Genomic DNA, 57,671 nt, shown 5'->3' with positions numbered 1-57,671 from the left:
TATCTTCGTCTTTCGGATGGGTGAACGGGTGGTGCATAGCCATCAGGCGGCCTTCTTCATCGCTCCACTCAAACATCGGGAAGTCAACCACCCAAAGGCAGACGAACTTGTTCTTGTCGCGCAATCCCAGTTGGTTACCCATTTCAAGGCGCAACTCGTTCAGTTGCTTGCGGGTCTTCATGGCGTCGTCACCGCTCAGAATCAGAATCAGGTCACCCGGCTTGGCGTTGAAAGCAGCCTTCATTTCCTGCAATACTTCCTGCGCATAGAACTTGTCGACACTTGATTTTACGTTGCCGTCTGCCTCTACGCGCGCGTATACCATACCTTTGGCACCGATTTGCGGTCTTTTCACGAATTCGGTCAGTGCATCCAGCTGTTTGCGTGTATAGTGTGCGGCGCCTTCTGCGCAGATACCGCCGATGTAGGCGGCATTGTCGAATACCGGGAATCCGTGTCCCTTCATGATGTCCATCAGTTCCACGAACTTCATGCCGAAACGGAGGTCGGGCTTGTCGCTGCCGTAATATTTCATGGCGTCTGCCCATGGCATGCGCATGAACGGCTCGTTCATCTCTACGCCACGGATTTCCTTGAACAGATATTTGGCCATGCCTTCGAAGAGGTTGATGACGTCATCCTGCTCCACAAAAGACATTTCGCAGTCAATCTGTGTGAATTCCGGCTGGCGGTCAGCACGCAGGTCTTCGTCACGGAAGCATTTGGCTATCTGGAAGTAACGGTCGAAACCGGAAACCATCAACAACTGTTTCAGAGTCTGCGGGCTTTGAGGCAAGGCATAGAATTGTCCCGGGTTCATGCGTGAAGGAACGACGAAATCGCGTGCACCTTCGGGTGTGGAGCCTACCAGAATCGGAGTTTCCACTTCGATGAATCCCTGGCTGTCCAGGTATTTGCGTACTTCAATTGTCATTTTATGGCGAAGCTCCAGATTGCTGCGTACATTGGCACGGCGCAGGTCTAGATAACGGTACTTCATGCGGATATCGTCGCCACCGTCCGTATTTTCCTCGATGGTGAAGGGAGGGGTCAGCGATGAGTTCAGAACATCCAGTTCCGATACGATGATTTCAATGTCTCCCGTCGGGATATGCTGGTTTTTGCTGAAACGTTCGTTGACGGTACCCTTAACCTGGATTACGAATTCACGGCCCAAGCGGTTGGCACGCTCGCAAAGTTCGGCATTCACCTCTTCGTTGAACACTAATTGGGTAATTCCGTAACGGTCGCGGAGGTCAATGAAAGTCATGCCTCCCATCTTACGGCTGCGCTGTACCCAACCTGCCAGCGTCACTTGCTTGTTAACATCGGAGATACGGAGTTCTCCGCAGGTGTGTGATCTATACATCTTTTTATTTACTGTTTGACGATTTACTTATTTACTATTTTGAACATGCAAAAATACATAAAACATATTATATGGCGCATCAAAAGGGGAAAGTTATTTTCAGAAACTCCTTTAGTACCTTTTTTACAACATTACATTTTTGTCAGTTTCTTGAATTGCCTTTTGCCTTTATCCAGTATCATCTTGTTTTTATGGGCGATGTCCTCCACAAAAGCATCATTAATTTGTTTCAGTCCGTTGATATAGTCTTGTGCCCGCTGCAAGACATTCGAAGTGTCTTTTTCCGCATCCCGGGGGACAATGACCTGCAGTCCTTTCTTCATAATCTTTACATCTACATTCTCTCCCATCATCATCGGGTCGCCGTCAAAGTGGACTACCCCCGGTTTAGAACGGTGAATACGGAGTGTCTGGCAACGGAACGTCTTAATCCGGCTGTTCTGGTCAATGGTCTTGTTGAAGAGCTGGAAAGAGAGCGACGGTACATCGAGCACAGTGAACGGCTCGAGTATGGTGACGTCCAGCAGTCCGTCGTTCAAGGTGGCTTGTGGGGCAATATACGCATTGTTTCCATATTGCGATGCGTTTCCGCAGGCTATCAGGAACGCCTTGTATCGCAGGGTGCTGCCGTCCATTTCCAGTTCATAGGTTTCCGGACGGTACTTCAGGCTTTCGAGCAGAGTCTTTTCCAGATAAGTGAGTGGTCCTCTCCTTCCCGCCTTGGAGAATTGCAGGCTTACAAATGCGTCGAATCCCACGCCGCAGGTGCAGAAGAAAGGCACATCGTTGATTTTTCCGTAGTCAATGATGTCTATCAGTCCGTCATTGATGATGTCGATGGCCTTTTTCGGCTCCATCGGAATCTGCAGATGGCGGGCAAGTCCGTTGCCGGAACCGCAGGGAATGATGCCCAAAGCGGTTTTTGTATGTACCAGTGAGCGGGCTATCTCATTGATGGTGCCGTCTCCTCCTATGGCGATGACGGCATGTGCATCTTCTTGTGCCTTCTGTGCCGCTATCTCTACGGCATGGCCTGCCCGTTCGGTATAAATCACTTCTTGTGCATACCTTTCCTTATCCAGTTTTTCATCGAGCCACTTCAGTATCTGCTCCTTACTCTGAGTGCCGGATATGGGGTTTATGATGAATGCTATTTTCTTCTTGTTTTCGTTCATGCAAGGGTTGTTGCTATGCAGGTTTTCCAACTGGCAAAAGTAATATAAATATCTGAAAAATTAACCACATAATTCTTTTTAAAATAAGTATAAGTAGTTTTTTTAATGTAAATAGAACATATACCGACATATTTTGCTATCTTTGCCCCCTGTTTTTTAAGACTTGTATTTAATAGAATTAAATATTCATTATATAAAAGATATTTCATGGGTTTACTACAAGACAAATTTGCGAAATACGACCTGCCGCAGCAGTTTATGGCGAAAGGCGTATATCCTTATTTCCGCACAATTAACAGCCATCAGGATACAGAGGTAATGATGGATGGTAAAAAGGTTCTGATGTTCGGCTCTAATGCATATATGGGACTGACATATGACAAGCGTATCATTGATGCCTCGATAGCTGCCACAGAAAAATATGGCACCGGTTGTGCAGGTTCCCGCTTTCTGAACGGAACACTCGATATACATGTTGAACTGGAGAAGGAATTGGCTGAATTCGTAGGAAAAGATGAAGCACTCTGTTTTTCTACCGGATTTACTGTAAACGAAGGTATTATTCCTGCCGTTGTAGGCCGTGGGGATTATATTATTTGTGATGACCGTGACCACGCTTCCATTGTAGATGGCCGCCGTCTTGCATTTGCCACTCAGTTGAAGTACAAGCATAACGATATGGAGGCTTTGGAAAAAGAACTCCAGAAATGCGAACCGGATGCTGTAAAGCTGATTGTTGTGGATGGAGTATTTTCCATGGAAGGTGACTTGGCCAATCTGCCCGAAATTGTCCGCCTGAAGAAGAAATACAATGCCAGCATTTACGTGGACGAAGCTCACGGCTTGGGTGTATTCGGAAAACAAGGCCGTGGTGTGTGCGACCATTTCGGTGTTACCGAAGATGTAGACCTGATTATGGGTACATTCAGCAAGTCATTGGCTTCCATCGGTGGTTTTGTTGCTGGAGACAAGGCGGTAATCAATTGGCTGCGCCACAATGCCCGTTCCTATATATTCCAGGCAAGTAGCACACCTGCTGCTACGGCTGCAGCCCGCGAGGCGCTTCACATCATCAAGTCCGAACCTGAACGCATCCAACGTCTGTGGGACATCACTAACTATGCCTTGAAGAAGTTCCGCGATGCAGGCTTCGAAATCGGTGAGACAGAATCTCCTATCATTCCTCTCTATGTGCGTGATACAGAGAAGACATTTATAGTAACGAAGCTGGCTTTTGACGAAGGTATCTTCATCAACCCCGTTATTCCACCTGCATGTGCTCCACAAGATACACTGGTGCGTGTAGCGTTGATGGCTACCCATACGGTCGAACAAGTGGATTATGCTGTAGAAAAATTGACTAAATGTTTCAAGGAATTGGGTATCATCAAGTAAACTTGATTTAAACAGATATTCGGAAAACCGTTTAATAATGATTAGGCGGTTTTTTTTATAGACAAAGCGAAGTAGGATTAAAATTAAATCGTAAAGTACATGAAAAAGAACTTCTTCATCATTACTGCTGTAGTATGTGGAATGAGTTGTACCACCACTGCCTATGCGCAGTTCAAAATCGGTGGAAAGAAAATCAATGTGAACAAAGTTGTCCAAGCCGGTACAGATGCCGTCAAGGCCATTTCATTGTCCGATGCTGACATTGCAGCGATGAGCAAGGAATATATGGAATGGATGGATACGCACAATCCGCTGACAAAGCCCGATACGGATTACGGCAAGCGTCTGGAGAAGCTGACCGGAAATATCAAGGAAGTGGACGGCTTGAAGGTGAACTTCGGTGTTTATGAAGTAATAGATGTGAATGCCTTTGCGTGCGGTGATGGTAGTGTACGCATCTGTGCCGGACTGATGGACATCATGACGGATGATGAAGTGATGGCAGTTGTCGGCCACGAGATAGGTCACGTCATCCATACGGATTCCAAAGATGCGATGAAGAATGCTTACCTTCGTTCGGCTGTGAAGAATGCTGCCGGTGCGGCAAGTTCTACGGTATCCAAATTGAGTGATTCTGAACTGGGTGCCATGGCCGAGGCATTGGCAGGTGCTCAATACTCCCAGAAGCAGGAGACGGAAGCGGATGATTACGGCTTTGAATTCTGCATCAAGAATAATCTCGATCCGTATGCCATGTACAATGCTTTGAACAAATTGCTTGAACTTTCAGCGGAAGCACCGAAGGAATCCAAGTTCCAGAAGATGTTCTCTTCTCATCCGGATACAGCCAAGCGCGTAGCACGTGCCAAGGAGAAAGCGGATGAATATATGAAGGATAAGAAATAACTATCCGTTGCTTACTATGATGAAGTGGGATTAGAGGTTTCTCTGAATCCCACTTTTTTTGTGCCGAGACTATGATATGGGCTTCTGAGGGAGCTAATGGGATAGTTCGTTAGTTCACAGTGCTGAACACTTTGTTTTAGCTATAGAAAACAAAGTGTTTTTCTATTTGAAACAAACTGTTCTTTTAAGGGAAACGAAGTGTTCTCTTTAATGAAACACACTGTTCGGTTAAGGGAAACACTTTGTTCTGTTTGGTAAAACTTCTTTTATTTACTTATTTGCTTTTAAATTAGAATAATTTTAGTATGTTTGCCACATTATTTATGAAAAACATGACTTTTGTATGAAAAAACAAGACTTCCTCTTTATTTTTGTTCTGGTGATAATATTCCTGCCATTCTTTGTGAGTGAATCCATCTACGATTGGTATAAGTCTTTCAACGCTACACATGGAATGGTAATGAGTTTCATTAAATTTGGAATTCTTGCTACACTGGGTGAGATGCTGGGACTTCGTATCAGTGCCGGAGTCTATAATCGAAAAGGATTTGGCGTACTGCCGCGTGCCGTAGTGTGGGGACTGCTGGGAATGGGTATCAATGCGGCCATGATAATCTTCTCGAAGGGTGTACCGCAATTCATGGAATATATGGGAATGGCAAATGCCGCCGCCATTATAAACGGAGAATTCTGCCTGGACAAATTATGGATAGCCCTCGCCATTTCAGTTGCTATGAATACCATTTTCGCTCCGGTATTCATGACATTCCATAAGATTACGGATACGCATATCCTGGATTGTGGCGGTTTGCCTCGCAGCCTCCTCACTCCTATCCCGATGACCCGCATCATTACGCATCTGAATTGGGATGCACAATGGAATTTTGTCTTCAAGAAAACAATTCCTTTCTTCTGGTATCCGGCACACACCATCACATTCCTCCTGCCGGGAGAAATGCGGGTGCTGTTTGCAGCGATATTGGGTGTGGTGCTCGGGGTATTGCTGGCTATTGCGGCTCGGATGAAATAATCCGGCCTATATATTCTCGAATGATTTCAAGCAAGTCTTGCGGATAAGGTATAAAGAACTTCTCTATCATTTTCGGATACTGAGGTACAAAGGGTTTGGGTATCATTGTGACAAGGGTATCCAATTCTGCCTTCCGTTGCTCTTCAGTCTCTGAGACGGCGTAGCGGATAGTCCACCAGAACAAGAAAGTCTGGTTAAGATACCCTTTGGGGGTGATGACTTGCAGTTGCTTGTAGCGCTCGGACTGTAACATGATTTTAATTCTTTTCTCCTGTTCTTTCTCACTGATGGAACATAGAATGTCATACCATTCATCAAACTCCTGACGCAAGCAGGCGACAAATGCCCATTCGGCAATTCTATATTTGGCAAATTCTGGAATCTTCTTTAGAAGTACGAAGATATGTCCTATATTCAATTCGCCTTTATATAAACCTTTGACTTTTGTATAGTCTTCAATGGAAGTGATTGTGTGTAAAAGGGAGTAATATATTTCCGGACTCATCGGCACATGGTGTTCATCGATGAATTTCAGAGTATTCTGAAGCACCAGTTTTTTGTTTGTTCTGTTGTTGGCCATGCGGCTGATGACATTGTTCCAGTAGATTTGTGTGCGTGCAATGGAAATATGTAAATCATCTTCCATCTCTTTTATACGGCTTTCGGCTTCTTCGAAGGTCATGCCGCGTTCCCGCATTTGATAGCATATGTCCTTCATAATTGGATAATGTTCGACAAATAGGTAGGGGTTGGGAATGACGGCTCCTACCTTTTTCAACATACAATATGAATCGTAATTGATAAAAACCTTTTTACTGATTGCTTGCTCTTGCAGCCGTTGGGCGTTTTCCTTATCATTCTGACGGAGCAATGCCTTCATGCAACAGAAGATAATTCCTCCATCATATACGCCCACGTCCAGCAGACAATACACATATTCCAGAATAGTGCTTTCTTTAATTTTCCACCCTTCCGATGTATAAATGGGAAAAGGCTGCGGAACGTTGTCTTGTGCTCTTCCGGCATAGTATCGCTGGATAAGCATTTGCTTCAATATATCCTTTGGCGCATCCAGGCTTTTCATTATTTCCTCATTTATAATCAGTTGTATTTCTTCCGGAGGAAGTGAACCTTGGGTGTGGTTGGTCAGGTGATAGAGTAAATGTTTATGTGTATAACTGTTCTGTTGTACGGTGTATTTTTCGGACATCCGCTTTATCATGTCCACTTTTTGTTCATAATAGGGATATATGAACCGGTTATTGATAATGATATTCAAGATATTGGCATCAGGATGATTGAGCAGTGACTTGTCCAGCCGGTTCTCGAAGAAATCCCTTGCGACTCCTCCTTCTTCCGGAGTCTTTACCTTATTGAACATTTCGGAGACAACGTAGGGCGAATGATTCAAAATCTGTTGTTCTTCCGGAGTAATACAATCGGGAGTTTCTCCGAACAGTGCCTGATACGCCTCTTCATAATTTGATATTTTCAGAATGAATTGTACGATTGTTCTTATATTTCGAGATTCATCGCCGTTTTGGGGACGATGTCTCTTCATATGTGCCTTGATTTCCTTTAGGGTCATGCGTTGGTATAGGATACCTTGTGTGTGCTGGCTCGGGTAATCCAGTAAAGACTGGTCTGCTTCCAGTAAATGGTATTTATGGAACAGTTCCTCGCATTCCTTAATCCCGCTATAAGTGGAGGTCGTATCCAATAAGTCGTTCAGGTAGATTTCACCCACTTTCAGTTTGGTCTTGTTTTCTTCTTCTTGCTGCTCCAACCTTTCCATAAAAGTGTTGAAGATTCCTTTGGCTTGCTCAAAATTTTTAGCCTTTTGGAGCATAAAGTTCAATGAGTAGCCATCACAGTTATTCCCCATACGGTTCCATAAATCATAGGCATAAGAGGACGGTATGTTTTCGAGTGCTCCATTCAACACTTCGGTCTTGTTCAGGAACATACTGGTATCCTCTTTTTTGTCGACAGACAGTTCTGTCAGTTCGTTGAAGAATGCAACCAGCTTTTCCGGCTGGCTGAATCTTTTGAAAACTTCCAGCCAGGTGTAGGGAGCAATAAAGTTGAAGAAAAAGACTGCATCGTCGTGGGGAACTACCCCTTTATCATTCTTCTGCAAGAAGTTCTTGATGTCGTGTATGTCAGCCAGAGTCTGTGCTTTATGCATAAGCTGCCTGGCGAAATTACGTATTCTTTTCTCTTTCAGTTCTGTCAGATAAGTCTCATTGTTGCTTTCCTGCCCATGGGCGCTCTCTGCAGAATCGGAGAAGAAATCATCTATGTCGCCATCATCGGCACTTGGGGAAGCTTCGTATATAAAGGAAGCGTTGAGGTATATTTCTTTGGCTTCGTCCATGTCGAGGAACCGTACCAATTCTGTCTGAAATTCAATATACGAGTTTTCTATATACTTGTCTTGCATTTGCCCTTGTTCATTGAGCAAATCCTTGTGTACAATGTCCTTATCTTGTTGTGTCTGCAGTCTGGGCAAAAGCCACCGCAGCACATTCAGCTCTCTCCTATTATATTTTTTTGTTAATTTCCAAATATGGATGGCCTCTGCATTGGTAGGAGCAAAATTGGCTATATTGCCAATATAGGCGTCCACCCAATCAATGGAAACGCCTTCCGGGTTTGTTCCCAGTTCCTTACTTGTATATAGCGTTTGTTCGTTTTTATAAATGCGGCTTACAACATCATTGATGATATACTGTTGGAGTTCGGGGGCATTTACCGAACAGTTTTTCACCCGATGCAGGATCTTGGTTGTATTTTTGAAAAAGTTCGGTCTGTCTTTGTAGTAGATATAGCGGAATATGCCCTTTATGGCTTTCTTTTCAGTTGCCAGTAGGTCATCGGACGGTTCACTGCTATAGTACTGGAAAACCTGGGTTACTATGATGTCTTCAACTTCAAATGTGTCCTTTTCAATGTCCTGATAATAAATCAAATCATCTACTTTGCCTGCCAATTCACAGATGGTGCTTCTGTCGGCCTTTTCGTAACTGTTCTCATAGGTGAATTTGAGGAAATCGAGCAATAGGTCTATTTTATTGCGGCTTCTCTTTTTCCACATCCACAAACATTTTATGGCGTGGCAGAGTTGTCGAAGCATGGATTTCTGCAGGTTGCTTAAATTGCTGTTCTGGAACTGGTTGTTATATCTGGTCTTGATTCTGTCTATGTCGAAAAACAAGGAACCGATAGTCATGCCGGCTTCGGGTCGGAGTTTAAGATAGCCGTATGTCCTGAGCTCGCGGGCATATTCATTTATTTTTTTGAAGGATAAAGGTTTGATGCCCACTTCGACTATGGCCGGAGGAACCATTTCATTGAAAGTAAGCATGGATTTCACTTCCTTGAAGCTATAGCTTGTAGTGGCAATAACCTTGAAGTCCGGATTGCCGATGTGAAGGATTTCCGATAACTTGCGAAGTAATTCTCTGTCAATGGGTATCGGCTTTTCATTCTCTTCTTTCCAAAACAACAGCTGCAAATCGTCCAGTAGAAGAATCTTTTTGCCATGCTGGAATTGGGATACAGAAAGCCGTTCTAACTGTTCTTTGGTCGTATCGGCATTCAAAATGACCACATAATATTCCTGAGGGAGCTTTTTCAGCATTCGGCAAACGGCAATAGTCTTTCCCGAAGTGGATTGACCGGTGACGATGATTGTCTTGTTTGTGCTGTCAAACTCCTCTTTAAGTTTGTTGTCTACTTCCGGACGGATAAAATAGTAGTCCAGGTTGCCTCTGCGACGGTTGGCTTGGCTGTTGGGAATAATTTTATCATACTCCATCTTATGGCAAGAGATTGCGCAAAAGGGATTATTGAGAAAACTTTCACGATCCTTGACCAACGCGTCCCTTAGCTGCTCCAGCGTATTGCACTGCTTCTCATACCGCTCGATAACGGTATCGTCGTCCAGGTGCTTTTGCATGTATTCCGCATAGAAGTCTTTCCATAAAGTAGTGTTTGTCCAGTCTTCCTGGGTGTATTCCAATGTCGGATTCTGATAGAAATAGATATGTTTGTTGGATGCATTTTCGATGGCAACATTAAACTCTCCGATGGTCTTGGAGCGTATCCAGTTTCCGGCGAAGAAGATGATGACGTCACATTGCCTTATCTCTGAATTTATGATTTCCTGCGTATCGCCTTTAGCTAAATCGTTGTCTCCATTTTTTTCGTGCCGGTGCACTACAATATTGAGTTCGCTGTTGTTTCTTTCCGTCAGGACTTTTTCCATTAAATCCCTTTCTTTCTGAAAACTCAGCGAAGAGGCTATAAATACATGGTATGTTTTCATAATATAGTGTTGGTTACTTTCTATGTGTTGTTGTTTACGACTAGCGGAATGCCGGCTGTGATACATCTGTCATACGCTTTTGAGCTTTCCTTCAATTCATCATACGGACGTATATCGGGATGCACAAAGCGTTTCTTTTTGAAGATGTCTCCCATTTCCTTGCTGCCATAGATTAACTCTTCTTCTTCGGCGGTGGGTTTACGGAAGCCAAGCAGCAGCTTCTCCATGTTCCAACGGTTATGTTCGACTTCGGCAAGCAATGTTATCTGGTCGTTGTCCAGTTTCACGTAACCATCCGTAATGCCTATGGAGCGTAGCTTGGGACCAATGGAATATGCACTGTACAAGTTGGACCACTGAAGGGATACGGACAGTTTGTTCCATGAGTCTTTCAGCTCATTGTCAGGTGGGCATGATTGAGGCACATTTCCATATTTATTCTTGAAATCGTATATATAATTGATGATTTGTCCCTCCCTCCGGCTTTTTTTGTCCAGGTCGTAACAGTTGTCCAGCATTCCAAAAGGAAAAACATGGGAATATTTATGAATCGCTTCATCTTTCTTTCTACTGTTAAGCATATTGAGCAGTGCACTGGAGGTTTCCTGACGGACAAAAACTGGGATATTTTCATCATATACATCGTCCGGCAGATATAATCCCATTGCCATGCTTTGAGGAGGATAATTGAGGCAGACGGCAATCGTCAATACCTGGCCTGAGTCATGTACCCATTCTTTAATCAGATTCTGGATGGCAGGAGTTTCCGCACGGCCTTTGATAAATTCGAATTCCACATCCAGAAAGTCTGCATCTTTTCCTTTAAAACGGGTGGGAAGGACAAATCTCTCGTGCCTTTCGTCCTTGCTCATGTCGTAATAATGGGTAGACGATATCTCGAAATAATGGCGGTATCGTCCACAAAAGAAATTCATTTCCCGGTCGGCATTTTCATCAATGAAGGTAATGACACTTTTTATGTTCTTGTCCCGGCAGAAGTTTGGAAAATGCAACAGATGGGCAGCTTCCACTCCTATTGCCACTCCCATACGGCTCATACCGATGATAACAAGATGAACATGTTTTTCGCTTTCGTAGGTTATTGCCTCACGGTCGAGAGGAGGATATTCAATACAGTTCTCCCCTTTTCCATATCGCCGGCTTACCAATATCTTTTGGGCCCAGCCCTCGTAGAAGTTAAAGGGATGGAATTCTATATATTTTCTCCATTCGGCAGACAAATCGGTCAGTTGGAAAGCGGCAAAAGTAGTCTGATATTCGAAAAGGACGGTGAATGGTATGAGGGAACATTTATTGCATCGTTTATGAATGTCAACTATCTTTTTCAGGCAGTCTATGTTCAGTGAGTCATGGTCATGTTCGTCTCTCTCTCCGATAAGGAATACTTCGCGCGCTTTGGTAGTATAGAGTTTTTCCAACTCCTCGATAGAGTCGCGCCGGGCACGCAGCACCACAATTCTTTTTTCGTTTTTGGCATCCAGTTCCGTATGGATTTTGCTACGGATTTCTTGTGCCGGTTGGGTACTCTGAATCAGAATATGGCAATTCCCATAATGTGTGTCATCGCAAATTTGCTGGATAAGAGTGGGGACCATGTTGTCAAAACCGATAATGACGATGTGGTTTTGCAAAGGGTAAACGATATCGCCTTCACGATATCGCTCAACTCTGCGTTCCAGCATATTGGAGATTACGGATATCAATAATCCGCAGAACAAAATTAATCCCAGCACTACGACCAATAGAGAGAACCAACGCAGATAAGGTGGTACTTCCACAATATTCCCCGGATCGATGAACAGACAAATCAACTGAAGCAAACGCCCCATAGGTACGTCTTTATCAATACCGGTCCATTCTTCAAGAGACGGCTCAGGAAAGATAAATGCAAAACTTACCAGATATATCAATAAGAAAACAGTTACTATGACTCCGAAAAGCCAAGCAAGCTGCCTCCATCCTTTTCCGGAAAAAGAGCGGTCAAAATGAAGGGCAAAAAGTCTTGTTAGCAGATTCATATTTGTTTTGTCATTAGGCAGTTTCCTTTTTTTCAGTTTCTTGTTTCAATTCTTTTCTGATATTCTCTTTCAGTTTATTGATTTCTTTCTCATCGTTATTGATAATCTCCCGTTTTTCTTTTTCCTGATACAAGGATGCAAGAATGTTTCTTTCTTGTTCCAGATTCAATGAGAATACATCTATTAATCTCTTGATACATAGAAAAAAACAGATGCATACGCTAAGGGAAATGATGGCATGGAGTGTCATCAGGTAGGTCATTCCACGCGATGGAAAGAATTGAATAAGGTTTTGGAATGTAGTGCATGTCACAATCAATGCTGCAACCAGAAAGAGAATGATAAAGGCAGGAATCACGAATTTCCACCAGTGCCGGATAGGATAATACTTGTTCTCACTCGTCCTCATAGTACTATAATAGATATTGGATTATTATTTCTTCTGTATGTCGAATCCCAGTTTCATAATCAGTTTCAGTGTCTGTATGGCTGTTTGCCGGTCGTATTCTCGTTCTGAGTCCGGTAACTCTTCGTATGGTACAAGTCCGGGATGTGTCTTTAATTCATCATTGCGTGTCTCTCCGTATTTCCATCCTTCTTTCACTCTTCCCAAAGCCCATACTTCATGCACATTGCGTGCCATGGCTTCTGTGAGTTCCGTCAAATTATCCGGTAAAGTGATATTTTCTGCGTTCAAAGGGGACGGTGTGTATGTTTTCATTTTCTGTTATTTAAAATGTGGAAGTAAAAAGTTTATTGGTAGCAATATTAGGCATTTCGGACGACAGAAACAAAAAAAAGGAAAGCTATTTCCAAAAAAACATGCAGATTACAATGGAAAAAACATTGCAACCTGCATATAAATCGGGAGAAGCGTGAATTATAAGTTAGCTTCCGTCACTACCTGCCCGTCAAACAGATTGATGATACGTCCGGCAAATCCGGCATCATGTTGTGAGTGTGTCACCATGACAATCGTAGTGCCTTCCTTATTCAGTTCATTCAGTAGTTCCATTACCTCTTTTCCGTTCTTTGAATCGAGGTTACCGGTAGGCTCATCGGCAAGTATCAGTTTAGGGTTTGATACGACTGCACGGGCGATTGCCACGCGTTGCTGTTGTCCGCCGGACAATTGTTGCGGGAAGTGCTTGCTGCGGTGCATGATTGCCATACGCTCCATAGCGGTTTCCACCCGGCGCTTGCGTTCGGTGGCAGGAATGCCCATGTAGAGTAGCGGCAGTTCGATGTTCTCGTATACATTCAGCTCATCAATCAGGTTGAAACTTTGGAATACAAAGCCGATGACTCCTTTACGCAAGTTGGTACGTTGGGCTTCTGTATATTTGGATACTTCCGTCCCATTCAAGTAATATTCTCCGGATGTAGGATTGTCCAACAGACCGAGGATATTCAGTAAAGTGGATTTTCCGCAGCCTGAAGGTCCCATGATAGCAACAAACTCCCCTTCTTTCACTTCAATGTTTACGTCGTTCAAAGCCAGAGTCTGTACTTCCTCGGTCTTGAAAATCTTCTGTAAGTTTACTGTCTTAATCATAATGCTTTGTTTTTATGGGTTATAAATATATCATTTCTTACTCGGATTTGATGCAGTTAATCGGATTTGTTTTGTTCAGCAAATAACTTTGCAGACACACTGTGACGGCAGATATTATCCAGACAATACATAGTGGCAATAGAAAGTCCATAACGGTGAAGGGGGCTTTATAGGCAAACTGTTCATGCCAATGGTGCATGAGCCAATAGACAATGGGGACAGCTAGAATATATGCAAGCAGAATTTGCAGGCAGAATGGTTTATTCAGCAACAGCACGATTTGTCGGGATGTTGCTCCATGAATCTTGCGAATGCTGATTTCGCGGATACGCTGGCGAGTGGCATACCATGAAATGCCGAATAAGCCGAAGCAGGTCAATATCAAGCCAATCAGAGAATAGGCGATAAGGAGTTTGGAGAGAGACAAGACTTTACCATTGCGTTTCATAAAGTCTTGGTGCATGTCTGTGTATTGAAATATCTCCCCTTCATTCATCTTTTCCCATATTTGGGCTATTTGATGTAGTGTTTCTTGTTTATTGCTTTCAATCAGCTTAATCTGCAGATAGTTGGCACCCGACATTCTCTCTGTAGGTGGAAGGTAAAGTATGACCGGGGTAATTTCATTTTCCAATGAACTGAACGGGAAGTCCTCTAATACACCGCCGATGATGTATAAAGAATCGGCAGACTGGTCAAATTCTTTCAAAGGTTTTCCAATGGCATTTATTCCTGCTGGAATCAGCATTCTGACATAGCTTTCGTTGACCAGTGCAGGATAGGCATATTGTTTTTGCAGTTGTTCGGGAGCGTTGCCGGACAAGAGCTTGAACCCCATCGTTTTTACCAGATTGGCATCACTATACAGCATTAATAGGTAGGAACTTTTTTCCGTACCGTCGGCTTGTTTGATGGATAGCTCACGTATCCATGAATTCAATATGGAGCCTTGTGACAGGGCGATGGACTCTATTCCTTGTACATGTTTCTCCAGCTCTTCTTTAAGTATTGTAGCCGGTGCGGCATTGAAATCTCCTATTTCAATCCGATTTTCGTAACAGTAGGCCCGTTCCTTGATGAGATTGATTTGTTCATTGGCAACGAGAGTAGCGAATATCAGCCCTATAGAAATGGAAAACTGAAAAATGACCAGCAAAGCTATGAAACGTTGTTTCTTTTTACCTCCGTAAAGTGTCTTGTATTCGCTGAATGAGAGTTGTGAAAGTCTATGGCTGATATACCAGGCAGGGACAATGGACATAACTAGTACAAAGAGCACTAACAAGGGTAGCATCTGTAGGCTGAAAAAGAAATGTACGTTTAAATGGGATGCAAATAATCCATTGAAAAAAGACAGACAGTCGTTGATGATGAGTAAAGATAATCCGAATGCCAGCAGCACAGTGAGGAATGCATCACCAAACAGTTGGATGCGGATATCCTTCAAGCTGCTTCCCATCAGTTTCTCCACATGTATCATTTTGAGCTGTTGCAATACACGGCTCAGGCTCATGTTGGTATAGTTGCAGCAGGCTATGATAAGTACCAACAAGGCGGCAGCAAGGCTGATATACAATAATTGCACATTACTTTGATTGATATACGGCAGAGGTTGTTGTGTATCGTAGTCCGGTGTAGTAAAGTAGATGTCGGACAGAGGGTCGACGTAATATTGTGTCTTTTCCGGAATCAAAGTGGGAATTTTGTCGTGGTTGATTTTTTCGGTAAACTGTTGGGCATCGGTATTTGGAATTAGTTTCAGAAACGTCATTCCACCCCAAAAGTCTTTGTTATTCCCGGTAATCATGTCGAATTGGAGCAATGATTGTGACCGTGACTTTAATATGGCTGCCACTTCATAACTTTGGGTATCAGTCATGGTTTTTATTTCCAGCAATTCTCCTAATGGATTTTTATCTCCAAACAGTTTATGTGCAAAAGCTTCACTGAGTGCTACTTTGCCCGGTTGTTCCAATACTTGCTTTAAACTACCGGCAATGGGATGATAGTGGAAGAAATGTTGCAAAGTAGTATCGGCAGATATAAAGGTTATATCGTGGTAAATCTCCCCTCCATATTTACAATATTGTGGAACCAGAGAATTGATACGCAGGTAGTCTTCCACTTCTGCATATTTTTCTTTCAGCATAGGGGGAATATTGGCATCAGCATAGGCCACCTTGCTTCCGTCCTGCATCGGATTATCCTGACGCAGACAGAAAATACGGTTCTTGTCCCGATTGCCACTCTCTATATTGTAATCATGTACATAATAGGTGAACAGCAAGTTTGTACATGCTAGCCCTATAGCCAGACTGACTATAGAAATGAAGAAGAAAACTTTGTTTCTCCACCAACTGCGGGTAATTATTTTTAGGATTGTAAGTATGGTCATAATCTTTAGGTAAATATATTTTCTTATTCGTTTTTAATGACTTCTGCCGGATTTGTCCTTGCTATTTTCAGAATACGGAAAATAATAGTCAGAGTAGTAATGACAGCTACGATTATGAAGATTGAAATCCAAAATAGCGGGCCGTCATTAAAGAATACGATATACATGTTTTTCCATAACTGCAGTATGGCATAACATAAAGGAAATGCCATTGTTGCCGAGAGTACAAGCTGATAAATATACGTACGGGCAAACAATATGATAATCTGTTTCAATCCTGCACCATTTACTTTACGGATTGCCACTTCCTTTTGTCTGCGTTCCGTATCCAGTGTGATTGCCGAATAGACGCCTAATAAAGTGATTATAAGGCTGACAAATGAGAAGAATAAGATTATCCCTTTCATGTTGTTCTCGATGGCTTGCGCTTGGTGAATGTCTTCCTGCAAGGTCGAAATGTGTAATTGTATACTCGGTGGAAGATTCTCTTCCAGCATTTTCTTAACGAAAGCCTCTACTTCTTCTGCTTTTCCGGGTACACACTTCAAATAGCAATGACCTACATAATATTTGAAATCACAAGGCAGAAAGACGAAGCCCTGGCTCTGATTGTAAGTGTCGGCTACAAAATCGGAACAAATGCCGCATACCGTGTAGCTATCTTGATAATTGTACAAGGTGGTTCCCAGTAAATCCTTCTTTATACGTTCTACCAATTTACGGTCTGCTACCATGTCACTATTTGTCTTCAGGACATGCCCGGAGAGAATGGGGATATTCATAAACTCGAAAAAGTTATTAGGAACATTCATTATATTGACTTCAAGGCTACTTTCCCGGTTATCTTTTTCTGTCTGCATGCTTGTTCCCGAAATACCTTTCAGATAATTAATATCTGTCAGCATTTTATCTTTTATATCCGGATGTTGACTGATGCGCTCTATGAGAGCAAGCTTTTCGTCATTTTTCATAAAACGGTAATCCATAGGAATACTGATGATTTCGGACTTTTCTTTTTCTGTCAGTGTGTTGAACAGTGTGGAACCGGTCTTGTTAGCCTGCAAATATAAAGCGACTGTAAAGACTATGAATAACCAACAGATGAAAAATTGGATACCCAAAAGACAATTTCGTATCTTCTGTTTGTGGCGTTTGGATTTGTTCTTGTAAATACTTGACTGGATGGAGGCATGCTTCATCCTCCATACGGTAAACAAGCAGAGTAATAAGCATAGTAAAATAACGCCTGCCATATATTCTATTGTCTGTATCAATAATAGGTCCCGTTCAATGACTAATGTGAAATCAAATAAAGAGAATGAAAGGTAAGGGGTAAATATTTCTATCAGACAGAAAGTCAATAAGAAGGCTATGAACGAAATGATAATGGCTTGGGTAAAAAGTAACCAAAATAGTTTGTTGCCATTACTTCCATTCACTTTACGAATGCCGAACTCGTGCGAACGGTTCAGATAACTCCCCGTCAAAAAATGAAAAAAGTTGAGTAGACCAGTCAGTAGAATCAAAAGGCCGACAATGAATGTGATTCCGGCAAAGTAAGGGGCAACGGATTTCTCCCGAAAAAGTTTTCCGAAATTCGAGGCTGATACGGTATTTTTCTCATTGAATATTGTGTGCTTCAAGTCCATTGCACGGAAACTGGCTTCAAGTTGCGCAGATGTTTTGCCCGGACGAAGAAGAGCAAAAGTAAGTCCACCGGTCATACTGTCTCGTCCATCGAATTGTATAAGTCCTTCGCTGTCGTTCAAGATTAACATATCAATCTTTTGGAGAAAGCTAAGGCTGGTATTCAATGGAATATCTTCTATTATCGCTTGTATGGTATAGATGGTACCTCCTGTTCGTGGTGTGGTATCAGGTGAAGAGAAAAGCCGTTGTGCTAAGGTCATTCGCTTTCCTATCGGATTCTCTCCGAGACCAAATATTTTGTGTGCCAGAGAGCGTGTCAGTATCACGGCATTGGGAGTTTGCGATGCTACAGCCCATGAACCTTGTAATACTTCCGGGGTGAACACGCTATGGTAGGCTGTATCTACTTCCATAGCATATAAATCTTCGTAAGGCAGTTCTTCCTTGTCGATAGTTTCCACATTGTAGCTACGTGGGCGGGGATAGGCAACAAAAGTAAATGCTTCTACTTCTTGGAATTGCAATTGGCGCAGACTCTCAAACAACGTAGCGGGAGTTCCGGAATAAGGTTCTTCTGCTGGAGTGTATAGGTTTATGTCTGCAATGCGTTCCCAGTGGGTAAAGCACTTGTCGGTAGAATTTATATAGCGGCTGCAATATAGGCAGATACTAAAACAAAGTATACCTACCGACAGTCCGATGATAGAGATGATATTCTGTGCCTTGTACTTTAATAGGTTTCTGAATGCTGTTTTAATATAATGTCTTATCATAATAGTATCATTATTGTATTATTCGCTTTTGATTACTTCCGCCGGATTCTGTCGTGCAGCCTTTTTTACTTGATAAACCAATGTTAATATGGAAATTAATGATATGATGATTGCTGCAATAATGAACAACCAACTGCTGATGTTGGCTTTGTAGGCAAAATCTTTCAGATAAATGGTTATTCCCCAATAAGATATAGAAATGGCAATCAAAAATGACATTGCTAATATGATAATGTATTTTTTGAGTAATAACAATAAAATTTCCTTATGTGTAGCGCCATGTACTTTTCGTATAGCTATTTCCCGGTATCTTTGTTGTATGTCAAATAAGGACAATCCAAACAAAGCTATTGAGGATATTAGAATGGCCATAAAGGCGAAAAAGGAATAGGTAATAGTTATTTGCTTGTCTGACTTATAGAGATTCTCAACTTCCTGTTTTGCAAAAGTATAATTGAAGGCTCCATCAGCATTGTCGTTGTGTAGGTTTTCCAGGAAGGCAACGGCATCTTTTTGATGTCCTGGAGCAATTTTAGCTTGCAAAGGAATTTGTGAAAGATATGTTTCACCGTATATAAAAGCTATAGGAAGAACCGGTTGGGATAAATGTCCGCAATAAAAATCTTCGACGATACCTATAATCTGATAAGGGCTCAAATCCCTACGCGGCCATAAAGGTTGTTGGGGTTCCAGCCGGGCATTGATTGCGCTTTCGAGTCCGAAGAGTTGCATGGCTTTTTGATTGAGAATCAGTTTTGCTTCACCTTCATGGTCGATGTCGGCATCCCATAAACGTCCCTGGGATAAACGGAAGCCATGAAATCTTATTTCTTCTTCTGTTATGGGAATGCAATACAATTGTTTGAAATTGGCTTCTCCGAGCTTACGGAAAAGTACCGGAGATTCTGTGAAATATTCATAAGGGGATAAAGAGTAATTCCATGCCGTGAATAAAGGAGAGGCATTCATTGCAGTGGATATATTTTCTTTGGAGGCTTTGCGCAAGGAGGTCTGTTTCAGATATTCTGCTTCAGTGGTAGGCTGTTTGCGTTCATAGCGTTCAAAATGGACTTTAACGATAGAGTCTGTGTCATAGCCTAAATCTATATGAGTCATTTCATACAGTTGTTTGGCGAAGAACATGGAAACAACTATTAGAATGAATGCCACGATATACTGAATACTCAGATAGAGGTTTCTTACAACAGACGATTTTTCACCACTGCCTATTTTCCGTAATGAATGGATAGGCGTGTTGTATTTGAATTTAAAAAACGGATAGATTGAAGCTGTCAATGGCTGTAAAATCAGGATAGCTATGGTTATTCCTATGTCAAATATACCATTAGGTTGTTGAATGACATCAAAATATTTATTTAAGGGAAAGACGGAAATCTCGACAAGGAACCAGGCTATAAATAATGATACAAGTGTCAGACATAAATTCTCGATATATAGTTGGGAGAATAGCTGTGCTGAATTGTTTCCAAAAACCTTCTTTAGTCCGAATTCTTTGCTTCGTTTCAATAATACAACCGTATAAAGACTCATAAAATTGAAGATGCCTACAATTAAAATTAGTACAGCAACAAGTGCCAATAGATGTAGCTGTGGTAAATTCCCCCTTTGCAGCATGTCCTGCCAAACATCAATGGCTGGATGAAAATACACTTCACGCATGGGAAGCAGTTGATACCTGAATTCAACATCCGCAGCACGTGGAGATTGCCGGAACGCTGCATGCCGTGCATTTATCTTCGTAAAGGAAGCCCCTTTATGAATTAATGCCATTTTCATCGGGAAACGGAACTCCCAATCCTTCTGCAATGTTTCAGGAACAAGCAAGTCGAAATGAAGCGAGCGTTTCCCTCTGTCTTTGCCGATAACTCCGGTCACCGTAAGAGGGTCACCGGTAGAGTATTCAATGGTTTTGCCGATAGGATTTATGTTCCCGAATAGTTTCTCACTCAGCTCTTCTGTGATAAAGGCGGTTTGTGGAGACGCCGCCCATGATTCGGCTTTTCCATATTTCATGGGAAAATCAGTCACTATTAGAAACAAGCTGTCTGCTACAATCGTTTCTACATCAATATGTTTTTCTTCCTTTATGATATAGTCTTTATTGAACCATACGAAAGTGGACATCGCTTCTATGTCTGCATCTTCGAGGGGACCTCCGATAACTGCCGTTTTATTGTTGTCATCTTTGTATTCCTGCACCATGATGCCTATCCGGTCTTTGTTGGGACTATAACAATCTACATCATTTTCCTGCTTCACGTAGCGGAATATAATAATGACACAAGCCAAGCTCAGTGCCAGTCCGATAATATTGATTACCGTATATACTTTAAACCTACTTAATGTTCGGATATATAATAGTATGAGTTTCATATTCGTGTCTTTTATTCGTTTTTCATAATGCTTGCCGGATTGATGTTGGCAGCCTTGCGGATTTGCCAGAACAATGTACTCATCGAAATGAATGTAACGACAGTCAGTCCGATAGCAAATATTCCAATTGAAAGAGGGGCCTTTACTGCAAAGTCTCTTGTGTATTCATTGATGGTATAATAAGCAAGAGGAGTTGCTAAAAGGAAAGCGATACCCAACACTACCATATATTTCCGAAAAAGTAAAGAATAAAGGTTATTTAGTTGTGCACCATTAATCTTACGGATGCCGATTTCCCGATAGCGCTGTCTGATGTCAAACAATGAAATGCCAAACAGCCCGAGGCAAGAGATGGCAATGGCTGTACCGGAAAATATGATATAGATAGTAGCGACTTGTTTGTCTTTCTGGTAAATCGCTTTCACGTCGTTTTCCAGCAATGAATATTCGAATGTTTCACTGCCATAAATCCTGTATTCCAAATCACGGAGAAACTTCAGTAAATCGCTTAACCGTCCCGGAGTGTAACTTATCTGAAAAAGATCGCCGCTTTGAATCGGATAGATTTCAAAGATGGTGGGCTGTATGCCGGAACAGAGATGTCCGTTGTAATAATCTTCCACTATGGTTGAGATAGGAATCATAGTCGCGTCCGTGCTATTCCTTTCCTTGTAGTCCTCTATAATCATGGCACCATCTAAATTGTCATAATGCAAAGCCTTTAGTGCCGAACGATTGACGGCAATTGTTTTTCTTCTATCATCTTCATTATCTTTATATTCCGGCATTTCTCCTTCTACGACCTTGATTCCGTATAGTTTAAAGAAATCGGGCGAAACATATTCATGTTTCAATGTCGCCTTTTCTCCTTTGCTATTTTGGTAGGTGACATTGAAGGTAGGCGAAAGTATATTCTCGTAATTGGAGTACCAGCATTCTATGAAAGGGCATTGGGACAAGGCGTTTCCGATTTCTTGTTTACGTTTGCGCTGTGCTTCGCGGGCATCCGGACTTCTGTAAGTATTCATATCGCTGGATTCATATATTAATTTGGCTATCAATATGTTTTCCGTACGGAATCCCGGATTGGTATGGAGTAATACGGACAGTTGCTTGTTGAAGTATAACGAAAGTGTTATCAATAAAAAAGTAAGTATATACTGTACAGATAAGAATATCATGCGAATTCGTACAGAACGAAAGCTTGTACTGATATTGCGGATAGAAACCGTAGGCGGTGTGCAACTGTATTTTATAAAAGGATAGAGTGAGGTCAACAGCGGCAATGCCATTATTATTGTCAACGACAGCCATACATCGAAAGACGTGTATGGGAAAGGAGCGTTGAGCAACCTTGCAATAGGCATGGATATGATTTCTATGATAAACCAGGCTATCAATAGTGCAAGGCAGGCTATCAGAAAATTCTCTGTCCATATCTGGAGAAACAGTGTGCCTCTGCTCAAGCCAAATACTTTCTTAATGCCATACTCTTTGCTGCGCATCATCATGAATATCAGGTAGATGTTTACAAAATTGATGATTCCTACCAATAGCAACAGCGCGCATACGCCCGAAAGGATATAAATATGGGAAGAGTTGCCGGAAGATAACATCGTAGGGCATTCTGCCGATTCTACGATTACATTGTTCCAATAGATGCCGCCCACGGGGATAAAAGAAAATGTATATTGCCTGTTGTCGTACTCCTTGTAATGGGGATTTACCCACCGGGGATGGCTGCCTATTTTATTCATTAGGTCGATGTTGACTCCCGGCATGAATTTGACGAACTCTATGGGGAGGCGTTCCCAACGCTGGGTCAAGAAAGAGGAAAGGACCACGTCAAACTGCAAGGATGTCTTGTTGTGTGGAGCTGCCAGTACGCCCGATATTGTGACATCCTTTCCATTTGTATAGCGCAGTACCTTCCCTATCGGATTTTCTTTTCCGAAGAGCTTTTGGGCATAAGACTCTGTCAACAAAGCCGACTCGGGAGCATTGAGCGAAGAACTTCCTTGAACTACCTGATAAGGAAATAATTGGAAAAAACAACTGTCCGCCACCAATACCCGGGCAGAATAGCGGTTGTGGTCATAAACTACATAGTCTTTTTCCAACAGGATGATTGAAGTCTGCTTGTCAATGTAGCGTTTGTCTATATAGATGCTGTCTTTTGCATGCGAAATATATCCCAAATGTCGATCTCCTTCCATCTCTCTCGCCACTCCATAGACATGTTCCCGGTCTATGCAATGTGTATCTACCGTCAGTTCTCTATGTATATATCGCATCAGCATGATGCAGCAGGCAAGGCTGAAGGCGAGCCCCAGCAAGTTTATAACCGTGTATGATTTTGAGCGTATCAGGAAACGCCAAGCGTATTTCGGTGTTTTCATTATATGTCAAATTTATAATTTTTATGTCTTTTATTCGTTTTTCATAATGCTTGCCGGATTGATGTTGGCAGCCTTGCTGATTTGCCCAATAATAGTCAACAAGGAGATGGCAGTTGTTATGGCTACTGCTACGGCAAACAAGTCGAATGTCAAAGGGGCTTTGTGGGCAAAATCCTGCAAATAGAGGGTAATGGCAATCCATGACAAGGGTATGGATAGCAAAGTGGCGACTCCCATGACCGAGAGATACTTTTTAATGAGTAAGGGATAAATATCCTTTGCTTGCGCACCGTTCACTTTGCGTAAACCTATCTCACGGTAACGTTGCCGAATATCGAACAAGGATATTGACAATAATCCCAATGAAGAGATGAAAATGGCTATTCCGGCAAAGAGCGTATAAATGTTCACCACTTGACGGTCTTCACGATACATCTTTTGGAGTTCATCTTCTATCAGCGTATATTCAAAGTCGGTTCTTCCCGTAGATTCTTCGTATAAGCGGCGCAGGAAATCAATGACTTTGGCTTTATTCTCGTGCTTATACGAGGCTGTAACAGTATAAATTCCGCCTATGCTTGCATCGTGATAATAGATGACAACCGGTTGGATGGATTGTGAAAGGTGCCGAACATTGAAATCCTTTATGACCCCTACTATCTCGCAAGGTGGATTGTAGAAATCCGGTAAGCTGCTTGAGGCGTAGTGTGGTTCTTCAGGTTGCAGCTTGTCTTTGGTGATGTCTTTTATTCCATAGACTCTTTTAGCGGTTTCGTTGATAATTACCTTGAAACTGTTTTTGGTGAACGCTTCATCTATGGAGTCGTTCCATAGGCGCCCCTCTACAAGTTGAAAATCGTATATTGCCATGGAGTGGGTCGTTAAATGTGCAGATAATGCCGGATGGAAACCGTTTTCGGCTCTGTTGAGCGCAAAACTGTCAAAACGGAAGTCGGTGAACAGCAAGTCGTTTCCTCTGCTCCAATGCTCAAACAGAGTGCTTTCACTCATTCGTTTATTGACCAAAGCATTACTTATATATTGTCTTTTTCCTTCATCCAATCCCTCCTCTTTAGTTGTTTTATATAAGCCCAATTTATCGACATACATCCGGCAAGTTATCACATCGTGCGAGCGGAAACCGAGGTCGGCGCAGAGCATATACTCCAACTGCCGTACAAAGAATAGAGAAACGGTTATTATAAAGATGGTTACGACATATTGAAAACACAGTAATATCATGCGTGACCGTGTGGAAAAGCGTGAAGATGCCAGCTCGCGTATGGAGTTGACGGGTCTGCTACATGTGTATTTCAAGAACGGATAAACAGTAGTCAGCAATGGCAATCCTAAAAGTACGATGGCAGAGACCTTCCGGTCAAAGCCGGAGTCTGTTGTGGTAGGTATATAAAGTTCATGGAAAAAGAAAAACCTGGTTATTTCTATTAAAGCCCAGCAAAGGAGTAATGCCAGTCCCGTCAATAAGATGTTCTCGGCATATATTTGCAGGAAAATGTCTGTCCTGCCTGCACCGAACACTTTTTTCACCCCAAACTCTCTTGACCGCTTGGACATGGTGACAGTGTAGATGTTGATGAAGTTCAGCAGCCCTATGATACCTACCAGGAAGGCTACTACCATCAATACCCGGACATAGCTTTGGTTGCCATATTGATAGTTCTTGTTTTCTTTTCCGTGGTCTTTATCGTAATATAAATCTTTCAAAGGCAAATACTGATAGCGTACTGTCTCATAAGTGCTCCATTTGCTGCGGGGGTGTTCTTTTGAATACTTTTTATTCAGCAGTGCAATGTCTGTATCCGGTGCCATCAGCATGGCGTATATAGGGTCGAAAAAAAGGAATTCATCCAGTTCATCCGACATAAATATATCCGGCATCCATGATGTCTTGGTATCGGGGTCGTCCACCACTCCTATAATAGTGAATTTATTCCCTTTTGTGTTTTTGAAAGTAGCGCCTATGGCATTCTTCCCTCCCAGCTTCTTCTTCCAAAAAGAACGGGTGATGACAACATCCCTCGAGCGGACTATTCTTCCGCTTCCGGCAATCACCCTATATGGAAAGATTTTGAAGAAGGTGCTGTCTACAGAAAAAGCGTTCGCTGCAATTTCTTGTTCACCGAACAGAACGGGCATATCCGATATTTGATAAATCACCGTAAATTGTTCTACGGCAGGATCCTTTTCCAATCCCGACCGGTAGCCTCCCAAGAAGTTCTCACCACTGCTGGTAGAGGTTTTTATCAGGCAAATGCGTTTATATTCGGGAAAGCATTGGTTCACTGTATTTTCTTGGTGGATATATCGGGCTACGGTGAGTACGCAAGCCAAACTGCACGCCAGTCCCAATACATTGATAAGGGTGTATGCTTTGAATTTCAGCAATGCATTGATGGCTAAGATTATTTGTCTCATAGTGCGTAGTTTTATTTCATTATCAATTCTTCCGCCTCGCCAAAGGTATCATATCCCGTTGTAATTACCCAATCTCCGGGCTGCAAACCTTCCGTAATCTCGTATTGTTGCGGATTTTGGCGACCGATGCCAAGCGGCACGCGCACGGCTTTTGTCTTTGCGGCGTTCAGTTTGTAAATCCATTGTCCTCCGGTACTCTGGTAGAAGTTGCCGCGCGGAATGACGAGCGCCTCCTCCGGCTGGCCGAGTTCTATCTGTACCCGGAAGCTTTTGCCTACACGTACGTTGTCGGGCATGTCACCGGTGAAGACGAGGTCTACGTCGAACGTGCGGTCTTTGACTTCGGGAACCACTTTCGTGATGCGCAACGGGTATTTTCTTCCCTGATAATTGATGGTGGCAGGCAATCCGGTGATAATGCGGTCGATGTAGTATTCGCTCAGGGAAGTATGCACTTTATATTGGTCCAGCACCTTGATTTCCGCAATGCTTTCACCGGAAGCGACCTGCTGTCCCGGAGTCACCTTGACAAAACTGAGCTGGCCGGCGACGGGAGCTTTCACCACCAGGTTGCCGAGCCGTTCGCAGGCGCGTTCATACTTCTTCCGTTCCCGTTCGCGGTCGTTCCTGATGAGGTCTTTGCGGATGACGGTGACGGCAGAGTCATGACGGAGGCTTTCCCTTTGAAGATGGGCATTTTTCACTTTATAGTTGTATTCGTCCTCGGAAACTTCGAGCTGCGCCTTGCTCTTGATGCCCATGCGGTACTCCTCCTTGTCAAGGGCAAAACTCTTGCGCAGGCGGTTGAGGTCATAATCGGTCTGCAGGGCTTGTTGTTGCAGGTTCAGGCTTTTCTGCTCCATTTCAATTTCTTTTTCGCGGTAGGTGATAAGCTGCTTTTCCCAGTCGTCGCGCTGGTCTTCGATACTGCGCAGCAGGTCGGGGTTTTCCATGACGAGGATGGTATCTCCTTGCCGGAGCAGGCTCCCCTCCTCTCCTATGATGCGTTCCACGCTTCCGGCTTCACGTGCATTGACCTTGATGGTAAGGATGGGCTGAATCACTCCCTCCACATCTACATATTCCATAAATTTGCCGTTCTTGACTTCGGCTATCTGTATGTTGTCCTGCTCGATACGCAGTTTGCTGGGACCCAGCGAAAGGGTGACTACATAAATCAGGAAGGCAAGGAAGGCAACGCCTCCCGCCAGATAGTAGCGGTAACGGATGTACCAGGGTTTCTTTTCAAGTTTTATATCCATAATGCAATATTTTATATACTCTTTTTTTACTTTTCAGATACCCCCTTCAGAAGTACTTCTGAATAAGGGTTCCGAGTTTTACTAAAACTTTACCGGAGATTTAGTAAATCGTCACCGGAGTTTTAGTAAATCTCCGGCCAGCTTTTACTAAAACTATTCCACGATTCTATTACTGTATAGATTCTTCATTAGTAACCCTTTCCAAGTCTTCTGCCAGTGGCCTCTCTTTTTCAAAGTCATATAGCGTGATGCTTCTCAGTGCATAGTACAAACTCCAATAGTTGTACAAAGCCGTTATATAGCTTCTCCGGGCCGTATCTTTTTCCGTGATGGATGCATTGAGGTCGAGTACCGAGGACTTGCCGAGCAGATAGAGTTTTCGGGCTACTTCGGCGCGTCGTTGGGCTGTATGGTCCGTGCGGGCGGCTATGTTTACCCGTTGCGCCTGCAGGTTGAATTGCTTTACGAGTTTCCGTACGTTCAAGTCGAAATCCATCTTGTCTTGCTCTACCTGCGTGTAGACAAGGTCTCGGTTGGAACGGGCCACGCGTACTTGTCCCCTTCCGCGCCCCCAGTCCAGGATTGGGAGGGTAATGCCCAAGCTGACGTACTGCTGGTCCAGTGGATTCCGGTAGGCATCTTTCAGCTTGTCGGCAGTTTGTGTCAAGCCGAAGCGCAGGTAGATGTCTGCCTTCAGTCCGGCATTGGCCTTGGCGCGCGACACGGCACTCTCGCTTTCCACCTTGCGGCGTAGCATGTTCTGTATCTCCGGACTGTTTTCGTTGGCAAGCATCAGCGCGGCATCCAGGTCGATGTGCAGGTCGGGCACGCGGTTGTCTATTCTCACCTTTATAAGGAGGTCTTCTTGGATGCCGAGGTAGGAACGGAGTTCCTGCATGCAGTTTTCCACTTCGATGCGGGCATTCATGCAGTTGGTTTCTTCGGTCAGTTTGTTGAGTTCGAGCTGCAACATTTCGTTTTCGCTGATGGTGCCGATGTTATATCGTCCTTGCGCATATATATATAAGGTGTCGGCATTGGCGTAGTTGGCGTTGGCTATTTCGTAGTTGCTTTGTGCTTTGGCCAGGTTGAAGAACTTCTCTGTGGCATTGGCGGCAACAAGCTCAAGGGTTTCTACGTAGGTTTTCTTGGCTTCGCGATAACGGATAGGTTCGATGCGCCGGTCCCACTTCAGGCTATTGTAGCCAAACAAGGACTGGCTGTATCCGATGTTGACGGGTGAAGTCTGCCAGGAATAGGTGTCACTGCTGAAAAGGTCGAGGCGCTGCGCAGCCGTTTCAATGAAAAAGGTTCCTCCGGTCCACGGCACGTTTTGTGTCAGGCTCAGTGTCAGGTCAGTGCTCAGCAGGTTCTGCTCTATGAACTTGACGTTGCCATCGCTTTGGGTCACTTTGTTGATAGCACGGTCCAGATAGGGATTGGAAGTAAGCTTGAGCGTCGGCAGGTAGTTGGCACAGTAGTATTTGTAGTTCCAATAAGCGGAACGGAAGCTATGGCGGGCATTTTGGGCGTCGGGCGACTGCTGGCGGGCCTGCTCGATGGTTTCTTCCAAAGTCAGCTCCAACGTGTGCTCTTGGGCAACGGCACTCGACGTCAGACTGAATGTAATAAGCAATAAAAATATATTCCGGTGCATAGTTGTTTTCTTTACTCTATAAAGTTCAAATTCTATGCCATAAGTATAAGTTATTGTATTATAAGTGTTTGTTGTGGTTCGAAGCTTTCCAAACGTGTGCAGTTGCGCACAAAAATAGTGCGATAATGCACGCACAACACATGGATATTATACTTATCTTTGCCCGTACAAGAGATGTGGGATTGTGTAGGCCTTGCCTGCACGAAAAGAAAACAGATATGGAGCAGTTTGGTAAAATATTGATTGTAGATGATAACGAGGATGTGCTTTTTGCACTGAACCTTCTTCTCGAACCCTACGCCGAGAAGATAAAGGTGGCGGTGACCCCCGACCGCATCGAGCATTTTATGACCACTTTCCGTCCGGACATTATTCTGCTGGATATGAATTTCAGCCGTGATGCCATCAGTGGTCAGGAAGGTTTCGACAGCTTGAAGCAGATTCTGAGTATCGACCCGCAAGCAGTGGTCATCTTCATGACTGCCTACGCGGATACGGACAAGGCAGTGCGTGCCATCAAAGCGGGGGCTACGGATTTCATTCCCAAGCCGTGGGAGAAGGAAAAATTGTTGGCGACCCTTTCTTCGGGCATGAAGCTGCGTCGTTCGCGGACCGAGATAAATCTGCTGAAGGAGCAGGTGGAAGTTCTGAGCAATGCCACAGCGGGAGGCTCCGAAGAGGTTATTATCGGTGATTCTCTTGTCATGCAGCAAGTCTTCTCTACAGTGGAGAAGTTGCGCGATACGGATGCCAACATACTTATATTGGGTGAGAATGGAACCGGAAAGGATGTGATTGCCCGCCTGCTGTACCGCAATTCTCCCCGCTATGGAAAGCCGTTTGTTACGATAGACCTCGGCAGTATCCCCGAACAGTTGTTCGAAAGCGAGTTGTTCGGCTACGAGAAAGGCGCCTTCACCGATGCACGGAAAGCGAAAGCTGGACGTATGGAAGTGGCAACCGGCGGTACGCTTTTTCTGGACGAGATAGGTAACCTTTTCCTGCCCATGCAGGCCAAATTGCTGACTGCCATCGAAAAGCGTTGTATCAGTCGTTTGGGAAGTACGCAGGCTACGCCCATTGATGTGCGGCTCATCTGCGCCACCAATGCAGACATCCGTCGGCTGGTGGACGAAGGAGACTTCCGCCAAGACCTGCTGTATCGCATCAACACCATCGAGTTGCATATTCCACCTCTGCGGGAACGCGGAAACGACATCCTCCTGCTGGCAGAGTATTTCCTGCAACGGTATGCCCGCAAATATCAGAAAGAGATGCGCGGGCTGACCCGGGAGGCGAAAAACAAGTTGTTGAAATATGCCTGGCCGGGTAATGTACGTGAGTTGCAGCATACAGTGGAACGTGCTGTCATATTGGGAGACGGTTCTCTGCTTCGTCCGGAGAACTTTATGTTCCAAGCTTCTGTTTCCCGTCAGAAGAAGGAAGAAGAAGTCCTCAACTTGGAGCAATTGGAACGGCAGGCTGTGGAACGTGCCATGCGGCTCAGTGAAGGAAATGTGACCCGTGCCGCCGAATACTTGGGCATTACTCGCTTCGCCTTGTACCGGAAACTTGAAAAACTGGGCTTATGAAACGATATTCATTGATTGTGGCACTGCACATCATCGGCATAGCCTTCCTTTCGGTCGGCGTTTATCTGCTGGTGGATGCCGGACTGTGGTTCAGTGCACTGATGGCTTTTTTGATATTGCTGGCGATTGCCGTTCATCTGTACCGCCTGCAGATGATGCAGGTGCGCATGATGCGCCATCTGGCAGAGAGCCTGCGCTATGACGACATGATGCTGTCGTTCCGTTCTCCCTACAAGAACCGGTCTATGGAGGATATGGTGGACGAGCTTTCCGAAGCGATGAGGAATTTCCGTACCCGCGTGCTGGAACGCAATGAGATGGAAGCGTGGCAAAAGCTGATACGTGTGCTGACGCACGAAATAATGAATTCAATCACTCCCATCATCTCCCTCTCCGAAACCTTGAGCGAGCGGGAAATGTCGGAAAAGAACTATCCCGTCATGCGGCAGGGAATGCAGACTATCCACCGCCGTAGTAAGGGGTTGTTGGAGTTTGTGGAGAATTACCGGAAGCTGACAAGACTTCCCGCCCCCGTCCGTCGTCCGGTTGCCGTCCGCGAGCTGTTGCAGGATTTGCAGAAGCTGTTTTCGGAAGAGTATATCCGGATAGAGCTTCCGGAGACCGACCGCATACTCCAGATAGACCGGACACAGATAGAACAAGTACTGATTAATCTGATTAAAAATGCCAAAGAGGCATGTAGCAGGAAAGAGCATCCCCGGATAGAAGTGAAGATGCTACCCGCCCTCTCGTGGCAATGCCTAATCACTGTCAGTGACAATGGTGAAGGCATTCTGCCGGAAGTGCAAGATAAGATTTTTGTACCGTTCTTCACCACCAAGCCTTCCGGTTCGGGCATCGGGCTCAGTTTATGTAAACAAGTGATGAACCGGCATGGAGGGAATATCACGGTGCAGTCTACTGTGGGAAAAGGGAGTTGCTTTACGCTGCTATTTGGATAAGTGGGAAAGAGGGTATATACAAAAATAAGCTACTGAAAAATCAGTAGCTTATTAATTTCTGTCGGGGTAGCGGGATTCGAACCCACGACCCCCTGCTCCCAAAGCAGGTGCGCTAACCGGACTGCGCTACACCCCGAATACTTTACTTCTGAAAAGCGAGTGCAAAGGTAAAAACAATTCTGATACCAACCAAACATTTAGGCAAGTTTTATGCAATTAAAATTACATTTTCAGATAGAAATCTTTCGTTAAAGCTACATATTCAGGGGTAAACTCATTGTGATTCACCTCAATACAGAGTTTCTCTTCTCTACACTCTTTTGCTTCAAAACCAAAGTTCAGCAATACCCGTCTGCACGGTTTTCCGGGCTTGGTGAAGACTTGCACACGATGCAATGGAAACAACTTATGGTTCCAAGCTGTATCCACAACCGTTTTTTCAGCTTCCGCTGGAATAATGATGCTTACGACTCCTTGCTCTTCAAGCAAAGATGCCGAACGATGAAACAGTAAATCGTAATTCAAATTGCCCGCATGCCGTGCTGTGCACCTTTGTTCGTCAGGACATTTCAACGCATCTATAAAATAGGGAGGATTGGAAACGATGAGGTCAAATCTGTTTTCCGGCTGATAATCTCGGAAATCATGACATATGACCTCTACTCTATCGGCCCATGGAGAGTGAGATACATTTTCTGTGGCTTGTCCGGCTGCAGCCGCATCTATCTCGATTGCAGTAATCCGGGCATGCGGATTCCTTTGCGCTAACTGTAAGGCTATTAATCCGGTACCGGTTCCAACGTCCAGTATACGCTTTGCTTTGTCTGCCGGGGCCCATGCCCCAAGTAGTACACCATCTGTGCCGACCTTCATGGCGCATTTATCATGAAATATGGTAAATTGTTTAAACTTAAAAGATGATTTTGGCATGTTTATCTTCTTTAATTGGGCTCAAAAATAATCAAAGCCTGCATATTTGTCATAAAATTGGCACTGTTTTTGTCTTTTTAAAGGGTGAAGAACGTTTATTTATGAAGAAATAGCTTAACTTTGCAGGCGCTTTATTGGCCTGCCAATATGACATAAACTAAAAAGAAAGAAATGAAGAAAAGAAATTACCTGAGTGATGTCGAAGATAGAAGCGGAAACGCTTTCTCTGTAATTGCTGATTTTGAGGGGAATGAAGAACAATTGATGGACATTGAGGTAGAAGAGGTTTTACCGATATTGCCTCTCCGAAATATGGTATTGTTCCCTGGGGTGTTTATGCCGGTATCTGTAGGAAGAAAATCTTCCCTCAAATTGGTGCGTGAAGCAGAAAAGAAAAATTCTTATATAGCTGTTGTATGCCAAAAGGTGGCTGAAACAGAGACACCTCTGTTTGAGGATTTACATACCATCGGTACAGTTGCCAAGATAGTACGTGTGCTTGAAATGCCAGACCAGACGACTACAGTCATTCTGCAAGGCTCCAAACGTATGGAACTGAAGGAGATTACGGATACGACTCCTTATCTGAAGGGACGGATAGCTACGCTGAATGAAGAACTTCCGGAGAAGAATGACAAGGAATTCCATGCATTGGTAGAGGCGTGTAAAGACTTGACAGTACGCTACATCAAGTCATCCGATATGTTTCCGCAGGATTCGGCATTTGCCATCAAGAACATTACCAATCCAATGTTTTTGGTAGACTTTATCTGTACGAACCTGCCACTCAAGAAAGACGAAAAGATAGAACTGCTCCGTATCGACTCTTTGCGGGCGCGTACCTACCGCCTGCTTGAGATTCTGAATCGTGAAGTGCAGCTTGCCGAAATCAAAGAGTCTATCCAGATGCGTGCACGTGAGGATATAGACCAGCAGCAGCGTGAGTATTTCCTGCAGCAGCAGATTAAAACCATTCAGGATGAGCTGGGTGGCGGCGGTCAAGAGCAGGAAATAGAGGAGATGCGTAAGAAGGCGGAGACCATCAAATGGAATGATGAGGTGAAGGCTACGTTCCTGAAAGAGGTGGATAAGTTGGAACGTACCCATCCCCAGTCTCCCGACTATAGCGTGCAGCTGAACTATCTGCAGACGATGCTTAGTTTGCCGTGGGGCATTTATACGACGGATAATCTGAGCCTTGTCAATGCAGAAAAGACACTGAACAAAGACCATTATGGTTTGGAGAAGGTGAAGGAACGCATTCTGGAACATCTTGCTGTATTAAAGCTGAAAGGCGATATGAAATCACCCATCATCTGCCTGTATGGCCCTCCGGGTGTGGGAAAAACCTCTTTGGGGCGTTCCATTGCTGCCGCCTTGAAGCGTAAGTATATCCGTATGTCGCTGGGAGGCGTGCATGATGAAGCTGAGATTCGCGGTCATCGTAAAACCTATATCGGTGCCATGCCGGGACGGATTATCAAGAATCTGATAAAGGCAGGCTCCTCCAATCCGGTATTTATTCTGGATGAAATAGACAAGGTGAGTGCCGACCGCCAAGGAGACCCCTCCTCTGCCCTCCTCGAAGTGCTCGACCCGGAACAGAATACTACATTCCATGATAACTTTCTGGATGTGGACTATGATTTGTCCAAAGTGATGTTCATCGCTACTGCCAATAATCTGAATACCATCCCCGGACCGTTGCTGGACCGTATGGAGCTGATTGAGGTAAGCGGCTATATCACGGAAGAAAAGATTGAGATTGCCCGCCGCCATCTGGTTCCGAAGGAATTGGAGGCAAACGGTATGAAAAAGAATGATATCAAGATTCCGAAGAACACACTGGAAGCCATTATAGAGAATTATACCCGTGAGAGCGGCGTGCGCGAACTGGAAAAGAAAATCGGAAAGATACTCCGTAAATCTGCACGCCAATATGCTACGGACGGTTATTTTGCGAAGACCGAAATAAAACCGGGAGACTTGTATGAATTCCTGGGTGCACCCGAATATACCCGGGACAAGTATCAGGGTAATGAGTATGCAGGGGTGGTGACCGGTCTGGCGTGGACTGCCGTAGGTGGTGAAATACTTTTCGTGGAAACCAGCCTGAGCCGTGGCAAGGGCGGACGTTTGACATTGACCGGTAATTTGGGTGATGTAATGAAAGAGTCGGCCATGCTGGCATTGGAATACATCAAGGCGCATGCCTCCCTGCTGAATCTTGACGAAGAGATTTTTGATAACTGGAACATCCACGTCCATGTGCCCGAAGGTGCCATTCCGAAAGACGGTCCGTCTGCCGGTATCACGATGGCTACCTCCCTCGCTTCTGCCCTCACCCAGAAAAAGGTGAAGGCCAATCTTGCCATGACGGGAGAGATAACACTTCGCGGTAAGGTACTTCCAGTAGGAGGCATCAAGGAGAAGATACTGGCTGCCAAGCGTGCCGGTATCAAGGAGATTATCTTGAGCGACGAGAACCGCAAGAATATAGAAGAGATACAGGATATATATCTGAAAGGACTGACTTTCCACTATGTGAAAGATATTAAGGAAGTGTTTGCCATTGCGCTGACTGATGAAAAAGTAGCCGATGCCATCGACTTGTCCGTAAAGAAAGAAAAGACCGAAAAGAAAGAGGAATGACATTCGAGTTACAATATACAGACAGCAAGACCAATGCACGTGCCGGACTGATTACTACTGACCACGGGCAGATTGAGACACCTATCTTTATGCCGGTAGGTACAGTGGGAACAGTGAAAGGCGTGCATCTGCCTGAGCTGAAAGAGGATATAAAGGCGCAGATTATATTGGGTAATACCTATCATCTTTATCTGCGTCCGGGACTGGAAGTGATAGAAAAAGCCGGTGGACTGCATAAGTTCAACGGCTTTGACCGTCCTATGCTGACAGATAGTGGCGGCTTCCAGGTATTTTCGTTGTCCGGTATCCGCAAGTTGCGCGAAGAAGGTGCGGAATTCCGTTCGCACATCGATGGTAGCAAGCATATCTTTACGCCGGAGAAGGTGATGGATATAGAACGGACTATCGGTGCAGACATCATGATGGCCTTTGATGAATGTCCTCCGGGGGATTCGGACTACGAATATGCCAAAAAATCACTGGGATTGACACATCGCTGGCTGGACCGCTGTATCAAGCGTTTCAATGAAACGGAACCGAAGTACGGTTATCAGCAATCCTTATTCCCCATTGTGCAGGGTTGCGTCTATCGCGACCTCCGCGAGCAGTCGGCAGAGTTTGTCGCCTCTAAAGGTGCTGACGGTAATGCCATTGGCGGTCTGGCTGTGGGCGAGCCTGTAGACAAGATGTACGAGATGATTGAGCTGGTGAATGGTATTCTTCCCAAAGACAAGCCTCGCTATCTGATGGGAGTCGGGACCCCGGTAAACATCCTGGAAGGCATTGAACGCGGTGTCGATATGTTCGACTGTGTGATGCCTACCCGCAACGGACGCAACGGCATGTTGTTTACCAAGGACGGCATCATGAACATGCGCAACAAAAAATGGGAAATGGATTTCTCTCCCATTGAAGCAGACGGTGCCTCCTACGTAGATACCATGTACAGCAAGGCATACTTGCGCCATCTGTTCCATGCACAAGAGCTGCTTGCCATGCAGATAGCATCTATCCACAACTTGGCTTTCTATCTGTGGCTGGCAGGCGAGGCACGTAAGCATATCATTGCAGGCGACTTTGCTACCTGGAAACCGATGATGGTGAAACGCGTATCGACAAGATTATGAGAAAAATGAACTGGAGGATATGGAAGAATATAAAGCTGCCGAGAGGTAAATTCCTGAAGCGGCTGGACTGGTACATTATTAAGAAGTTCCTGGGTACATATGTCTTTGCCATCGCATTGATTATCTCCATTGCGGTGGTGTTCGACTTCAACGAGAAGATGGACCGCTTCATGTCTCATGAAGCGCCGTGGAATGCTATTGTCTTTGATTATTATCTGAACTTCATCCCCTACTTTGCCAATCTGTTCAGTCCGCTGTTTGTATTTATCGCCGTAATCTTCTTTACTTCCAAACTGGCGGAGAACTCGGAGATTATTGCCATGTTCTCTACGGGAATGAGTTTCAAGCGTATGTTGCGCCCTTATATGGTATCTGCGGCAATCATTGCGGTAGTGACGTTCTGCCTCGGGTCTTATGTCATTCCCAAAGGCAGTGTGACACGTATCAATTTTGAGGACAAGTACTACAAACCCCGTAAGGCGAATACGGCACGGAACATCCAGCTGGAAGTGGATTCGGGGGTAATTGCCTATATCGAACGTTTTGAAGACTACAGCAAGACCGGTTATCGCTTTTCTTTGGACAAGTTCAATGACAAGCAACTGGTCTCCCACCTTACAGCCCGTTCCATTACCTACGACACGACGGCCGTGCATAAGTGGAAAATCAAGGATTATATGATTCGCCAGATGGATGGCATGAAGGAGAGTATCACGAAGGGTGACCGCATAGACACTACCCTTTTTATGGAGCCTGCCGACTTCCTGATTATGAAGAACCAGCAGGAGATGTTGACCAGCCCTCAGCTAAGCGAGTACATCAACAGGCAGCGGCAACGCGGCTTTGCCAACATTAAGGAATTTGAGATAGAGTACCACAAACGCATTGCCATGTCGTTTGCCTCCTTTATCCTGACGCTGATTGGAGTGTCTTTGTCTTCCAAGAAAACGAAAGGTGGAATGGGATTGCATTTAGGTATAGGCTTGGCATTGAGTTTCTCTTATATTCTGTTTCAGACCATTGCTTCCACATTTGCCGTGAACGGCAACATGCCTCCGGTCATCGCTGTGTGGATACCGAATATAATGTATGCCTTCATTGCATTCTATCTATATAGGAAAGCGCCGAAATAAGCATTCTAAACCTCTACTTCAGCTTGCTCAAGTTGAGGTTTGGCGTACTAAAGCAGAGGTTTAGGATGTTTGTCTCTGGAAGCCCATTAAAATAAGAAGCCCCTCCCACTCTTGCGTTGTACAAGTGCGGGAGGGGCTTTTTGTTGTATTCATTTTCCTCTTTTGTTCTGTTCCCTTTTTTGCCGGAAAGAGACGTCGGTTTCTAGGGAACACCCTCACTTTCGTCTTACAGGTTTTTTAAGTTGCTGTTGTATGCACCGGGCATCAGCAAGCTTAATTCAAGTAAGCGGAAAGTTCTGCAGCAGAGATGTTTTTGGCAATAATTACACCATTATCATCCAGTAAATAGTTAGTGAATCCGCGGCCTAAGCGATATTTCTTAAAGAGGCCGGAATATTCGCCTTTAGTTTCCACGAAACAAGTGGGCGTAACTATTTGGTCCTTACGGATGGTTTCTTCAAAGATTGACTGATACTCATCGAATGAAACTGAAACCATCTTCACATTGTTGCGGGCAGTAGAGCGAAGCGCATTGCTCAAACTTGCGTTTTGCATCCGGGACTGCGCGTCGTAACTTGCCCAAAAACTGAGCAATACATACTTTCCTTTCAAGTCTGAAAGTTCGGTTTGGGATTGCTCTGCCGACATGGTTTGGATTTTGAAATCCGGGGCCATGTCACCCACATTCAAACCTCCGGTAGGTTTGTCTTTTTCTACAAAAGAAGTCAAGGAACTTATTAGTAATACAACAAAAATCCATTTTGCATATTTCATGCGGCACGGTTTTGGTTAATACTATCCGGGACTGTCCTTCAACAGTGATTTCTTCCCGGAACATCGTCTTGTCAAAGCCTTGAATAGTGATAAATACACTGATAATCAAAGCTTTTAATTGTGAAATCGGGTGCAAAGGTAAGTAATTCCTAAACAAACTTCCAAATAAACAAGCATTTTTCTCACTTTTTAGAGGCATATTTTTATGTTATTTAGCATAAATAGTGGGAATTTTCCTTACTTTTGTAGCCTATTATTCTATCAAAAAGATGACTTATGCAACCATTGAACACTGAACTCATCCTGATACGTATTACGGGTGAAGACCGTCCGGGACTGACAGCTTCCGTGACGGAAATTCTGGCGAAATATGATGCTACCATTCTGGATATTGGCCAGGCAGATATTCACAATACTCTTTCGTTGGGCATTTTGTGCAAGACGGAAGAACAACACTCGGGGTTCATTATGAAGGAACTGCTTTTCAAGGCTTCCTCCCTGGGAGTGACTGTCCGTTTCTACCCCATTACTACCAAAGAGTACGAGGATTGGGTGAATATGCAGGGAAAGAACCGCTATATTCTTACTTTATTGGGGCGTAAGTTGTCTGCCCGTCAAATATCTGCCGTTACCCGTATTCTTGCAGAGCAAGGCATGAATATCGATGCCATCAAGCGCCTTACAGGACGTATCCCGCTGGACGAATGCGAATCGCGTACACGCGCCTGCATCGAATTTTCCGTTCGTGGCACTCCGAAAGACCGTATTGCCATGCAAGAACAGTTAATGAAACTGGCAACCGAACTGGAAATGGATTTCTCTTTCCAGTTGGACAATATGTACCGCCGGATGCGCCGCCTCATTTGCTTCGATATGGACTCTACGCTGATTGAAACGGAAGTGATTGATGAATTGGCCATACGTGCAGGTGTGGGCGACCAGGTGAAGGCCATTACCGAACGTGCCATGCGTGGTGAGATAGATTTCATCGAGAGCTTTCGCGAACGAGTGGCTTTGTTGAAAGGATTGGATGAGTCCGTGATGCAGGAGATTGCAGAGAATCTTCCCATTACGGAAGGTGTGGATCGCCTGATGTATGTTTTGAAGAAATACGGTTACAAGATAGCTATTCTTTCGGGAGGGTTTACCTACTTCGGGCAGTACCTCCAGAAGAAGTACGGTATAGACTATGTGTATGCCAACGAGTTGGAAATAGAGGATGGCAAACTGACCGGCCGCTATCTCGGTGATGTAGTCGACGGTAAGCGTAAGGCAGAGTTGCTGCGTTTGATAGCTCAGGTGGAGAAAGTGGATATTGCGCAGACTATTGCTGTGGGCGACGGTGCCAACGACCTGCCCATGCTGGGAATTGCCGGCCTTGGAATCGCTTTCCATGCAAAGCCCAAAGTAGTTGCCAATGCCAAGCAATCCATCAACACCATTGGTTTGGACGGGGTACTTTACTTCTTAGGTTTCAAGGATTCATACATTGATATCCATTAATTCATTAGTACATTCAAAAAAAAGTCCTATCTTTGTGCTCAAATTTAAAAGAGATACATGAAGTTTTCAGAACTACATTTGAATGGCAATGTGCTGGAGGCACTGGATGCCATGCGCTTTGAAGAGTGCACCCCCATACAAGAACAATCAATTCCCGTTATACTTGAAGGCCGAGATTTAATAGCGGTGGCACAAACCGGAACGGGAAAAACAGCTGCATATTTGTTGCCTATATTGAACAAGCTTTCAGAAGGTGGACACCCTGCCGATGCTATCAATTGCATTGTCATGGCTCCTACCCGTGAGTTGGCACAACAGATAGACCAGCAGATGGAGGGCTTCTCCTACTTCATGCCGGTTTCCAGTGTGGCAGTGTATGGCGGTAATGACGGAGTTCTGTTCGAACAGCAGAAAAGAGGTTTGACATTGGGTGCAGATGTTGTCATTGCCACTCCGGGACGTCTGATAGCCCACCTCAGTCTTGGCTATGTAGACCTTTCGCGTGTCTCTTATTTTATTTTGGATGAAGCAGACCGGATGCTGGATATGGGATTCTATGATGACATTATGCAGATTGTCAAGTTTCTCCCTAAAGAGCGGCAGACCATTATGTTCTCTGCTACCATGCCTGCCAAGATACAACAGTTGGCTGGCAACATTCTGAACAATCCCGCCGAAGTGAAGTTGGCGGTTTCCAAACCAGCGGAAAAGATTGTGCAGGCAGCCTATGTCTGCTACGAGAATCAGAAGCTGGGCATCATCCGTAGCCTCTTTGCAGAGGAGACGCCGGAACGCGTCATCATCTTTGCTTCTTCCAAACTGAAAGTGAAGGAAGTGACCAAAGCCTTGAAGCAGATGAAACTGAACGTTGGTGAAATGCACTCCGATTTAGAGCAGGCACAGCGCGAAGAAGTGATGTACGAATTCAAGGCAGGACGTATCAATATCCTGGTAGCTACAGATATCGTTGCGAGAGGTATTGATATCGATGACATCCGTCTGGTGATAAACTATGACGTTCCCCACGACAGTGAAGATTATGTGCACCGCATCGGACGTACGGCGCGTGCCAATAATGACGGCGTAGCCATCACTTTCGTTTCCGAAAAGGAGCAGGGGAACTTTAAGAATATCGAAAAATTCCTGGATAGGGACATCTATAAGATACCGGTTCCCGAGGAGCTGGGCGAAGCCCCCGAATACAAGCCGAGAGCATTTGACGGAGGAAGACGGGGCGGCCGTGGAAACGGACGTAAGCCAGGAGGAAACAAGAACGGCCGTAACAACAGTAAAGGTGGAAAGCCCAGAGCCAAACGTCCACAGAATGGCGGCGAGAAGAAATAAACATTGTGGTGAAGAAAAGAAATAGAAAAAGCGGATTTATTCCGCTTTTTCTATGTTCATTGTATTGTCAAAACCAATAATCATATTTACCAAATTGTATACGGAACTTTCGGGTATGCCGAGGGTTGCCTGATAATGGTACCCCTTACTATCCACACCCATGAAATTCATATCGGCAAGAATGGCCTGGTCCAGCATTTCGGCAGGGAATATATCCGCAAACATCTTTTTAGTGATGTCCTGGCCATAAAGCATCTTCTTCCCTTCGTATACACAGATGTGGATTACATTATCATAATACACATTGTCCACACTGATTCCATTTTCAGAATAGGAAGTCTTGAAAACCTTCATCTTTGAGGGGTTGATATATACATATCCCCTATATCTTGTATTCTTGTATGTTACGATACTGTCTTTCTTTATCACTTCCGGAGTAGTAGAAATGACCTCCACTTCTCGACTGGTGAAAACCAAAGAATCTTCCGCATTCTCTGATTTATGCAGTTTAATTACTTCGTCGGCCAGCGAGTGGAACCAGAAGCTGTATTCCGTTTGACGGTCTATCTTATAGGCCACCGGTTCATTGCTGTATATGTAGATTGTATCGTGAACAACCTTGAAAGGTACGGGAGCGCTTTGCGGGTTGGCATAATATACCGTATCCCCTTCGATGCGCATCAACGGCATTTCTGTTTCATCGTTCACCCAGATGCCTTGTAACAGTTGTTTTGCAATGAGGTCTTCCTTTACGGAAACCTCTCCTGTTTGTCTGTTGCTGCATGAGGCCAATGAGACAACAAGTACAATGAGAATCGCACTTCCTTTTATTGTCATAACGTCCCTATTTATTTCTTTTCTTTTTTCTGCAACTTTATTTTCCGATGCAATGATATGTGAAACCTTGTTCTTCCATATCTTTCTTGTCATAAATGTTACGTCCGTCCAATACCAACGGCTGCTCCATAGTTTTCTTGATGACTGCCCATGAAGGCAGGCGGAATTCTTTCCATTCGGTCACCAGCATCAGTGCATCTGCATCCAGCGCAGCATCATACATATCTGTCGCATAATAAATACTTTCTCCTATGCGGCGTCGGCATTCGTTCATGGCAGCCGGGTCGTAGGCACGTACTTTACAACCGGCCTTCAGCAACTCGTCAATCAATACCAGAGCCGGAGCTTCACGCATGTCATCTGTTTCGGGTTTAAAGGCCAGCCCCCAAATGGCAATGGTCTTTCCCTCCAAATCATTATTGAAATGCTTCTGCAACTTTTCGAATAAGATACTCTTCTGTTTCTCGTTCACCTCCTCTACTGCATGGAGTACACGCATCTTGTAGCCGCTCAGTTCAGCCGTTTTAATCAGTGCCTTTACATCCTTAGGGAAGCATGAACCGCCGTAACCTATCCCCGGATAGAGGAACTTGCGTCCGATACGGGTATCCGAACCGATACCACTGCGCACCATGTTTACATCCGCTCCCACCAATTCGCACAAATTGGCAATGTCGTTCATGAAGCTGATGCGGGTGGCAAGCATGGAGTTAGCTGCATACTTTGTCATTTCTGCAGAAGGGATGTCCATAAAGATGACACGGAAGTTGTTCAGCAGGAATGGTTTGTAGAGCTTGCTCATTATCTTCTTGGCTCGTTCGGACTCTACTCCCACCACTACACGGTCGGGACTCATAAAATCGTTGATAGCATTACCTTCTTTCAGAAACTCGGGATTCGAAGCGACATCGAAGTCAATGTTCATCCCTCTCTTATCAAGTTCTTCTTGAATGGTAGCCCGCACTTTTCTGGCAGTACCTACGGGAACGGTACTTTTGGTTACCACCAACACATATTTCTGCATATTGCGTCCAATGGTGCGGGCAACTTCCAGCACATAGCTCAAGTCGGCACTTCCATCCTCATCGGGTGGTGTACCTACGGCACTGAATACCACTTCCACCTCATTCAGACAACTCTCCAGAGACGTGGTGAATTGCAGGCGTCCTGCTTTCACATTCCGGCTAACCATTTCTTCCAGTCCATTTTCATAGATAGGAATAACACCCTTTTTCAGTGACTCTATCTTTTCACTGTTCGTGTCTACGCAAATAACGTTGACACCGATTTCCGCAAAGCAGGTTCCGGTTACCAAACCGACGTATCCTGTACCGACAATGGCTATTTTCATATTTTATTCATAATAGACCGCATCCTTGAACGATACGGCATGTCCGTCTTTATCTGATAATAGAAGCTGTTCCGTAGCAACGGGCCATTCAATACCGATGGTTTCGTCGTCAAAACGGATGGATGCCTCGGATTGTGGTGCGTATACGTTGTCTACCTTGTATGTAAAGACAGCTTCATCGCTCAGCACCAGAAAACCGTGGGCAAAACCACGCGGAATGAAGAATTGTCTTTTGTTCTCCTCACTTAGCTCCACACTGACATACTTTCCGAAAGTGGGAGAAGATTTTCTTAAGTCGACAGCCACGTCCAGCACTTTTCCCTTAATGACACGTACCAGTTTGGCCTGGCTGCAATCACCCTTCTGGTAATGAAGACCACGTAATACACCGAAAGAGGATTTGGACTCATTGTCCTGGATGAAGTGAACGTTTCCGACATGTGCACGGAACTCTTCTTCCTTAAATGCTTCCATAAAGTATCCGCGGGCATCATGGAATACTTTCGGCTCAATCAGCCATACGCCGTCAATCTCTGTTTGTATGTAGTTCATTTTCTTAAAATGTTTTATGTACTTTCAGTTGGAATCCAAAATTGTCTCCATATATCTCTCCCATATCCAATGCAAGGGACGCGTTGAAGCACCAGCCCTTCCATTTACGGGGAATATAGTAAAACGATGCAAAAGTAGAAAAATTTTCTAATATATCGGGTATTGGACGATGAGGAGTTCCCCAAGTTCTGTTGTGGGACAATTTTGCCACATATCTCCACTCACTGCTGATGTCGCCGCTCCATCCCAGATGCAGGGCCTTAACGCGATTGTACTTGAAACTCATATCGCCATCCTTATTATAGATAGGCGATGCTATCAACGGATTGGCTATCGCCATACCCCAATGTGCCCATCCTGGGTAGTAACCGTTGTTGTAGTAGTTGTCGGCTCCTCCGGTCTTACCTACTACAGAATTTTGCAAACCGTGCAGTGGACCGCTCATATTGGTAGTCTGGAGATATTCGATAACGATTCCGTTGATGGCTTGTCTATGGTTGGATTTATATTCCACACCCCATAAGCCATCCCAACCGTTGAGTTTGGCCATGGCGGAGAAGTCATCAAAATGATTGTCCAGATAGGCGCTGATGGAGAAATCTTCCTTAGGACGATAAGTCATTTTGATATATTCGCTACCCAGAAAATTGCCTTGGAAAGCCAGATGTTCACCTACCGGTCCGTCCTCACGCCCGTGGCCGGGGAAGAATACGCGTACGTAATCCTTCCATCCGTTGCCCAAGTCTCCCGATTCGGAACCTCCAATCTTGTATCCTCCGAATTGGGTGTCGAGGGTCATTCCGAGTTCCAGTTGCCATTTTCCTTTGGGTATGCCGATACGCAGGAACCCTTCTTTATGATGGTATTTGATACTCTTGGTGTACCAGTATTTTTCTCCGACTTGCTCCCGCTGGTATTTGTTGTCTGTAAACCATCCGTACGAGATTTCTCCTTTCAGGCCTAAACGGGGCAGCAACTGTACATACTCGGGTATGCCTATCTGTACTTGTGGGATGGGACGCGCATTGCCCGACCAGGTCATGCCGCCACTGCTCAGCTCTTGATTCAGCAATGGAGAATTCTGTTCCCGGCTTCCGGCAAAGAATCCGAACCACTTGTAACGGATGTCTACGTAAGCCTGCTGTACAATGAAGGAGGTCGTGCTGAATCCGGCTGCTGCAACCAAATCCAGTGCTTCTTCAAACTTCCATTTTCCAAGTTGGTGTTTGTAGGATATCCCTCCACGTATGTAAGTATTGTTGTCGAGCGAAGTGAGTCCTTGCTGGTTGCTGACCTGCCAAAGAGGGGTGTTGTCACCGGTATGCAGGGTTGTTCCATATTCTACGAATGAGGACAGTTGTTGTGCCAGCATCGTGTTTTTTCCTATGAACAAGAAAACCATCAGACAGAAAATAATACGCATAATAGTCTTTTGTTAAGTGTTTAGGTTTGTATACTCTTGCGAGGGCAATTGTCCTTCTATTCTTGACAAGCATAGCTAAACGGTACAAAAGTAGAAATTTTTCCGGTAAAAATCCCTTCTCTTGCCGAAAAACCTTTTTCAAATACATTTTCAATGTGCAATGTTCATAATTTGTTGATAAGAAAAAAGCTCTGAAACTAGCGTATATCCGATATTTCCGTTACTTTTGTAGCATGATTGAATTAGCACAGCACATAGAAGTATTGTTATTGGAGAACGATTGTGTCATTGTTCCCGGTTTGGGAGGATTTGTAGCTCATTATACTCCGGCAATGAGAGTAGCGGAAGAGAATGTTTTTCTGCCCCCTACCCGTATTATCGGTTTCAATCCTCAACTGAAGATGAATGACGGCTTACTTGTACAATCCTATATGGCTGTCTATGATACTGATTTTTCTGATGCTACGCGGATTGTAGAAAAAGAAGTGGCGCATATATTCACTGCTCTCCATGAAGAAGGTAAGGTGGATTTGCCCAACATTGGCGAATTGCGTTACTCCATTCATGGTATTTATGACTTTGTTCCCTATGACCACAAGATAACCACTCCTTACTTATATGGGTTGGATAGTTTTGAAATGCAGGAACTGGCGGAACTGAAGAAACCGTACATGGAAAAGGCCATCCGTTATTCTGTTCCAGTTGTGCCGGAAGACAAAAAGCGAAGGTTTGAGATTAAATTCAACCGTTCCTATTTGTCGAATGCGGTTGCCATGATTGCAGTGGTTGCCTTGTTTTTCTTTTTGTCTACACCGATAGAGAATACGGAAGTGGTTGAAGGAAATTATGCGCAATTACTTCCGAATGAACTTTTTGAGATGATAGAAAAGGAATCCCTTGCCATTAATCCGATTGTTGTTAGCCGGAAGGCCGACACTCCGAAAGCGTCGGCTCAAAAAAACACGGGGCAGAAGGCAAAGAAAAAGGTGGTTCCGGTTGCCGTAAGAGAGGTTAAGGTGGGCCAAGCTAACGCGCAGAATGCTCCGGTTGTTTCTCAGCCTAAGCAGCAGGCGGCAGAAGTGTCCTCTTCAACATCTGTAACAACAAAGAGTGAAATTCAAAAGACCACAGCAGGGACTGTCGCCCCGTCACTTGTCTCTGCACAGAAATACCACGTCATCATTGCCAGTGTAGGTACTGAGAAGGATGCCGAAGCAATGGCAAAGCAACTGATTGAAAAAGGTTACCCTCATGCAAAAGCAATTGTTGGAGATGGTAAAATGCGTGTCAGCATTGAGTCTTGTGGCACAGAAACAGAAGCATATCAGGCATTGAACAGAGTTCGCCAGAATGAAACGTATAAGAACGCTTGGGTATTAAAGAAGTAGAAAGTAATCTACCCTTGCTTTATTTTTTAATTCTTTAATTTTTAACTATCATGAAGCGTATCCGTTGTCCCAAATGTGAGAATTACTTAACATTCGATGAAACCAAGTATACCGAAGGCCAATCACTGGTCTTTGTATGTGACCAGTGTAAGAAGCAGTTCAGTATCCGTTTAGGTAAATCAAAGATGAAAGCCCCTCAAAAGGAAGAACGTCCGGATGAAGCGGAGTTTAAAGAGGCTTTTGGCAGCATCACGGTCATTGAGAACGTGTTTGGTTTTAAGCAGGTACTTCCATTGCAAGAAGGTGACAATATCATAGGCCGGCGTTGCGTGGGGAATGTTATCGATGTGCCGATTGAGACTTCGGATATGAGTATGGACCGGCGTCACTGTATCATTAATGTAAAGCGCAATAAGCAGGGAGTGTTGATTTATACCTTACGCGATGCTCCCAGCCTGACGGGAACTTTCCTTAATAATGAAATTTTGGGTGACAAAGACCGCATTCGCATTGAGGATGGAGCCATTGTAACTATTGGTGCCACTACTTTTATATTGCGAGCGGCAGAACAAGAGAGCCTTTAGACAAAAAAGAAAACTGTGTATTTCCCATTAAATGTGGTATAAATAAAGCAGACCGTACAAAAAAAGTTTTTGTACGGTCTGCTTGTTTAAAGTCATAGGAATTAAAGAATGCCTTTTACTGTTTCTGACATACCTTTTTCTTGGATGGATTTTAAGAAGCAGGTAATCATGTCTGTCAATCCTGGAACGGTATTCAAGTCTCCGTGTTCCCCCCAAATAAGGTCTTTGGCTGCCAATACGCCTTCTGCCACTTTGTGAGTATCCCCCGTTGCCCAAAGGTCTTTCAATAACTGCATGATTTCGGGAGCATCATTCGGGATGATTTCTGTGCCGTCTGCGCGGGTACCTCCTTTGTAGTACGTGATGATGGCAGCCAGTCCCAATGCCAGACCTTTCGGCAGTTCTCCTTTACGTTTCAAGTAGGTTTTTAGGCCGGGAAGGTCACGGGTTTGGTATTTAGGGAAAGAGTTCAGCATGATGCTGGTTATGGCATGGTCAACAAATGGATTGTTGAAGCGCTCCAATACATCTTCTGCAAACTTTTTCAATTCGTTTTTCGGCAGGTTCAACGTTTCCATCAGCTCGTCAAACATCACTTTATGGATGTATTGTCCGATTATAGGATGCTGGCAGGCATCGCGTACAATATTTACCTCCGACAGATAGGCTACTGGAGACAATACGGTATGAGGTCCATTCAGCAAGGTTACTTTTCTTTCGTGGTAAGGTTCTTCAGAAGGAACAAACAATACATTCAGTCCGGCTTTGTCGGCAGGGAATTCTTCGGCGACTTCTTGCGGAGCCTCGATGACCCATAAATGGAAAATTTCAGCCTGCACTACCAGATTGTCATCGTACTGTATCTTTTCTTTTATAGCGGCAATGTCTTTGCGGGGGAATCCTGGAACGATACGGTCCACCAGTGTTGCATACACACCGCAGGCTTCCTCAAACCAGGCTCTGAACTCATCACCCAATTGCCATAATTCAATGTATTGATAGATTGTCTCCTTCAACTTGTGGCCATTCAGGAAGATGAGTTCGCAGGGGAAGATAATCAGCCCTTTGCTCTTGTCGCCGTTGAATGTCTTGAAGCGGTGATACAACAGCTGTGTCAGTTTACCCGGATAAGAAGACGCCGGTGTATCTGTCAGCTTACAAGCAGGGTCAAAGGCTATACCTGCTTCCGTCGTGTTGGAAATGACAAAACGCATTTCCGGTTGTTCGGCCAATTTCATGAACTCATCGTTTTGAGTATAGGGGTTTAAGGCACGGCTGATTACATCTATCATAGTCAGACTGTTGATGGTTTCTCCTTTATCCAGACCTTGCAGATTTACATGATAAAGGTCATCCTGGGCATTCAGCATGTCAACCATACCTTTATCGATGGGTTGGACTACTACCACATTGCTGTTGAAATCGGTCTTTTGATTCATGTTATAAATAATCCAATCCACAAATGCGCGAAGGAAATTACCTTCGCCAAACTGGATAATGCGTTCCGGGCGTTGTGCTTTGGGAGCAGTTCCTTTGTTTAATGCTTTCATTAAAAAAATGATTTAAATGGTTGATATGTAATTTTTTGATTATTCAAACTCAAAGTAAAAGTCTATGTTTTCCTTCATCAATATGTCGATGGGCATGTATTTCACTGCAGTGACCGGTCTTTTAAATATCACGTGGTCGCATAAAGTCTTCACGCCACAATAGCCTTGCAGGCCTGGGCGTTGACTGATGAGAAAGGTTACTTCACCGGTTTTCAGGAACTCTGTATTTTTGTGTAAAAGGTCATATCCCACAAGTCCTGCCAGCTTCCACCCCTTTTCGTGCAGATAACTTGCCACTTGATAAACACGGGAATTAAAAACAGCTCCCAGTACGGCTTGGGGATGTTCTTTAAAAAAAGCATCCAATATCCGTCTGTTGCCGTCAGTATCTTCCTTGTGCAACACAATGTCATGGATAGTCAAATCCTTATGTTCCTCGGAAAGGTATTGCATGAACCCCTCGAGGCGGCGTTGCATCTGGATTTCTGCCGGATTGTTTTTCTTATTGCTCAGGAATAACACAAGCTCCTGCCCTTTTTCATAGCTACGCATCAGAATCTTGGCAGCAATGTATCCGCTGGTTTTGGAATCTTGTCCGATATAACACAAGGCATGCGTCTGTTCAATATTGAAGTCTATGAATGCATAGGGAATATCCGCTTCCTCCAAATAAGTAGTGAGTTTTATGGTCTCCTCTCGGAAATTCGGGGCAACAAGTACGGCGTCGGCATTTTCCTCCCGGAGCACAGCACATGCTTCTTTATAGGAGGATTTGTCCGCATGCCGATAGTACAGATAGCTAACTCCAACATTGAACGGCCGTAATTCTTGTGCGGCACGGTCAATTCCCGCTGCTACAGCATGCCAATAATCATGTTCTATATAATAAGGTATAATGCAGACAATATGATAGCGCTTTTTAGCCGCCAGCCCGATGGCAAACATATTGGGATGATAATCTATCTCATCGAGTACTTTCTGGACTTTTTCTCTACTGGAAACGGATACGTCTCCGCGGTTGTGCAGTACGCGGTCTACAGTGCCGGCAGAGACGCCGGCCATGCGTGCTATGTCTTTAATGGTATAGTTCTTGTTTTCCATCTTGAGGTATGCTGCCTAAGGCGGTAAAGGTGAGACGTCTGAAGCTTAAATATTATAAATATTCGCCGCAAAGATACGAATTATTTTGTTTCTCCAAGTAAAATTTCTACTTTTGTGTTCGATAACGGTTAATAAAACTAAAAACAATTATACGGCCTATTATCTTTACAATCAATACTATATAGGTGTAATAGATAGAAAGTAATATTTTTAGATACTTAAAACACAAGAAGATGAAAAACTTTATGGACGGAAACTTTCTGTTGCAAACGGAAACAGCACAGAAGTTGTACCACGAGCATGCGGCTAAAATGCCGATTATCGACTATCATTGTCACTTGATTCCTCAAATGGTGGCGGAAGACTATCAGTTTAAGTCACTGACTGAGATTTGGTTGGGAGGTGACCACTACAAGTGGCGTGCCATGCGTACCAATGGTGTGGACGAACGTTTCTGTACCGGTAAGGATACTACAGATTGGGAAAAGTTTGAGAAGTGGGCCGAAACGGTACCTTATACTTTCCGTAATCCGTTGTACCACTGGACTCACCTTGAATTGAAGACCGCTTTTGGAATCGATAAAATTCTCAATCCTCATACGGCCCGTGAAATTTATGATGAATGTAATGAGAAGCTGAAACAGCCTGAATATTCCGCCCGTGGCATGATGCGCCGTTATCACGTGGAAGTGGTTTGTACTACAGATGATCCTATTGATTCCTTGGAATATCATATCAAGACACGCGAGAGCGGTTTTGAAATCAAGATGTTGCCTACTTGGCGTCCGGATAAGGCAATGGCGGTGGAAGTTCCTGCCGATTTTCGCGCATATGTAGAAAAGTTGGCCGAAGTGAGCGATGTGGCTATTTCCTGCTTTGACGATATGGTTGCTGCCTTGCGTAAGCGTCACGATTTTTTCGCGGAACAAGGATGTAAACTGTCTGACCACGGAATTGAAGAATTCTATGCCGAGGATTATACAGGAGCGGAAGTTAAGGCTATCTTTAACAAGGTATATGGCGGTACTGGATTGACGAAGGAGGAAATTCTGAAATTCAAGTCGGCCATGCTGGTTGTGTTCGGCGAAATGGATTGGGAGAAAGGTTGGACACAACAGTTCCATTATGGTGCTATTCGCAACAACAATAGTAAGATGTTCAAACTGTTAGGTCCTGATACCGGTTTTGATTCCATTGGCGAATTTACTACAGCAAAAGCTATGGCTAAATTTCTCGACCGCTTAAACTCCAATGGTAAGCTGACCAAGACTATTCTTTATAATTTGAATCCATGCGCCAACGAAGTCATTGCTACTATGCTGGGTAACTTCCAGGATGGTACGGTTGCCGGTAAGATTCAATTCGGTTCCGGTTGGTGGTTCCTTGACCAGAAGGATGGTATGGAAAAGCAGATGAATGCCCTTTCTGTACTGGGCTTATTGAGCCGATTTGTTGGTATGCTGACCGATTCCCGTTCCTTCCTCTCCTATCCGCGCCATGAATATTTCCGCCGTACATTGTGTAATCTTGTAGGCCGTGATGTAGAAAATGGTGAAATTCCTATTTCCGAGATGGAACGCGTAAACCAGATGATTGAAGATATCAGCTATTATAACGCTAAGAATTTCTTCCAATTCTAAAAAGCAATAGTAAGCTATAAGTTATGCAGTTTCACCCATAACTTATAGCTTATCTAATATTCCTTTGATACTATCCAATCGTATAAAATTGGGATGTCGTATTTCCCCTTCATGTTGCTCGTATGCCCAAGTCACGTGGTATGGTACATGGGCAGCGTATCCCCCAAGTTCCAATACCGGAAGTATGTCTGATTTTACAGAATTACCTATCATCAGGAGTTTTTCAGGCGGACAGCCCAATGTATCAATCAGCCTCTGGTAATCATCGATTTTCTTGTCACTCATAATTTCGATATGATGGAAATATTCTCGCAGTCCGGAAGCTTCTATTTTTCTTTTCTGGTCGAACAAGTCCCCCTTAGTGGCCAACACCAATTTATATTTCCCATGAAGTGACGATATGGTCTCCTTCACGCCTTCCAGTAGTGTAACCGGTTTCTGCAGAAGCTCTTGTCCCCATCCTATTACTTCATCTATAAGATGCATATTCCCGTTTCCGTCTGTCACTTTGCAGATGGTTTCAGTCATACTGAGCATTATGCTCTTCAGCCCATAGCCATACATATGCAGATTCTTCATTTCTGTTTCAAAAAACCTTTGTGATATGGATGAAGCAGGCAGATATTGCCTTAAAAGGTTACAGAATTTGTGCTCGAACTCCTGAATATAAAGTTCGCTTTCCCACAGTGTGTCATCAGCGTCAAAAGCTATAAATTCGATTTTATCTTTCATGAATGGTCGTTTTATAAAAGCGTCCAAAGATACGGAGTATTCTATATAAATGAAAAGATAAATAGTGATAAATGGGAAGTTAATATCTTGTCTGCAACTTATTAATATTGTGTTTGCAGAAAATTAATATCTTGCAAACACAATATTAATTTCCTATTTTTGCACTTATTTTTTCATTTAATACATAAATTTTAATCGCACAAAAGGATGATGACATCACCCCAACCCGCTTCCAAAGGCTTCAGCAGAGCTTTTTGGGTAAGCAGTACAGTAGAACTGTTCGAACGCATGGCATATTATGCTGTATTTATTGTTCTTACCATTTATCTTTCCAATATTTTAGGTTTCAATGATTTTGAGTCAAGCATGATTTCCGGTCTGTTTTCGGGAGGGCTCTATTTGTTGCCTATCTTTACGGGCGCATATGCCGATAAGATAGGTTTCCGAAAGTCGATGATTATTGCTTTCTCACTGCTTTCCATCGGGTATTTGGGCTTGGGATTGCTTCCCACCCTACTGGAAGCAGCCGGTCTGGTGGAGTATGGCGAGACAACCCGTTTTTCAGGATTGCCGGATAGTAATGACCGCTGGATGATTGTCCCCGTATTGTTTGTTATCATGGTAGGAGGTTCGTTCATCAAGTCTATCATATCGGGATCGGTGGCTAAGGAAACAACAGAGGCTACCCGTGCTCGCGGCTATTCCATCTTCTATATGATGGTGAATATAGGAGCTTTTACCGGAAAAACGGTGGTCGACCCTCTACGGAATGTTATCGGTGAGCAAGCTTATATTTATATCAATTACTTCTCGGCTACCATGACGGTGCTGGCATTATTGGCTGTCATCTTATTGTATAAATCGGCACATACAGCAGGTGAAGGGAAAAGCATGCGTGAAATTGGGCAAGGTTTTCTGCGTATTATCACTAATTGGCGTTTGTTGATTCTTATCCTCATCGTAACCGGCTTTTGGATGGTGCAGCAACAGCTCTATGCAACTATGCCCAAATATGTCATCCGTATGGCGGGTGAAACAGCCAAACCGGGGTGGATAGCCAATGTAAACCCGTTTGTAGTGGTTTGCTGCGTAAGTTTTATCACCCGGTGGATGGCAAAGCGCACAGCTATTACTTCTATGAATATAGGCATGTTTCTTATTCCGGTATCGGCATTGCTGATGGCATGCGGTAATTTGCTGGGCAACGATATTATTTCCGGCATGAGCAATATTACTTTGATGATGGTGTTTGGTATTGTTGTGCAAGCTTTGGCAGAATGTTTTATCTCACCGCGTTATCTGGAATACTTCTCTTTGCAGGCCCCCAAGGGCGAAGAAGGTATGTACCTCGGTTTCAGTCATCTTCATTCATTCCTCTCTTCTATTTTCGGATTCGGTATTGCGGGGGTGCTTCTGACAAAATATTGTCCTGATCCAGTCTTGTTTGAAACCCGCGAAGCGTGGGAAGCAGCTAGTGTCAATGCACATTATATCTGGTATTATTTCGCTGTTATAGGATTGGTTGCGGCAATAGCATTATTCGTTTTTGCCAAAACTACCGAATTCATCGACAAAAAGAAGAAGGCATAAGGTTTATATATTGCATACTTTTTGTATATTTGCCGTCACTTTTTTTAAAAGCGACGGCTTTTTTGTAATTAAGGAGATTAGGATGAAAGTAAAATTTATAAGCCTTGCCAGTGGAAGCAGCGGCAACTGTTATTATATAGGCACAGAAAAATATGGAATACTCATCGACGCCGGCATTGCAGTACGGACGATAAAAAAAGGACTGAAAGAAGCAGGTATCAGCATGGAAATGATACGTGCGGTATTTGTTACGCATGATCATGCGGACCATATCAAAGCAGTAGGCGGATTGGGTGAAAAACTGAATATTCCTATTTATACAACCGCCCAGATTCATGAGGGCATCAACCGGAGCTATTGCATGACAGAAAAGTTATATTCGTCTGTCCGTTACCTGGAAAAGCAGCAACCCATGCAGTTGGAAGATTTTCATATCGAATCTTTCGAGGTACCTCATGATGGCACGGACAATGTGGGCTATTGCATTGAGATAGACGGAAAAGTGTTTGCTTTTCTTACAGACCTTGGTGAAATTACTCCTACGGCCGCAGAATATATCAGAAAGGCCAATTATCTGATATTGGAAGCCAACTACGATGAGGAAATGTTACGCATGGGTACCTACCCCCAATACCTGAAAGAACGGATTACCAGCCGCACCGGACACATGAGTAATATTGCTACTGCTGAATTTCTTTCGGAAAATATGACGGAACATTTACAGTATATTTGGCTTTGTCATTTGAGCAAGGACAACAATCATCCTGAATTGGCATATAAAACAGTGGAATGGAAATTAAGGGAAAAAGGAATTATCGTAGGAAAGGATGTACAGTTGTGTGCTTTGAAGCGTACTACTCCTTCTGATTTATACGAGTTTGAATAAAAAATCCCATTTCATCGCAAAAAATACACCGTTTTGTTTGCACGAATAAAATAAAAGGACTACTTTTGCACCCGCAAACAAGAAATAAGGAATGCACTCTTAGCTCAGTTGGTAGAGCAACTGACTCTTAATCAGTGGGTCCAGGGTTCGAATCCCTGAGGGTGTACTTAAAAAAGGAACAACTACTGTTGTTCCTTTTTTAATTTGTCTTAACAAGAACATGCTTTGATGGGTATAAGCTCCTCATACGGAATCACTAGTAAATCTATATGGGGATGATACATTATTTTTCGTTAGTCTGCATAATAAATTCTTCAGAAGTTTGTTTTTATACCTTTGCCCTCACCCGCTTTCCGCCTCTTTCGTCACATTCGAAAATATATGTCAGAAAATGAAAGTAGGAAGAAAACTTTTATTTCCTCCTACTCGTATATCTATATTTAGTATATTTGTACACACATCAATGATTTTAAACTAAAAGAAAAACAATATGGATAAAGATTCAAAGCAAGTAGTAGTTCTTCTGACACATCCCAATATAAAAGAGTCGCGAGCTAACAAGGCATTGATGGATGCTATTAGTGACATGGGAGAGGTAGCCATATACAATTTATATGAGATGCGTATGGAAGATGCTTTTAATGCAGAGATATGGAGCACTATCATATCGCATGCATCTGCGCTTGTATTTCAGTTTCCGTTCTATTGGATGTCGGCTCCTTCTTTATTGAAGAGATGGTTGGATGAAGTATTTACTTATCTGGCAAAAACTCCTGCTGTGGCTGGTAAGACATTGATGGTGGTCACTACTGCCGGCTCTGAACATGATGCTTATAGAAGCGGAGGAAGAAATCGTTTTACGGTGGATGAGTTGTTAAGACCTTATCAAGCAAGTGCTGTACATGCTGGAATGATATGGCAAACTCCTCTTGTAGTCTATGGAATGGGGACTTCGGAAGCTAGTAAAAATATAGCAGAAGGGATAAATTGCTATAAGCAAAGAATTGAAGCATTGGTGAAGAAAGACATTTTCAGTGATAATTGGTAATAGTAGGACCATATCGAAATGGAACATTCTTTTTCATTTTTGAATGTTTGTTTTTCTCTTTATCTTTTTCTAAAATACTGATTTTAAGCAATAAATAAAATATTGTATGAATTGGCATATTTCTTGTGTTAACTCATACATGAAACTTTATATTATATCAAACAGATTACCCGTTAAGGTTACCAAAGAGGATGAAACGTTCGTGTTTTCACGAAGTGAAGGCGGACTGGCTACCGGTTTGGACTCACTTCAGATTTCCTACGAAAAACATTGGATTGGATGGCCTGGAATATGCGTTGACAACGAAGAAAGTAAAGAGGAAATCACTTTTAGATTGGAAGGAATAAATTTCCACCCAGTATTCTTGTCCGAAATACAGATAAAGAATTATTATGAAGGCTATAGTAATAGTACTATTTGGCCATTATGTCACTACTTTTTTGTTTATACGCTGTATCGGAACTCTTTCTGGCAATCGTATCAGGAAGTGAACCAGTTGTTCTGCGATGCCATTTGCCGCGTGATACGTCCAGGTGACAAGGTGTGGATTCAAGACTATCAGCTAATGCTGCTTCCCGGAATGCTTCGAAAGGTTTACCCGGATTTGAATATCGGATATTTCCATCATATCCCTTTCCCTTCCTATGAACTTTTCCGGATATTACCGGAGCGTGCAGAAATCCTGAAAGGATTATTGGGTGCTGACTTTATAGCTTTCCATACTCATGACTATATGCGGCATTTTATCAGTGCTGTCGAACGGGTATTGCGTATTGACTTTAAACTGGACGAAGCACAACTCGGGAATAGAGTAGTTAGGACCGATGCTCTTCCTATGGGAATCAACTACGGACTGTATCACAATGCTTCTTCCAGACCGGAAGTACGGCGGGCGATAGACCGTACACGGAAATTTTTCGGGAATCATAAGTTGATTCTTTCTGTAGACCGCTTGGATTATAGCAAAGGCATTCTGCACCGTTTATGGGGATTTGCTGCTTTTTTAGAATGTCATCCTGAATATTGTGGAAAAGTTACATTGGCAATGGTCATTGTTCCATCACGTGACCATGTAGATAGTTATGCTGAGCTAAAAACCAAGATTGACGAAGAAATAGGTTCTATAAACGGACAGTATTCTACGATGGACTGGACTCCGGTTTGCTATTTCTATCACGGTTTTTCATTTGAAGAACTGGTGGCAATGTACTATATAGCTGATGTAGCTTTGGTAACTCCACTTCGTGATGGCATGAATTTGGTTGCCAAGGAATATGTAGCCTCGAAAAATAATAATCCGGGTGTTTTGATTTTGAGTGAAATGGCAGGTGCAGCTATTGAGATGACGGATGCATTGTTGATTAACCCCAATGACACTGAGGAGATAAAGCAGGCCATTTGTCGGGCTTTGGAGATGCCCGAACAGGAACAACTGAAACGCTTGCAACACATGCAGAAAATTATTTCCGTACAAACGGTTAATAAGTGGGCGGCAGACTTTGTAAGTGAATGGAGCGATACGTGCCGTAAGAATGAACAGCTTCGTAAGAAAAGGATATCCGCCGGTATTATTGGTGCCATCAAAATGAAATATAACCAGGCTAAGCAACGGCTTATCTTGCTGGATTATGACGGAACGTTGGCGTCGCTCAAGACACGACCGGAAAATGCTAAGCCCACCCCTGAACTCATTGCCACATTGCAGAAGCTGGTTTCCGACCCGGCCAACCATGTTGTTGTGAATAGTGGTCGCGACCATTTTACTTTAGAAAAATGGTTGGGAAATTTACCTATTGCAATGGCTGCGGAACATGGTGCTTTCTATAAGGAAAATGGCATCTGGCACAAAAACATAAACAAAGCGGAATGGAGTTCCGGATTGGTGTCCATCTTGAAGCTTTTTGTCGAAAAGACGCCTCGTTCCCACCTTGAAGTCAAGGAAACGGCTTTGGCATGGCATTACCGGGAAAGTGATGCATGGTTAGGAGCTTTGCGGGCACAGCAACTTATCAATGTGCTGGTTAACATCTGTATACAGCAAAAGCTGCAAATCATACAAGGAGATAAAGTGGTGGAGATTAAGTCTCCCGATTATAATAAAGGTTCCGAAGTGAGACGCCAGTTGGAAAAGAAACATTATGACTTTATCATAGCTATGGGAGATGATACTACGGATGAAGATATGTTCAAAGCTTTGCCGGTGAATG

The 57,671-nt window shown here is 43.9% G+C and carries 40 protein-coding genes and 2 tRNA genes (2 of these 42 only partly in view); 18 read left to right on the top strand and 24 right to left on the bottom strand.

Annotation, left to right across the window (positions count from 1 at the left end; translation table 11 throughout):
- Positions 1-1,369: the 5' portion of an aspartate--tRNA ligase gene (aspS, locus tag DW096_RS02600; RefSeq protein WP_005837170.1), read on the bottom strand. It extends 389 nt beyond the left edge of the window; only the first 1,369 of its 1,758 coding nucleotides appear in the window; its start codon is at positions 1,367-1,369; its stop codon lies off the left edge, out of view.
- A gap of 131 nt (positions 1,370-1,500) precedes the next feature.
- Positions 1,501-2,544 carry a diacylglycerol kinase family protein gene (locus DW096_RS02595; RefSeq protein WP_005827827.1) on the bottom strand — a complete coding sequence of 348 codons (1,044 nt, stop codon included), beginning with the start codon at positions 2,542-2,544 and terminating at the stop codon, positions 1,501-1,503.
- Between the two features lie 207 nt (positions 2,545-2,751).
- On the opposite strand from DW096_RS02595, the gene DW096_RS02585 reads away from it, so the two are divergent.
- The 3 genes from DW096_RS02585 (at position 2,752) to DW096_RS02575 (ending at position 5,875) form a co-directional block, all read left to right on the top strand.
- Entirely contained in the window at positions 2,752-3,939 is a 1,188-nt protein-coding gene (locus DW096_RS02585; protein ID WP_005837169.1) for a pyridoxal phosphate-dependent aminotransferase family protein, read from the top strand.
- A gap of 99 nt (positions 3,940-4,038) precedes the next feature.
- Complete coding sequence (locus tag DW096_RS02580) at positions 4,039-4,845, top strand: M48 family metallopeptidase (protein ID WP_005827832.1); 807 nt, start codon at positions 4,039-4,041, stop codon at positions 4,843-4,845.
- Positions 4,846-5,188: 343 nt separating this feature from the next.
- Positions 5,189-5,875: a hypothetical protein gene (locus DW096_RS02575; RefSeq protein ID WP_120028664.1), complete on the top strand. Its 687-nt coding sequence runs from the start codon at positions 5,189-5,191 to the stop codon at positions 5,873-5,875.
- Here the strand turns inward: DW096_RS02575 and DW096_RS02570 are convergent.
- The 12 genes from DW096_RS02570 to DW096_RS02515 all read right to left on the bottom strand — a co-directional run bounded on the left by DW096_RS02570 (position 5,853) and on the right by DW096_RS02515 (position 28,765).
- Positions 5,853-10,205: a hypothetical protein gene (locus DW096_RS02570; RefSeq protein ID WP_057281055.1), complete on the bottom strand. Its 4,353-nt coding sequence runs from the start codon at positions 10,203-10,205 to the stop codon at positions 5,853-5,855. The two genes, DW096_RS02575 and DW096_RS02570, sit on opposite strands and share 23 nt — an antisense overlap.
- 20 nt (positions 10,206-10,225) lie before the next feature.
- The gene (locus tag DW096_RS02565; RefSeq protein WP_057281056.1) at positions 10,226-12,244 is read right to left on the bottom strand and encodes a hypothetical protein; all 2,019 of its coding nucleotides are present in this window, start codon (positions 12,242-12,244) and stop codon (positions 10,226-10,228) included.
- A 13-nt stretch (positions 12,245-12,257) separates the two neighbouring features.
- The gene (locus DW096_RS02560; RefSeq protein WP_022402415.1) at positions 12,258-12,653 is read right to left on the bottom strand and encodes a hypothetical protein; all 396 of its coding nucleotides are present in this window, start codon (positions 12,651-12,653) and stop codon (positions 12,258-12,260) included.
- A 24-nt stretch (positions 12,654-12,677) separates the two neighbouring features.
- Complete coding sequence (locus DW096_RS02555; protein WP_005837162.1) at positions 12,678-12,965, bottom strand: RyR domain-containing protein; 288 nt, start codon at positions 12,963-12,965, stop codon at positions 12,678-12,680.
- Between the two features lie 159 nt (positions 12,966-13,124).
- Positions 13,125-13,799, bottom strand: a complete 675-nt coding sequence (locus DW096_RS02550; RefSeq protein WP_005837161.1) for an ABC transporter ATP-binding protein — start codon at positions 13,797-13,799, stop codon at positions 13,125-13,127.
- A 37-nt stretch (positions 13,800-13,836) separates the two neighbouring features.
- Positions 13,837-16,194 carry an ABC transporter permease gene (locus tag DW096_RS02545; protein WP_118930748.1) on the bottom strand — a complete coding sequence of 786 codons (2,358 nt, stop codon included), beginning with the start codon at positions 16,192-16,194 and terminating at the stop codon, positions 13,837-13,839.
- Positions 16,195-16,217: 23 nt separating this feature from the next.
- Positions 16,218-18,617, bottom strand: coding sequence for an ABC transporter permease (locus DW096_RS02540; protein WP_008664546.1), 2,400 nt, complete (start codon positions 18,615-18,617; stop codon positions 16,218-16,220).
- A gap of 18 nt (positions 18,618-18,635) precedes the next feature.
- Positions 18,636-21,011: an ABC transporter permease gene (locus tag DW096_RS02535; RefSeq protein WP_057281058.1), complete on the bottom strand. Its 2,376-nt coding sequence runs from the start codon at positions 21,009-21,011 to the stop codon at positions 18,636-18,638.
- Between the two features lie 11 nt (positions 21,012-21,022).
- Positions 21,023-23,410 carry an ABC transporter permease gene (locus DW096_RS02530; RefSeq protein ID WP_057281059.1) on the bottom strand — a complete coding sequence of 796 codons (2,388 nt, stop codon included), beginning with the start codon at positions 23,408-23,410 and terminating at the stop codon, positions 21,023-21,025.
- A 30-nt stretch (positions 23,411-23,440) separates the two neighbouring features.
- Positions 23,441-25,846, bottom strand: a complete 2,406-nt coding sequence (locus DW096_RS02525) for an FtsX-like permease family protein (protein WP_118930749.1) — start codon at positions 25,844-25,846, stop codon at positions 23,441-23,443.
- 11 nt (positions 25,847-25,857) lie between these two features.
- Positions 25,858-27,108 carry an efflux RND transporter periplasmic adaptor subunit gene (locus tag DW096_RS02520; protein ID WP_005837154.1) on the bottom strand — a complete coding sequence of 417 codons (1,251 nt, stop codon included), beginning with the start codon at positions 27,106-27,108 and terminating at the stop codon, positions 25,858-25,860.
- 169 nt (positions 27,109-27,277) lie between these two features.
- Positions 27,278-28,765, bottom strand: coding sequence for a TolC family protein (locus DW096_RS02515; protein ID WP_057281061.1), 1,488 nt, complete (start codon positions 28,763-28,765; stop codon positions 27,278-27,280).
- Between the two features lie 218 nt (positions 28,766-28,983).
- On the opposite strand from DW096_RS02515, the gene DW096_RS02510 reads away from it, so the two are divergent.
- Both DW096_RS02510 and DW096_RS02505 read left to right on the top strand, forming a co-directional pair.
- On the top strand, positions 28,984-30,357 hold the full coding sequence (locus tag DW096_RS02510) for a sigma-54 dependent transcriptional regulator (RefSeq protein WP_057281062.1): 1,374 nt from the start codon (positions 28,984-28,986) through the stop codon (positions 30,355-30,357).
- Positions 30,354-31,319 carry a PAS domain-containing sensor histidine kinase gene (locus tag DW096_RS02505; protein WP_057281063.1) on the top strand — a complete coding sequence of 322 codons (966 nt, stop codon included), beginning with the start codon at positions 30,354-30,356 and terminating at the stop codon, positions 31,317-31,319. The genes DW096_RS02510 and DW096_RS02505 overlap by 4 nt, the downstream gene beginning before the upstream one ends.
- A gap of 61 nt (positions 31,320-31,380) precedes the next feature.
- Here DW096_RS02505 and DW096_RS02500 read toward each other — a convergent pair.
- Positions 31,381-31,455 (bottom strand) — tRNA-Pro (locus DW096_RS02500).
- A gap of 86 nt (positions 31,456-31,541) precedes the next feature.
- The gene (locus tag DW096_RS02495) at positions 31,542-32,249 is read right to left on the bottom strand and encodes a tRNA1(Val) (adenine(37)-N6)-methyltransferase (RefSeq protein ID WP_005825467.1); all 708 of its coding nucleotides are present in this window, start codon (positions 32,247-32,249) and stop codon (positions 31,542-31,544) included.
- A 171-nt stretch (positions 32,250-32,420) separates the two neighbouring features.
- Between DW096_RS02495 and lon the strand changes: the two genes are divergently transcribed.
- Genes lon through DW096_RS02480 form a run of 3 tightly spaced genes read left to right on the top strand, consistent with a single transcriptional unit; the run spans position 32,421 to position 37,161 of the window.
- On the top strand, positions 32,421-34,901 hold the full coding sequence (gene lon / locus DW096_RS02490) for an endopeptidase La (RefSeq protein ID WP_005825468.1): 2,481 nt from the start codon (positions 32,421-32,423) through the stop codon (positions 34,899-34,901).
- Positions 34,898-36,028: a tRNA guanosine(34) transglycosylase Tgt gene (tgt, locus tag DW096_RS02485; RefSeq protein ID WP_005825470.1), complete on the top strand. Its 1,131-nt coding sequence runs from the start codon at positions 34,898-34,900 to the stop codon at positions 36,026-36,028. The genes lon and tgt overlap by 4 nt, the downstream gene beginning before the upstream one ends.
- Entirely contained in the window at positions 36,025-37,161 is a 1,137-nt protein-coding gene (locus tag DW096_RS02480; protein WP_005825471.1) for an LptF/LptG family permease, read from the top strand. The genes tgt and DW096_RS02480 overlap by 4 nt, the downstream gene beginning before the upstream one ends.
- A gap of 273 nt (positions 37,162-37,434) precedes the next feature.
- Here DW096_RS02480 and DW096_RS02475 read toward each other — a convergent pair whose 3' ends face one another.
- Positions 37,435-37,935 (bottom strand): thioredoxin-like domain-containing protein, encoded by a 501-nt coding sequence (locus DW096_RS02475; protein WP_005825473.1) that lies wholly within the window; start codon positions 37,933-37,935, stop codon positions 37,435-37,437.
- A 276-nt stretch (positions 37,936-38,211) separates the two neighbouring features.
- Between DW096_RS02475 and serB the strand changes: the two genes are divergently transcribed.
- A complete protein-coding gene (serB, locus tag DW096_RS02465) occupies positions 38,212-39,438 on the top strand; it encodes a phosphoserine phosphatase SerB (protein WP_005825474.1) in 1,227 nt (408 codons plus the stop codon).
- A gap of 57 nt (positions 39,439-39,495) precedes the next feature.
- A complete protein-coding gene (locus DW096_RS02460) occupies positions 39,496-40,782 on the top strand; it encodes a DEAD/DEAH box helicase (RefSeq protein WP_016273758.1) in 1,287 nt (428 codons plus the stop codon).
- Between the two features lie 36 nt (positions 40,783-40,818).
- On the opposite strand, the gene DW096_RS02455 is transcribed toward DW096_RS02460, so the two are convergent.
- From DW096_RS02455 to DW096_RS02440, 4 genes are read right to left on the bottom strand one after another with little or no spacing between them, the layout of a single operon-like run.
- Positions 40,819-41,619: a DUF4738 domain-containing protein gene (locus DW096_RS02455; RefSeq protein WP_005837141.1), complete on the bottom strand. Its 801-nt coding sequence runs from the start codon at positions 41,617-41,619 to the stop codon at positions 40,819-40,821.
- Positions 41,620-41,656: 37 nt separating this feature from the next.
- Positions 41,657-42,970: a UDP-glucose/GDP-mannose dehydrogenase family protein gene (locus DW096_RS02450; protein ID WP_005825480.1), complete on the bottom strand. Its 1,314-nt coding sequence runs from the start codon at positions 42,968-42,970 to the stop codon at positions 41,657-41,659.
- 3 nt (positions 42,971-42,973) lie between these two features.
- Entirely contained in the window at positions 42,974-43,522 is a 549-nt protein-coding gene (rfbC, locus tag DW096_RS02445) for a dTDP-4-dehydrorhamnose 3,5-epimerase (protein WP_005825481.1), read from the bottom strand.
- Between the two features lie 4 nt (positions 43,523-43,526).
- On the bottom strand, positions 43,527-44,945 hold the full coding sequence (locus tag DW096_RS02440; RefSeq protein ID WP_057258612.1) for a capsule assembly Wzi family protein: 1,419 nt from the start codon (positions 44,943-44,945) through the stop codon (positions 43,527-43,529).
- A gap of 233 nt (positions 44,946-45,178) precedes the next feature.
- On the opposite strand from DW096_RS02440, the gene DW096_RS02435 reads away from it, so the two are divergent.
- On the top strand, positions 45,179-46,333 hold the full coding sequence (locus DW096_RS02435; RefSeq protein WP_087332421.1) for an SPOR domain-containing protein: 1,155 nt from the start codon (positions 45,179-45,181) through the stop codon (positions 46,331-46,333).
- Between the two features lie 50 nt (positions 46,334-46,383).
- Positions 46,384-46,917, top strand: a complete 534-nt coding sequence (locus tag DW096_RS02430; RefSeq protein ID WP_005825486.1) for an FHA domain-containing protein — start codon at positions 46,384-46,386, stop codon at positions 46,915-46,917.
- A gap of 101 nt (positions 46,918-47,018) precedes the next feature.
- Here DW096_RS02430 and DW096_RS02425 read toward each other — a convergent pair whose 3' ends face one another.
- A complete protein-coding gene (locus tag DW096_RS02425) occupies positions 47,019-48,467 on the bottom strand; it encodes a tagaturonate reductase (RefSeq protein ID WP_118930750.1) in 1,449 nt (482 codons plus the stop codon).
- Between the two features lie 39 nt (positions 48,468-48,506).
- Complete coding sequence (locus DW096_RS02420) at positions 48,507-49,568, bottom strand: substrate-binding domain-containing protein (protein ID WP_118930751.1); 1,062 nt, start codon at positions 49,566-49,568, stop codon at positions 48,507-48,509.
- A gap of 233 nt (positions 49,569-49,801) precedes the next feature.
- Between DW096_RS02420 and uxaC the strand changes: the two genes are divergently transcribed.
- Entirely contained in the window at positions 49,802-51,208 is a 1,407-nt protein-coding gene (uxaC, locus tag DW096_RS02415) for a glucuronate isomerase (RefSeq protein ID WP_005825492.1), read from the top strand.
- A gap of 42 nt (positions 51,209-51,250) precedes the next feature.
- On the opposite strand, the gene DW096_RS02410 is transcribed toward uxaC, so the two are convergent.
- A complete protein-coding gene (locus DW096_RS02410) occupies positions 51,251-51,940 on the bottom strand; it encodes an HAD family hydrolase (RefSeq protein ID WP_044468857.1) in 690 nt (229 codons plus the stop codon).
- Positions 51,941-52,147: 207 nt separating this feature from the next.
- On the opposite strand from DW096_RS02410, the gene DW096_RS02405 reads away from it, so the two are divergent.
- The 5 genes from DW096_RS02405 to DW096_RS02385 form a co-directional block, all read left to right on the top strand.
- The gene (locus tag DW096_RS02405; protein ID WP_087332424.1) at positions 52,148-53,530 is read left to right on the top strand and encodes an MFS transporter; all 1,383 of its coding nucleotides are present in this window, start codon (positions 52,148-52,150) and stop codon (positions 53,528-53,530) included.
- 82 nt (positions 53,531-53,612) lie between these two features.
- Positions 53,613-54,416: an MBL fold metallo-hydrolase gene (locus tag DW096_RS02400; protein WP_118930752.1), complete on the top strand. Its 804-nt coding sequence runs from the start codon at positions 53,613-53,615 to the stop codon at positions 54,414-54,416.
- 93 nt (positions 54,417-54,509) lie between these two features.
- Positions 54,510-54,582 (top strand) — tRNA-Lys (locus DW096_RS02395).
- A 324-nt stretch (positions 54,583-54,906) separates the two neighbouring features.
- The gene (locus DW096_RS02390) at positions 54,907-55,464 is read left to right on the top strand and encodes an NAD(P)H-dependent oxidoreductase (RefSeq protein WP_005825500.1); all 558 of its coding nucleotides are present in this window, start codon (positions 54,907-54,909) and stop codon (positions 55,462-55,464) included.
- A gap of 139 nt (positions 55,465-55,603) precedes the next feature.
- On the top strand, positions 55,604-57,671 hold the 5' portion of the coding sequence (locus DW096_RS02385) for a bifunctional alpha,alpha-trehalose-phosphate synthase (UDP-forming)/trehalose-phosphatase (protein WP_044468746.1). Its footprint extends 188 nt past the window's final position; 2,068 of the gene's 2,256 nt are visible here — the first part of the coding sequence; its start codon is at positions 55,604-55,606; its stop codon lies beyond the right edge, outside the window.

Origin of the sequence: Bacteroides sp. AM07-18, assembly GCF_003602695.1 — a bacterium.
Classification (GTDB): domain Bacteria; phylum Bacteroidota; class Bacteroidia; order Bacteroidales; family Bacteroidaceae; genus Bacteroides; species Bacteroides uniformis.
Note: the sequence above shows the minus strand (reverse complement) of the source record. Positions and strands in the feature narration are given on the sequence as shown.

Bases quoted from the DNA above. Each gene is read 5' to 3' on its own strand.
- DW096_RS02430 (WP_005825486.1), top strand. From the start codon at position 46,384: ATGAAGCGTATCCGTTGTCCCAAATGTGAGAATTACTTAACATTCGAT.
- DW096_RS02405 (WP_087332424.1), top strand. From the start codon at position 52,148: ATGATGACATCACCCCAACCCGCTTCCAAAGGCTTCAGCAGAGCTTTT.
- DW096_RS02545 (WP_118930748.1), bottom strand. From the start codon at position 16,194: ATGACCATACTTACAATCCTAAAAATAATTACCCGCAGTTGGTGGAGA.
- DW096_RS02515 (WP_057281061.1), bottom strand. From the start codon at position 28,765: ATGCACCGGAATATATTTTTATTGCTTATTACATTCAGTCTGACGTCG.
- DW096_RS02425 (WP_118930750.1), bottom strand. From the start codon at position 48,467: ATGAAAGCATTAAACAAAGGAACTGCTCCCAAAGCACAACGCCCGGAA.
- DW096_RS02530 (WP_057281059.1), bottom strand. From the start codon at position 23,410: ATGAAAACACCGAAATACGCTTGGCGTTTCCTGATACGCTCAAAATCA.
- DW096_RS02505 (WP_057281063.1), top strand. From the start codon at position 30,354: ATGAAACGATATTCATTGATTGTGGCACTGCACATCATCGGCATAGCC.
- DW096_RS02585 (WP_005837169.1), top strand. From the start codon at position 2,752: ATGGGTTTACTACAAGACAAATTTGCGAAATACGACCTGCCGCAGCAG.
- uxaC (WP_005825492.1), top strand. From the start codon at position 49,802: ATGAAAAACTTTATGGACGGAAACTTTCTGTTGCAAACGGAAACAGCA.
- DW096_RS02535 (WP_057281058.1), bottom strand. From the start codon at position 21,011: ATGAAACTCATACTATTATATATCCGAACATTAAGTAGGTTTAAAGTA.
- DW096_RS02420 (WP_118930751.1), bottom strand. From the start codon at position 49,568: ATGGAAAACAAGAACTATACCATTAAAGACATAGCACGCATGGCCGGC.
- serB (WP_005825474.1), top strand. From the start codon at position 38,212: ATGCAACCATTGAACACTGAACTCATCCTGATACGTATTACGGGTGAA.
- DW096_RS02520 (WP_005837154.1), bottom strand. From the start codon at position 27,108: ATGGATATAAAACTTGAAAAGAAACCCTGGTACATCCGTTACCGCTAC.
- DW096_RS02525 (WP_118930749.1), bottom strand. From the start codon at position 25,846: ATGAGACAAATAATCTTAGCCATCAATGCATTGCTGAAATTCAAAGCA.
- DW096_RS02550 (WP_005837161.1), bottom strand. From the start codon at position 13,799: ATGATTAAGACAGTAAACTTACAGAAGATTTTCAAGACCGAGGAAGTA.
- DW096_RS02475 (WP_005825473.1), bottom strand. From the start codon at position 37,935: ATGAAATATGCAAAATGGATTTTTGTTGTATTACTAATAAGTTCCTTG.
- DW096_RS02480 (WP_005825471.1), top strand. From the start codon at position 36,025: ATGAGAAAAATGAACTGGAGGATATGGAAGAATATAAAGCTGCCGAGA.
- DW096_RS02595 (WP_005827827.1), bottom strand. From the start codon at position 2,544: ATGAACGAAAACAAGAAGAAAATAGCATTCATCATAAACCCCATATCC.
- DW096_RS02555 (WP_005837162.1), bottom strand. From the start codon at position 12,965: ATGAAAACATACACACCGTCCCCTTTGAACGCAGAAAATATCACTTTA.
- DW096_RS02570 (WP_057281055.1), bottom strand. From the start codon at position 10,205: ATGAAAACATACCATGTATTTATAGCCTCTTCGCTGAGTTTTCAGAAA.
- DW096_RS02540 (WP_008664546.1), bottom strand. From the start codon at position 18,617: ATGATAAGACATTATATTAAAACAGCATTCAGAAACCTATTAAAGTAC.
- DW096_RS02435 (WP_087332421.1), top strand. From the start codon at position 45,179: ATGATTGAATTAGCACAGCACATAGAAGTATTGTTATTGGAGAACGAT.
- tgt (WP_005825470.1), top strand. From the start codon at position 34,898: ATGACATTCGAGTTACAATATACAGACAGCAAGACCAATGCACGTGCC.
- DW096_RS02575 (WP_120028664.1), top strand. From the start codon at position 5,189: ATGAAAAAACAAGACTTCCTCTTTATTTTTGTTCTGGTGATAATATTC.
- rfbC (WP_005825481.1), bottom strand. From the start codon at position 43,522: ATGAACTACATACAAACAGAGATTGACGGCGTATGGCTGATTGAGCCG.
- DW096_RS02460 (WP_016273758.1), top strand. From the start codon at position 39,496: ATGAAGTTTTCAGAACTACATTTGAATGGCAATGTGCTGGAGGCACTG.
- DW096_RS02450 (WP_005825480.1), bottom strand. From the start codon at position 42,970: ATGAAAATAGCCATTGTCGGTACAGGATACGTCGGTTTGGTAACCGGA.
- DW096_RS02390 (WP_005825500.1), top strand. From the start codon at position 54,907: ATGGATAAAGATTCAAAGCAAGTAGTAGTTCTTCTGACACATCCCAAT.
- DW096_RS02560 (WP_022402415.1), bottom strand. From the start codon at position 12,653: ATGAGGACGAGTGAGAACAAGTATTATCCTATCCGGCACTGGTGGAAA.
- DW096_RS02455 (WP_005837141.1), bottom strand. From the start codon at position 41,619: ATGACAATAAAAGGAAGTGCGATTCTCATTGTACTTGTTGTCTCATTG.
- DW096_RS02400 (WP_118930752.1), top strand. From the start codon at position 53,613: ATGAAAGTAAAATTTATAAGCCTTGCCAGTGGAAGCAGCGGCAACTGT.
- DW096_RS02580 (WP_005827832.1), top strand. From the start codon at position 4,039: ATGAAAAAGAACTTCTTCATCATTACTGCTGTAGTATGTGGAATGAGT.
- DW096_RS02410 (WP_044468857.1), bottom strand. From the start codon at position 51,940: ATGAAAGATAAAATCGAATTTATAGCTTTTGACGCTGATGACACACTG.
- DW096_RS02440 (WP_057258612.1), bottom strand. From the start codon at position 44,945: ATGCGTATTATTTTCTGTCTGATGGTTTTCTTGTTCATAGGAAAAAAC.
- lon (WP_005825468.1), top strand. From the start codon at position 32,421: ATGAAGAAAAGAAATTACCTGAGTGATGTCGAAGATAGAAGCGGAAAC.
- DW096_RS02565 (WP_057281056.1), bottom strand. From the start codon at position 12,244: ATGAATCTGCTAACAAGACTTTTTGCCCTTCATTTTGACCGCTCTTTT.
- DW096_RS02495 (WP_005825467.1), bottom strand. From the start codon at position 32,249: ATGCCAAAATCATCTTTTAAGTTTAAACAATTTACCATATTTCATGAT.
- DW096_RS02510 (WP_057281062.1), top strand. From the start codon at position 28,984: ATGGAGCAGTTTGGTAAAATATTGATTGTAGATGATAACGAGGATGTG.